Origin of the sequence: Streptomyces sp. H51 (genome assembly GCF_035656535.1) — a bacterium.
GTDB lineage: Bacteria > Actinomycetota > Actinomycetes > Streptomycetales > Streptomycetaceae > Streptomyces.
Genome location: NZ_JAYMHD010000051.1, coordinates 115343 through 172365, shown reverse-complemented (window position 1 = coordinate 172365; position 57023 = coordinate 115343). Strand labels below are relative to the sequence as shown.

Annotated in this window: 51 protein-coding genes (2 of these 51 running past the window's edge); 32 read left to right on the top strand and 19 right to left on the bottom strand. The window is 73.2% G+C overall.

The window, feature by feature from the left end:
- Together VKA29_RS17560 and VKA29_RS17555 are read right to left on the bottom strand one after the other, a co-directional pair.
- Window positions 1–231: the 5' end (the start) of a ScbR family autoregulator-binding transcription factor gene (locus VKA29_RS17560; protein WP_324786774.1), read on the bottom strand. The gene continues 417 nt to the left of window position 1, outside the view; the window shows 231 of its 648 coding nt (coding positions 1–231); it begins with the start codon at window positions 229–231; its stop codon lies off the left edge, out of view.
- Window positions 232–321: 90 nt separating this feature from the next.
- Window positions 322–1203 carry a ScbA/BarX family gamma-butyrolactone biosynthesis protein gene (locus tag VKA29_RS17555; protein WP_324786772.1) on the bottom strand — a complete coding sequence of 294 codons (882 nt, stop codon included), beginning with the start codon at window positions 1201–1203 and terminating at the stop codon, window positions 322–324.
- Window positions 1204–1519: 316 nt separating this feature from the next.
- On the opposite strand from VKA29_RS17555, the gene VKA29_RS17550 reads away from it, so the two are divergent.
- Window positions 1520–2452 carry a lytic polysaccharide monooxygenase gene (locus VKA29_RS17550; RefSeq protein WP_324786771.1) on the top strand — a complete coding sequence of 311 codons (933 nt, stop codon included), beginning with the start codon at window positions 1520–1522 and terminating at the stop codon, window positions 2450–2452.
- A 68-nt stretch (window positions 2453–2520) separates the two neighbouring features.
- Here VKA29_RS17550 and VKA29_RS17545 read toward each other — a convergent pair whose 3' ends face one another.
- Entirely contained in the window at window positions 2521–3171 is a 651-nt protein-coding gene (locus VKA29_RS17545) for a Tat pathway signal sequence domain protein (RefSeq protein ID WP_324786769.1), read from the bottom strand.
- A gap of 673 nt (window positions 3172–3844) precedes the next feature.
- Between VKA29_RS17545 and VKA29_RS17540 the strand changes: the two genes are divergently transcribed.
- From VKA29_RS17540 to VKA29_RS17510, 7 genes are all read left to right on the top strand, one after another.
- Window positions 3845–4513, top strand: coding sequence for a DUF6230 family protein (locus VKA29_RS17540; protein WP_324786768.1), 669 nt, complete (start codon window positions 3845–3847; stop codon window positions 4511–4513).
- 254 nt (window positions 4514–4767) lie between these two features.
- Window positions 4768–5199, top strand: coding sequence for a DUF6114 domain-containing protein (locus VKA29_RS17535; protein ID WP_324786986.1), 432 nt, complete (start codon window positions 4768–4770; stop codon window positions 5197–5199).
- Between the two features lie 351 nt (window positions 5200–5550).
- On the top strand, window positions 5551–6552 hold the full coding sequence (locus VKA29_RS17530) for a substrate-binding domain-containing protein (RefSeq protein ID WP_324786767.1): 1002 nt from the start codon (window positions 5551–5553) through the stop codon (window positions 6550–6552).
- Between the two features lie 290 nt (window positions 6553–6842).
- Entirely contained in the window at window positions 6843–9332 is a 2490-nt protein-coding gene (locus VKA29_RS17525; RefSeq protein ID WP_324786766.1) for a nitrate- and nitrite sensing domain-containing protein, read from the top strand.
- Window positions 9333–9346: 14 nt separating this feature from the next.
- Window positions 9347–9775: a roadblock/LC7 domain-containing protein gene (locus tag VKA29_RS17520; protein ID WP_324786765.1), complete on the top strand. Its 429-nt coding sequence runs from the start codon at window positions 9347–9349 to the stop codon at window positions 9773–9775.
- A gap of 1 nt (window position 9776) precedes the next feature.
- Window positions 9777–10136, top strand: coding sequence for a DUF742 domain-containing protein (locus VKA29_RS17515; protein WP_324786763.1), 360 nt, complete (start codon window positions 9777–9779; stop codon window positions 10134–10136).
- The gene (locus VKA29_RS17510; protein WP_324786762.1) at window positions 10123–10734 is read left to right on the top strand and encodes a GTP-binding protein; all 612 of its coding nucleotides are present in this window, start codon (window positions 10123–10125) and stop codon (window positions 10732–10734) included. The genes VKA29_RS17515 and VKA29_RS17510 overlap by 14 nt, the downstream gene beginning before the upstream one ends.
- A gap of 190 nt (window positions 10735–10924) precedes the next feature.
- Here the strand turns inward: VKA29_RS17510 and VKA29_RS17505 are convergent, their stop codons facing one another.
- Window positions 10925–11881 (bottom strand): ABC transporter substrate-binding protein, encoded by a 957-nt coding sequence (locus tag VKA29_RS17505; protein ID WP_324786761.1) that lies wholly within the window; start codon window positions 11879–11881, stop codon window positions 10925–10927.
- Between the two features lie 349 nt (window positions 11882–12230).
- Between VKA29_RS17505 and VKA29_RS17500 the strand changes: the two genes are divergently transcribed.
- From VKA29_RS17500 to VKA29_RS17485, 4 genes are read left to right on the top strand one after another with little or no spacing between them, the layout of a single operon-like run.
- Complete coding sequence (locus VKA29_RS17500) at window positions 12231–14819, top strand: sensor histidine kinase (protein ID WP_324786760.1); 2589 nt, start codon at window positions 12231–12233, stop codon at window positions 14817–14819.
- Entirely contained in the window at window positions 14816–15292 is a 477-nt protein-coding gene (locus tag VKA29_RS17495) for a roadblock/LC7 domain-containing protein (protein ID WP_324786758.1), read from the top strand. Before VKA29_RS17500 ends, VKA29_RS17495 begins: the two co-directional genes overlap by 4 nt.
- Before the next feature lie 34 nt (window positions 15293–15326).
- Window positions 15327–15773: a DUF742 domain-containing protein gene (locus tag VKA29_RS17490; RefSeq protein WP_324786756.1), complete on the top strand. Its 447-nt coding sequence runs from the start codon at window positions 15327–15329 to the stop codon at window positions 15771–15773.
- Window positions 15760–16362 (top strand): GTP-binding protein, encoded by a 603-nt coding sequence (locus VKA29_RS17485; protein ID WP_324786754.1) that lies wholly within the window; start codon window positions 15760–15762, stop codon window positions 16360–16362. Before VKA29_RS17490 ends, VKA29_RS17485 begins: the two co-directional genes overlap by 14 nt.
- A 99-nt stretch (window positions 16363–16461) precedes the next feature.
- Here the strand turns inward: VKA29_RS17485 and VKA29_RS17480 are convergent, their stop codons facing one another.
- From VKA29_RS17480 to VKA29_RS17470, 3 genes are read right to left on the bottom strand one after another with little or no spacing between them, the layout of a single operon-like run.
- Window positions 16462–17130: an ABC transporter permease gene (locus tag VKA29_RS17480; RefSeq protein WP_324786752.1), complete on the bottom strand. Its 669-nt coding sequence runs from the start codon at window positions 17128–17130 to the stop codon at window positions 16462–16464.
- Window positions 17127–17897: an ABC transporter permease gene (locus VKA29_RS17475; protein ID WP_324786750.1), complete on the bottom strand. Its 771-nt coding sequence runs from the start codon at window positions 17895–17897 to the stop codon at window positions 17127–17129. Before VKA29_RS17475 ends, VKA29_RS17480 begins: the two co-directional genes overlap by 4 nt.
- A complete protein-coding gene (locus VKA29_RS17470; RefSeq protein WP_324786748.1) occupies window positions 17894–19015 on the bottom strand; it encodes an ABC transporter ATP-binding protein in 1122 nt (373 codons plus the stop codon). The genes VKA29_RS17475 and VKA29_RS17470 overlap by 4 nt, the downstream gene beginning before the upstream one ends.
- Window positions 19016–19271: 256 nt before the next feature.
- Here VKA29_RS17470 and VKA29_RS17465 point away from each other — a divergent pair, with 256 nt between their 5' ends.
- Window positions 19272–20261 (top strand): NAD-dependent epimerase/dehydratase family protein, encoded by a 990-nt coding sequence (locus tag VKA29_RS17465; RefSeq protein WP_324786746.1) that lies wholly within the window; start codon window positions 19272–19274, stop codon window positions 20259–20261.
- A 92-nt stretch (window positions 20262–20353) separates the two neighbouring features.
- Here the strand turns inward: VKA29_RS17465 and VKA29_RS17460 are convergent, their stop codons facing one another.
- Window positions 20354–21466, bottom strand: a complete 1113-nt coding sequence (locus VKA29_RS17460) for a HAMP domain-containing sensor histidine kinase (RefSeq protein WP_324786744.1) — start codon at window positions 21464–21466, stop codon at window positions 20354–20356.
- Window positions 21467–21468: 2 nt separating this feature from the next.
- Window positions 21469–22299, bottom strand: a complete 831-nt coding sequence (locus VKA29_RS17455) for a response regulator transcription factor (protein WP_324786742.1) — start codon at window positions 22297–22299, stop codon at window positions 21469–21471.
- A gap of 103 nt (window positions 22300–22402) precedes the next feature.
- On the opposite strand from VKA29_RS17455, the gene VKA29_RS17450 reads away from it, so the two are divergent.
- The 3 genes from VKA29_RS17450 (at window position 22403) to VKA29_RS17440 (ending at window position 24821) form a co-directional block, all read left to right on the top strand.
- Entirely contained in the window at window positions 22403–23131 is a 729-nt protein-coding gene (locus VKA29_RS17450) for a glycosyltransferase family 2 protein (protein WP_420718513.1), read from the top strand.
- A complete protein-coding gene (locus VKA29_RS17445) occupies window positions 23128–23742 on the top strand; it encodes a TIGR04282 family arsenosugar biosynthesis glycosyltransferase (RefSeq protein WP_324786740.1) in 615 nt (204 codons plus the stop codon). Before VKA29_RS17450 ends, VKA29_RS17445 begins: the two co-directional genes overlap by 4 nt.
- 281 nt (window positions 23743–24023) lie before the next feature.
- A complete protein-coding gene (locus tag VKA29_RS17440) occupies window positions 24024–24821 on the top strand; it encodes a methyltransferase domain-containing protein (protein ID WP_420718520.1) in 798 nt (265 codons plus the stop codon).
- 391 nt (window positions 24822–25212) lie between these two features.
- On the opposite strand, the gene VKA29_RS17435 is transcribed toward VKA29_RS17440, so the two are convergent.
- Window positions 25213–26430 (bottom strand): molybdopterin-dependent oxidoreductase, encoded by a 1218-nt coding sequence (locus VKA29_RS17435; RefSeq protein WP_324786736.1) that lies wholly within the window; start codon window positions 26428–26430, stop codon window positions 25213–25215.
- 207 nt (window positions 26431–26637) lie between these two features.
- Between VKA29_RS17435 and VKA29_RS17430 the strand changes: the two genes are divergently transcribed.
- Window positions 26638–28017, top strand: a complete 1380-nt coding sequence (locus VKA29_RS17430; RefSeq protein ID WP_420718519.1) for a hypothetical protein — start codon at window positions 26638–26640, stop codon at window positions 28015–28017.
- Window positions 28018–28042: 25 nt separating this feature from the next.
- Here VKA29_RS17430 and VKA29_RS17425 read toward each other — a convergent pair whose 3' ends face one another.
- Window positions 28043–31006 carry a SpoIIE family protein phosphatase gene (locus VKA29_RS17425; RefSeq protein WP_324786735.1) on the bottom strand — a complete coding sequence of 988 codons (2964 nt, stop codon included), beginning with the start codon at window positions 31004–31006 and terminating at the stop codon, window positions 28043–28045.
- A 329-nt stretch (window positions 31007–31335) separates the two neighbouring features.
- Window positions 31336–32244 carry a LysR family transcriptional regulator gene (locus tag VKA29_RS17420; RefSeq protein WP_324786733.1) on the bottom strand — a complete coding sequence of 303 codons (909 nt, stop codon included), beginning with the start codon at window positions 32242–32244 and terminating at the stop codon, window positions 31336–31338.
- Window positions 32245–32329: 85 nt separating this feature from the next.
- Here VKA29_RS17420 and VKA29_RS37005 point away from each other — a divergent pair, with 85 nt between their 5' ends.
- From VKA29_RS37005 to VKA29_RS17380, 9 genes are all read left to right on the top strand, one after another.
- Complete coding sequence (locus VKA29_RS37005; protein WP_351891410.1) at window positions 32330–32419, top strand: putative leader peptide; 90 nt, start codon at window positions 32330–32332, stop codon at window positions 32417–32419.
- Window positions 32420–32641: 222 nt separating this feature from the next.
- A complete protein-coding gene (ssuE, locus tag VKA29_RS17415) occupies window positions 32642–33196 on the top strand; it encodes an NADPH-dependent FMN reductase (protein ID WP_324786731.1) in 555 nt (184 codons plus the stop codon).
- A 114-nt stretch (window positions 33197–33310) separates the two neighbouring features.
- Window positions 33311–34960: an ABC transporter substrate-binding protein gene (locus VKA29_RS17410; RefSeq protein WP_324786729.1), complete on the top strand. Its 1650-nt coding sequence runs from the start codon at window positions 33311–33313 to the stop codon at window positions 34958–34960.
- A gap of 13 nt (window positions 34961–34973) precedes the next feature.
- Window positions 34974–35978 (top strand): ABC transporter permease, encoded by a 1005-nt coding sequence (locus tag VKA29_RS17405; protein ID WP_324786726.1) that lies wholly within the window; start codon window positions 34974–34976, stop codon window positions 35976–35978.
- Entirely contained in the window at window positions 35975–36931 is a 957-nt protein-coding gene (locus VKA29_RS17400; RefSeq protein WP_324786724.1) for an ABC transporter permease, read from the top strand. Before VKA29_RS17405 ends, VKA29_RS17400 begins: the two co-directional genes overlap by 4 nt.
- Window positions 36928–38667, top strand: coding sequence for an ABC transporter ATP-binding protein (locus VKA29_RS17395; RefSeq protein ID WP_324786721.1), 1740 nt, complete (start codon window positions 36928–36930; stop codon window positions 38665–38667). Before VKA29_RS17400 ends, VKA29_RS17395 begins: the two co-directional genes overlap by 4 nt.
- Before the next feature lie 196 nt (window positions 38668–38863).
- Window positions 38864–40297: an NtaA/DmoA family FMN-dependent monooxygenase gene (locus VKA29_RS17390; RefSeq protein WP_324786719.1), complete on the top strand. Its 1434-nt coding sequence runs from the start codon at window positions 38864–38866 to the stop codon at window positions 40295–40297.
- 22 nt (window positions 40298–40319) lie between these two features.
- Window positions 40320–41615 (top strand): SfnB family sulfur acquisition oxidoreductase, encoded by a 1296-nt coding sequence (locus VKA29_RS17385; protein WP_324786717.1) that lies wholly within the window; start codon window positions 40320–40322, stop codon window positions 41613–41615.
- 56 nt (window positions 41616–41671) lie between these two features.
- On the top strand, window positions 41672–42829 hold the full coding sequence (locus VKA29_RS17380; RefSeq protein WP_324786715.1) for an LLM class flavin-dependent oxidoreductase: 1158 nt from the start codon (window positions 41672–41674) through the stop codon (window positions 42827–42829).
- 63 nt (window positions 42830–42892) lie between these two features.
- Here the strand turns inward: VKA29_RS17380 and VKA29_RS17375 are convergent, their stop codons facing one another.
- From VKA29_RS17375 to VKA29_RS17365, 3 genes are all read right to left on the bottom strand, one after another.
- A complete protein-coding gene (locus VKA29_RS17375) occupies window positions 42893–43084 on the bottom strand; it encodes a DUF397 domain-containing protein (protein ID WP_324786713.1) in 192 nt (63 codons plus the stop codon).
- Window positions 43081–43950: a helix-turn-helix transcriptional regulator gene (locus VKA29_RS17370; RefSeq protein ID WP_324786983.1), complete on the bottom strand. Its 870-nt coding sequence runs from the start codon at window positions 43948–43950 to the stop codon at window positions 43081–43083. Before VKA29_RS17370 ends, VKA29_RS17375 begins: the two co-directional genes overlap by 4 nt.
- A gap of 213 nt (window positions 43951–44163) precedes the next feature.
- Window positions 44164–45783: a PstS family phosphate ABC transporter substrate-binding protein gene (locus VKA29_RS17365; RefSeq protein WP_324786711.1), complete on the bottom strand. Its 1620-nt coding sequence runs from the start codon at window positions 45781–45783 to the stop codon at window positions 44164–44166.
- A gap of 393 nt (window positions 45784–46176) precedes the next feature.
- On the opposite strand from VKA29_RS17365, the gene VKA29_RS17360 reads away from it, so the two are divergent.
- Window positions 46177–47319, top strand: coding sequence for a Fic family protein (locus VKA29_RS17360; RefSeq protein WP_324786709.1), 1143 nt, complete (start codon window positions 46177–46179; stop codon window positions 47317–47319).
- Window positions 47320–47573: 254 nt separating this feature from the next.
- Here VKA29_RS17360 and msrB read toward each other — a convergent pair whose 3' ends face one another.
- The 4 genes from msrB to VKA29_RS17340 form a co-directional block, all read right to left on the bottom strand.
- Entirely contained in the window at window positions 47574–47981 is a 408-nt protein-coding gene (gene msrB, locus VKA29_RS17355; RefSeq protein WP_324786707.1) for a peptide-methionine (R)-S-oxide reductase MsrB, read from the bottom strand.
- A gap of 13 nt (window positions 47982–47994) precedes the next feature.
- Window positions 47995–49383, bottom strand: a complete 1389-nt coding sequence (murC, locus tag VKA29_RS17350) for a UDP-N-acetylmuramate--L-alanine ligase (protein ID WP_324786704.1) — start codon at window positions 49381–49383, stop codon at window positions 47995–47997.
- 844 nt (window positions 49384–50227) lie between these two features.
- Window positions 50228–50701: an indole-3-glycerol phosphate synthase gene (locus tag VKA29_RS17345; protein WP_324786702.1), complete on the bottom strand. Its 474-nt coding sequence runs from the start codon at window positions 50699–50701 to the stop codon at window positions 50228–50230.
- 132 nt (window positions 50702–50833) lie between these two features.
- Entirely contained in the window at window positions 50834–51682 is an 849-nt protein-coding gene (locus tag VKA29_RS17340) for a pyrimidine reductase family protein (protein WP_324786700.1), read from the bottom strand.
- 37 nt (window positions 51683–51719) lie between these two features.
- On the opposite strand from VKA29_RS17340, the gene zapE reads away from it, so the two are divergent.
- The 5 genes from zapE to VKA29_RS17315 all read left to right on the top strand — a co-directional run.
- On the top strand, window positions 51720–52826 hold the full coding sequence (gene zapE / locus VKA29_RS17335; protein ID WP_324786698.1) for a cell division protein ZapE: 1107 nt from the start codon (window positions 51720–51722) through the stop codon (window positions 52824–52826).
- Window positions 52827–53217: 391 nt separating this feature from the next.
- Window positions 53218–53997, top strand: a complete 780-nt coding sequence (locus VKA29_RS17330) for a slipin family protein (protein WP_324786696.1) — start codon at window positions 53218–53220, stop codon at window positions 53995–53997.
- A 93-nt stretch (window positions 53998–54090) separates the two neighbouring features.
- Window positions 54091–55458, top strand: coding sequence for an alkaline phosphatase PhoX (locus tag VKA29_RS17325; protein WP_324786694.1), 1368 nt, complete (start codon window positions 54091–54093; stop codon window positions 55456–55458).
- 159 nt (window positions 55459–55617) lie between these two features.
- Window positions 55618–56478 carry a PPK2 family polyphosphate kinase gene (locus VKA29_RS17320; protein WP_324786692.1) on the top strand — a complete coding sequence of 287 codons (861 nt, stop codon included), beginning with the start codon at window positions 55618–55620 and terminating at the stop codon, window positions 56476–56478.
- Between the two features lie 28 nt (window positions 56479–56506).
- On the top strand, window positions 56507–57023 hold the 5' portion of the coding sequence (locus tag VKA29_RS17315; protein WP_324786690.1) for an FAD-dependent oxidoreductase. It continues 1001 nt past the right edge of the window; only the first 517 of its 1518 coding nucleotides appear in the window; its start codon is at window positions 56507–56509; its stop codon lies off the right edge, out of view.

Sequence of the window (57023 nt, the reverse complement as noted above, 5' to 3'; positions counted from 1 at the left end):
GCCGTCCGTCTCGGCGACCACCGCACGCCAGGCCCTGGACTGCAGCTCCATGATGGCGTCGGCCAGGTCTTCCTTCGCCGCGAAGTGGAAGTACAGCGCGCCCTTGGTGACTTGGGCGTGCTCGACGATGTCGCTCAGACTGGTCGATTCGTAACCGTGACGGTCGAACAGGTCGGCGGCGGCCGTGATGATCGTCGCGCGGGTCTGCTCGGCGCGTAACTGCCTCGCCATCGACTGAACACTCCTGGGACGGAACTGAACACTCCTGGACGGGAAAGAACGGGTCATGCCGTTTGTTTCTCACTCGCCGTACACGATATCTCACGGTTCGGCGACTTCGACGGCGCACTCGAAGACCGTCGACTCCCCCCGCAGCGCACGGACCTGAAGGACCGTCCGGCCGTCGTCACACACCTCCACCCGTACGGGACGGTCCAGTTCAGCGTACCGACGGAAGGAGGCGTGCAACGACACGGGCGACCGGCGGCCCGCCGTGCACACCCGCGCGGCCTGACCGGCGGCCTCCAGGAACAGTGTGCCGGGAACGTGATCGAGGGGGTGGTCGAAAAAAACAGGGTGGGCGGTATCTACGCGGAGCCGCAGCCGCCCGGCGGGGCCGGGCGGGGAGAGGACGACGTCCGCCGGCAGGGCGTGGCCCACCGCGGCCGGGGGCAGGGCGGGCGGCAGGGGCGCCACGGGCACGGCACCGGCGGTACGGCCGCCGCGCAGCCTGCGGTAGACGGACTCGCGGGTCCAGCTGACGTCCAGGCGCACGGTGGCGACGCGCTCGTCCCCAAGTCGCACGTCCGCGGCGCGGGTGAGCGCGTCGGGGCGGCCGCCGCGGTGCCGGCGCGGGGTGACGGTGACACCGACGACGGGTGCGGCGGGCGGGGCGGGCGCGGCCTCGACGGCCAGGTGTCCGGGGCGGGGGACGGCGGCCCTCAGCCCGTGCAGCACGAAGCGGTCGTCGTGCGGGACGCCGTACTCGGCGTGCGCGGGCAGCGCCCCGCACGGGCGGACGGTCTCGGCGACGAGCAGCGGTTCGTACGCGGTCCGGTCGGGGGAGACGTACACCGGGTGGACGCGGGGCCACTGGGCGGACAGGGCGAACCGGTCGGCGCCGACGCGCCGCCGGCCGGTGATCAGGGTCTCCGCGACGGCGGCGCGGTGAACCAGCCGACCCGGCACGGTCGTCGTCAACACCCTTTCCGGACAAAGGAGTTCAGCGGACAAAGGGAGGCTCGCCGGGTTCGGGTCGCCGGCGTGCTGCCGCACTCGGGGCATGTCCCTCCCTCGGCTCTCCGCAAGGCATGACAGGCCGGACGGCCGGGGTCCGGCGTCCGTGGAACGCCAGAATACGAGCCGACCGGTTGGTTTTCAATGAGACTCAGGTGATCCACCGCCGCGTACGACCGCTCCCGCGCCGCCCGGGGCGCGCGTCAGGGGTTGAACGCGCCCGGCCGGTTGCCCGTACCTGACGGGAGCAGCCCGTTCCCGCGCCGCCGAGGAGACGTTCCGGATGCCCCGGATGACCGCCCACCGCACCGCCCTGGCAGCCGCCCTCCTGATCCCGTTCGCCCTGCCGCTGTGGGCGGCCGGACCCGCGCGGGCGCACGGCGCGCCGACCGATCCGGTCAGCCGGGCGTACGCCTGCTCCCCCGACGGCGGCGCCGATTCCCGCTCGGCGGCCTGCCGGGCCGCCGTGGCCGCGAACGGCGCCCCCTTCACCCTCTGGGACAACCTGCGCGTGGCGGACGTCGGCGGCCGGGACCGGCAGGTCGTCCCGGACGGCCGGCTGTGCAGCGGCGGCCTGGCCGCCTACCAGGGGCTCGACCTGGCCCGCTCCGACTGGCCGGTGACGAGCCTGACGCCCGGCGGGAGGCTGACGATGACGTACGCGTCCACGATTCCGCACACCGGCACCTTCAAGCTGTACCTCACCAGGCCGGGATACGACCCGAGCAAGCCGCTGACCTGGTCGGACCTGCCCGAGAGGCCGTTCGCCGAAGTGACGGACCCGGCTCTGACGAACGGGGCGTACCGCATCGGCGCGACGCTGCCGTCCGACCGGACGGGGCGCCACGTGCTGTACACGATCTGGCAGAACAGCAGCACGACGGACACGTACTACTCGTGCTCGGACGTGGTGTTCCGGGCGGCGGGGACGGCCGGCGGCGGCGCGTCGCCCTCCGCGACGGGGCGGCGGGGGCGGCGGGCAGCCGCGAGCGGCACGCCGACGCCGTCCGCGGACGGCCGCCGCGCGCAGGCGGACCCGGCACGGACGACGGCGGAGGCGGCGGTGACGCCGTCGGTGTCCGACGGCGTTCCCGTCGCCTCCACCGCCGCCGGCTCGGGCCCGTCCGCGCCGATGGTGGCGGGCGGCGCCGCCGCGGTGCTGGTGCTCACCGGCGGCGCCGCCCTGGCGCTGCGTCTGCGTCTGCGTCGACGCTGACGTGCCGTGCGCCGTCCACTGGTGGGGCTGAGTCGAGCTGGTCGAGCTGGTCGGGCCGGCCGGTCGGGCTAGTTGACGAAGACCGTCGCGCCGTTGTCCGTCACCGGGGCGTACTTGGCGGTGAAGTAGCCGCTGCTGAAGCAGAGCGACGAGCCGGACGTCTTGGTGAACTGCTGGTTGGCGAAGGAGATGCTGTTGTCGGCGTTGCTCGCCGTGCCGGTGAGGCTCGGCGCCTGGTAGACGCAGGTGACGGTGCCCAGCAGGGTCCGCAGCTTGACGGTGGTCTGGATGGTGGAGCCGCTCGCCGGGCTGACCGTGACGACGCCGGCGGAGGTCACGGTGGCGTTGTAGGGCAGGTTGTCGACCGTGATGCTGTTGACGCCGAGCACACCGGAGACGTTGCTGCTGCAGCTGCTGCTGTCGAAGGTGTGCGCGGTGACCTTCTCGGTGGCCGTGCCCGGCGCGGCCGGGTTGTCGGTCACGGTCGCGGTGAACTGCGACGTCGTGCAGGTCACGCCGCTCGTGCCGGTGGCGCTGGAGTAGAGCGTGGCGGAGGTGCCGCTCGCCAGCGGCGCCGTCAGCACGTCGCCGACCGCGGCGGCGGAGCCGCCGGCGGAGCCCGTGGTCAGGACGGAGCCGGCCGCCGAGGCGGGCACGGCCGCCGGGAGGGAGAGGGCTGCGACGGCTCCGACGAGGGTGAGGAGGGTGCGAGTGCGCATGGGTCATTACCTCTTTCCGGTGGGGGCTGCGAGTTGGGGAGTGCAGGCTTCCGGTGTGATGCGCGAGAGGGTGCGGGACGCGGATCGGCGCCCGCCGCTGTCGGCCCGTGACGCCTTCTCCGTACGTGACGGGCCGGGAACGGCGACCGGCCGGTGACCGGCCGGGGACCTGGAAAGGGCCTCCGGCCGGGCCGGGCGGGAGAACCGGCCGGCACGGGACCAGGGGTAAGGACACCCGTGCTGAACCGTGATGGGGATCGGACGAAACTGCCCGTGCTGGACGGGTGGGGTCCGGGAGACGCGGACGATGCCGCGTGGCGGGATCCGGCGCCACGGATCCAGGGGAAGCCAGTGGCAGTTGTAGACCTGATGCACAGTCAACGTCAATACGTGGTACCGGAGTTGACCTTCTCTTAGGGTGTCCTGGAGGGGGCGTCCGACAGGCGCGGCGGGCAGCGAACGCCCAGGTGACACACAACCGACACCCTTTTTTTACAACTCCCTTGACCCTTGAATGTAACCCCGGGTAACTTCCTCGGAGGCTACTGCGGAGTACGTGAAAGCCCTTCCATCCGCCGGGAGGTGGAGGAGCGGTGCTCCGCAGCCGCTGTCCGCGCCAGGACAACGCGCCGCTGATGCCCTACTCGCACTGACTATGCACACGGGAGCAGAAATGGCCTCGTCCTCGGACGTCACCTCGTCCGCAGAGCACACCCCAGGGAACCCCGAGAGTTCCCTGCCCGATTCCCCGAGACGCGGGCGGGTCCGCCTGCGCCGCGCCGCGGTGATGGCGGTGCCTGCCGTCGCGGCCGTCGCCGGCATGGCGATCCTCACCGCCGAGGGAGCCCTCGGCGTGCAGTTCTCCATCTCCGGGATGCCCTTCACGGTCACCGCGACCGAGCTCGACGGCACCGGCTTCGAGCAGTTCGGCGCCCTCGACGAAATGGCCGAGGACAGCCCCAACGCGGGCGACACCGGCGGCCAGGTGCTGGTCATCACGTCCGCGATCAAGAACGCCACGCTGACGAAGCTGTGCCAGAGCGTCGACCTCGGCGGCACCAACCTCCTCATCACCGCGGGCAGCGGGGCATCGAAGGTGCAGGCGAGCGACCTCACCACCGACTCGACCGAGCTGTCCGGCGACGCCGCCTTCAACAACATCGAGATCGGCAACGACGCCAGCACGCTCACCAAGGCCGGGGTGAAGGGCCCGAAGGGCGTCTTCAGCCAGCAGTCCGACACCGTGCACATCGCGAACCTGCGGCAGACCAACTACGCGACCACCGCAGGGGTGTTCAAGCTTCCGGGCCTGAAACTGCGCTTCAGCGACACGGGTTGCTGATGTCGGCGGGCTCGGACGAAGGCATCGGCCCGGGGACGACGGCCGCCGACCTGGAGGCGGCCTTCGGCCCGGAGCGGCGTGCCCCCGCGAAGCCGGACACCGGACCGGAGCCGGCCGCGCGAGCGGAGTCGGCCGCCGGACCGGAGCCGGCCGCGCGCCTGGAACCGGCCGTCGGAACCGAGCCGGCCTCGGATCCCGGACCGGCGGCCGGCGGAGCGGAGCAGGGGGTCCGGCGCGAGCCGGACGCCGGACCGGTGTCCGACGCCGGGACGGCGCGGGGCGTGCGGGCCGGCTTCGGGCGCTGGCGGGCCGGCCGGCCGTTCTGGGGCGGACTGCTGCTCGCCCTGGGCGGGGCGGAGATCCTGCTGACCGAGAAGGCCTCGCTGAAGGTCGTCATGCACATCGGCATGCAGGGGCTGGCCGGCTACCTGCTGCCGGCCCTGATGCTGCTGTGCGGTCTGCTGACCCTCTTCAGCCCCGCGCAGCGGCTGTTCTACTCGATCGTCGGTGTCCTCTCCTCGCTGGGCACCTGGGTCACCTCGAACCTGGGCGGCTTCTTCATCGGCCTGCTGCTCGGGCTCGTCGGCAGTTGCCTGGCCTTCGGCTGGCTGCCCGACCAGGAGCCGCGCGGCGTCCGCCGGCAACGCCGGAGGGAGGCGCGGGCCGCGAAGGCCGTCCGGGTGTGAGCCCCCGGCGGCATCCCGTCGGCGCACCGGCCGGTCCCCGTCACGGGGGCCGGCCGGTGCCCCGTACAGGGGGCGTGGCAGAGCCCGGCCGGATGCCGTCACGTCGACCGTCACCTCGACCGTGGCGGATGCCATGGCGCGGCCGCCGTGTGCCGCCGCACGGAGAGTTGATCACAATGCGGCAGCATCAACTCGCTCCACGTGCCCGTTCACTTGACTGCCGACGGGCACAAACGATTGGCTCCTGGCCAGCGAGAATCACCCGGTCGGCGTACGGCGTTCGCATGCCGTCCGGGGTCTGCCGTCTCGCCGTTCCTCTTGCTCGGCCGTACAGCGAGGTGCCGCACCCTCATGAACACTGCTCCCCCGCCCGCCTCCCGCAGAACCGTCCGCGTCGTGGCCCGGGCCGCGGCCGTGCTCCTCGTGGCCGGCTGCTCCGCGTCGGGCGGGCGGGCGGACTCCGGCACGGACGCGGCCGGCCGGGCAGGCACCCGCCTCGAGGTCACCCTGATCACACACGCGACCGACGGCGACACGTTCTGGGACCTGGTGCGCAAGGGCGCCGAGGCGGCGGCCGCCAAGGACGGCATCGAGCTGACGTACGCCAACGACCCGGACACGGCGGGACAGGCCGAACTGGTGCGGGACGCCGTCCGCGACAGGGCCGACGGCATCGCCGTGACCCTCGCCAAGCCGCAGGCGATGGAGGACTCGGTCGCCCGGGCCAGGAGCGCCGGCATCCCCGTGGTCGGCCTCAACTCCGGCATCGGCGCCTGGCAGTCGGAGGGGCTGCTGGAGTACTTCGGGCAGGACGAGAGCCTCGCGGGCCGCGCCGTCGGCGACAGACTGGACGGCCTGAAGGCCCGGCACGCCCTGTGCGTCATCCACGAGCGGGGGAACGTGGCCCTCGAGGCGCGCTGCGCCGGTGTGAAGAAGACCTTCGGCGGGCAGACCGAGATGCTCTACGTCGAGGGCGACGACCACGAGGCGGTCGCCGCCGCGATCACGGCCCGGCTGCGGCAGGACCCGACCATCGACGAAGTGGTGACCAACGGGGCGCAGTTCGCGCTGACCGCGGTCAAGTCGGCCGGGCAGGCGGGCAGCAGGGCCCGCGTCGCCACCTTCGACCTCAACAAGGACCTGGTGCAGGCAGTCCAGGACGGTGACGTGCAGTTCGCCGTGGACCAGCAGCCCTACCTGCAGGGCTACCTCGCCGTGGACGCGCTGTGGCTGTACCGGACCAACGGCGACGTCAGCGGCGGCGGGGTCGCCCCCGTGCTCACCGGGCCGGCGTTCGTGACGAAGGCGAACGTGGCGTCCGTCGCGAGGTTAGCCGCGGGCGGGACCCGCTGACGGACGCTTCGTCCCCGGATGCCCGGATACCGCGGAAGATTTCGGTGACGTGTGCCACGTCCGGTCAATTGTGCGGATAACATCCTGCACACCCTTGTGCCGTACCGGACACGCGGTCACCCCCGCGCCCGTCCCGTCCCTGATCCGCCCCCGATCCGTCACCGCCCCGCGTCCGAATTCCGCCCCCGTCCCCCGCTTCCTCCCGTCCACTCCCCCGTCCACTCCCCCGTCCATCCGCTATCCGTCCGCGTTCCCTCCTGTTCACCTCCTGCTGATCGCCTAGGACGACGATGTCTCCACGGACAGGTGCCCGGCGCCGTCTCGGCTCCATACGCCTCTCGCTGATCCTGCTGGCGCTGGTGCCCGGCGTCACGCTCGCCGCCGTGTGGGGCGTGACGACGACGCAGATGTTCACCGAGGGGCTGCGGCTGCGCGGGCAGACCGAGCTGAGCCGCTCGACCGGCATCATGGGCACCGACGCGACGCTCGCGCTGCAGCGGGAACGCAGCCTGTCCGCCGCGTGGCTGGCCACACCGCACGGCTCGCGGGCCGCCCTGGACGCGCAGCGCGCGGAGACGGACCGGGCGGTCGCCAAGCTGGTCGGCCAGTCCGATGCCATCGACCGGGCCCCCGCACGCGTCACCGACCGGCTGTACTCGGTCGTCAACACGGTCAGCAGCCTTGAGTACTACCGGAGCCAGGTGGACAACCCGAGCGACATCACCGCCCAGCAGGCCCTGGACCAGTACGGCTCGATCATCGACGAGCAGATCCACGCCTACCAGGAGCTCTCCCAGGTCGACGACGGCGACCTCACCTCGCAGGCCGGGGCGCTGATCGCCCTCGAACACGCGGCGGAACTCGTCTCGCGGGAGAACGCCCAGCTCACCCTGGCCTGGCCGTCCGGGTACCTCGACGAGAAGGCCTGGCACGACTTCACCGAGCTGGTCAGCACGCGCCGCTGGCTGGTGAACGACCAGATCGTCCCCCAGTTGCGCGGCAGCGCGAAGACGCAGGTCGAGCGGGTCCTGCAGAGCCCCGAGTGGCGGACGCTCCACGGTATCGAGGACCAGGTGCTCGCGGCCGGACCCGTGGCCGACGGCGGCAGGGTCGCGCTGCCGGACGCGCGGCGGCAGTGGGCCACCGCCATGACGAAGGTCAGCGACGCGTACGCGCGGATGATCCGGTCCCAGACGTCCGGCCTGCTCGACCGCAGCACCGACCAGGCGCGCAGCCTGCTGCTGACCGCCGCCTCGCTGAGCGCGGGCGGGCTGATCGCCCTGCTGCTGTGCGTCGGCATGTCCTGGCGGATCACCCGTTCGCTGTCCCGGCGGCTGCGGGGCCTGCGGGAGGCCACCCTGAGCCTCGCCCACCAGCGGCTGCCGGACGTGGTCGCCCGCCTCGACCGGGGCGAGAAGGTCGACGTCGATCTCGCGACCCCGCCATTGGACTACGGCCACGACGAACTCGGCCAGGTGGCACAGGCGTTCAACACCGCGCAGCGCACGGCGGTGCACACCGCCGTGGAACTCGCCGACATCCGGCGCGGCTTCCAGAAGGTGATCCTGGGCATCGCCCGGCAGAGCCAGAACCTGGTCAACCTGCAGCTCACCAAGCTGGACGCGCTGGAGCGCGAGCACACCGACCCGGAAGTCCTCAAGGGCCTGTACGAACTGGACTCCACCGCAAGCCAGTTGCGCCGGTACGAGGAGAACCTGGTCGTCATCAGCGGCGAACAGCCGCGCCGCAGCTGGCGGGAGCCGGTCGCGCTGATCGACATCCTGCGCAGCGCCGTCGGCGAGGTCGCCGAGTACCGGCGGGTGGACGTGCACACCGACGAGGACGTGTACCTGGCTCCGCCCGCGGTGGCCGACGTGATCCACCTGCTGGCCGAACTCATCGAGAACGCGACCCTCTACTCGCCCGCGCCGAGCCCGGTCGAGGTGCGGGCCGCGATGGTGGCCAAGGGGCTGGCCGTGGAGGTCGAGGACCGCGGGCTCGGCATGTCGCAGGAGGAGTACGTCGCGTTCAACGCCCAGTTGGGCGTGGAGCCGCAGTTCGACGTGGTCGCGCTGGCCGACGACCTCAGACTCGGCATGTTCGTGATCGCGCGGCTGGCCACCCGGCACGGCATCGCCGTCACGCTGCGCCCGTCGCCGTACGGCGGGACGACGGCGATCGTGCTGCTGCCGCACGACATCGTCGTACGGGAGACCGCGCGCGACGCGGAGCCGGCGGACACCGCGGACACCGTGAGTTCCGCCGGGCCGGAGGAGGCGGCACGGCCGACGGGAGCTGCCCCGGCGGGCCGGGACGCGGCCGCGCCCGCGGGGGCCCGGTCGCGGCCGGCGCTCGCGGCCCGGCCGCGGGGCTCCGCCGACGACGGCGAGCACTCCCGCGCGAAGGACAACGGGCGGGTGGGCCGGGCCGGTCGCACCGAACCCGCGGACGCCGGACACCCGCAGCCGGACGGCCGCGCCGACCGTCCGGAAGGTGACCGGCGGCGCGGCCGTCCGGCCCCGCTGCCCCGCCGCGTTCCGCAGACCAGCCTCGCCGCCGAGCTCCGCGAGGACGTCGTGCCTTCCCCGGAGGACGACCACGAGGACGAGTTCACCGCGGAACGTGCCGCCTCCTCGCTCGCCGGTTTCCAGCGCGGCACGCTGCGGGCCCGCGACGACGGCGCCGAGCCGGCGAGCGGCCCGGAGCCGAGCACCGCCTCCCCCGCCGCCGACGGCTCCCCCGCCGCCCCCGAGCCCTCGACCCCGCCCGCCGACAGCTGATGAAGGACATCGCCATGACACGCACGCCCGCCACCCACACCCAGCTCGACCAGCTGCTGACCGGACTCGTGGACCGGGTCGCCGAGGTGAACCACGCCGTCGTGCTCTCCGAGGACGGCCTGGTCGTCAGCAAGTCGACCGGTTTCCTGCGGGACGACGCCGAACGCCTGGCGGCGACGGCGTCCGGTCTGATGAGCCTCAGCAAGGGCGTCAGCATGGACTTCCGCGGCGGACCGGTGCGCCAGGCGCTGATCGAGATGGCCAACGGCTACCTGATCCTGACCTCCGCCGGGCCGGGCGCCCACCTGGTCGTGCTCACCAGCGCGGGCGCGGACGTCGGCGTGGTGGCGTACCAGATGAACATGCTGGTGAAGAAGATCGGCGAGCACCTCAGTGCCGCGCCGCGGGCCGGTATCGGCCCCGCCGCCGGCTCCGGCGCGTGAGGTGGGCGGAGGCGATAAGGCGGGCCGGCTCGTACGACCGTTCGCCCTGACTGGCGGACGGACCCGACCCAGCCGCGCCGACTTGACGCTCATCACGACGGTGACCGCGGTGGACCCGCCGCCGACCTGGGCCACCCGGCCGCAGCCCGAGCACCAGCGCATCCTGCGCCTGTGCGCCGAGCCGGTCGCCGTAGCGGAGCTCGCCGCCCTGCTGGACCTCCCGGTGAGCGTGATCGTCATCATGCTCGACGATCTGCTGGAGGCGGGCCGGATCACCGTCCGCCCGCCGCGTTCCGTCACCCTTACACCACCCGACCTGGACCTGTTGCAGAAAGTGAGGGAGGGCCTTGGCCGACTCTGACACCGTCACCCGGGCGGCACCCGACACGGTCAAGATCCTGATCGCCGGGGGCTTCGGCGTCGGCAAGACCACCATGGTCGGGTCGGTCAGCGAGATCGCCCCGCTGCGCACCGAGGAACCGCTGACCACGGCCGGGCTGGGCGTCGACGACCTCGACGGCATCGAGCGGAAGAAGGCCACCACGGTGGCCCTCGACTTCGGCCGGATCACCATCGGCGACGACCTCGTGCTGTACCTGTTCGGCACTCCCGGCCAGCAGCGGTTCTGGTTCATGTGGAACGACCTCGCCGTGGGCGCCCTCGGCGGTGTCGTCCTGATCGACGTGCGCCGCCCGCGGACGAGCTTCGCCGCGCTGGACTTCTTCGAACGCCGGGGCATCCCCTTCGTCGTCGGCGTCAACGGCTTCTACGGCGAACATCCCTACCAGCCCGAGGAGATCCGCGAGGCCCTGGCGCTGCCGGACCACGTCCAGGTGGTGCTGTGCGACGCCCGCGACCGAGCGTCGAGCCGGGACGTCCTGATCGCCCTGCTCGACCAGCTGATCGCCGCGGCGGCCGGCCCGGACGGCGACGGACGGCTCGCCCACCCGGCGGGCTGACCATACACAGCCCGGCCGGCCCCGGCCGGCCCCGGCCGGGGCGGGCAGCGGGCGTGCCACGGCCTTCCCCGGGCCGGTGCGCCCACTCGCCCGGGACCGGGCCGGGCTGGGCCGGGCCGTCCGGGCCGACGCGGGTGCCGCCCTGGCGAGGGGGCACCCGCGTCGGCCCGGCGGGGAGGTTCCCGGGGCGTCAGTCCAGGCCGACCGTCTTCAGCCAGGCCTTGGCGACGTCCAGCGGGTCCTTGTTGTCGAGCTGGACCTGGGAGTCGAGGTCCAGCAGGGTCTTGGTGTCGAGCTTGGCCGAGACGGCGTTGAGCGCGTCGACGCCCTTCTGGGGGAGCCCGCTCCGGTAGACGAGCGGCTGCACGTTCTCGAACCCGAAGAGGTTCTCCGGGTCCTGGAGGACGACGAACTTCTCCTTCTGGATGGTCGGGTCCGTGGTGAACACGTCCGCCACCTGCACGGTGTTCTTCTTCAGCGCCGCCTGGGTCAGCGGGCCGCCCGCGTCCAGCGCCTTGAAGGACTTGAACTCCAGGCCGTACACCGACTTCAGGCCGACCAGGCCCTGCCGGCGGGTCTGGAACTCGGGCGAGCCGCCGAGGGTCAGGTCCTTCGCGACGTCCTTGAGGTCCGCGATGCTGGACTCGGAGGTCAGCTTGTACTTGTCCGCGGTGGCCTTGTTGAGGGTGACCGAGTCCTTGTCCTGAGCGGACGCCGGCTCCAGCAGCGTCAGCTTGGAGTCGAGCTTGGCCTCGATGGCGGCGGTGGTGGCCTCGACGGTCTTCGGGGCGGCCTTGGGGTCGAGGTAGGCGAGCAGGGCGCCGTTGTACTCCGGCAGCACCGTGACGGAGCCGTTCTTGAGCAGGCCGTACGTCGTCTCGCGGCTGCCGATGTTGGCCTTGTAGGTGACCTTGAGGCCCTTGGCCTTCAGGGCCTCGCCGTAGATGTCGGCGATCAGGATGCTCTCGGCGAAGTTGTTGGAGCCGACGACGACGGTCTTGCCGTCCGAGGCGCCTTCCTTCAGCGGGTCTGACTTGTCTTCGGAGGACGAGGAGCATCCAGCCAGCAGGACCGTGGTGGCGGCGAGTGCGACGGCGGCCGCGGGACGCATCCTGAAGGACCTGCTGCGGTGGGCGTTGAAAGTCACGATTCCCGTTCCGGACTTGGGGGTTGGGTGGGAAGGACGAGCTGCGGTACTGATCCAATCCAGCCCGTTCTCCCCCAGTCAAGTGCCTCACGGTCACCAATGGGCGTCAATGAGTGAGCAGTTGTGGAGGCCGGGTGAACGGGCTCGTGCCGCGGCGGGGGCGCGTTGTAACTGTTTTTTGACGTAGTGCGACGCCCGTGATCGTCCGAAGAGAGTAGTCTCACCGCCGTCGGCGTCGGTCACGCTGGTTCACGTGGGCCGCTTCCGTGCCCTCACGCACCATTCGTATCGTCAGAATCGGTCACGCGCCGCCGTCGCGCGAGTGAGTTCTTTGCTGAAGGAGGCCCGGTTGTCCACGAACGAGGTGGACGCGACCGCCCGGCCCGCCCCGTCACCGCGCACCGGTGGCTTACGGAGGTTCGCCGACCGGTGGCCGTTCCGGCGCAAGCTCAACCTCCTGGTCGGCATTCCGCTCGCCCTGGTCGCCGCGCTGCTCGCCCACCTCTTCGCCGAGCAGATGGACACGTCGCAGGACGCCGCGGACGCCGCCCGGCTGGTGCGGGACAGCGCGCAGGTGGCCGAACTGGTCGACCGGGTGGAGGCCGAACACCGGCAGGCGATCCTGCTCTCCGTGCGTTTCGAGGCCACCGGCGCGGGCCGTACGCCGTCCACGGCCGACTACCGCGCGGCGCAGAAGGCCGTCGACGCCCAGGTCGAGAAGGTGTCCGGCACCTTCGGCGACCGGCTGCCGGAGACCGAGGCGCAGGCCCTGCGGGAGATCCTGGGTCTGGGCAGTCTGCGCGCCACCGTCGAGCAGGGCTACCTGCCCGCCAACAACATCGACCCGGCGTACACCAACGCCGCCAAGGGGCTGATCGACGGCCTCGGGCTGGACCGCAACGAGGCGCTGGCGGCCACCTTCACCGGCAACCTGCTCGACTCGCTGCTGCGCGCCGCCGGCGCCCACAGCGCCTTCGAGACGAGCGTGCTCTCCGCCCGTACCGGGGACACCAACGCGCTCATCGAGTACAACAGCGCGGTCGCCTCCTACGCCCTGTACACCGCCCAGGCCGACCGCTTCGCCCGGTTCGCCACCGAGGCGCAGGCCGACGAACTGGGCCGGATCGAGCACAACACCGCCCACGCGTCGATCATCCAGCACTACGCGGAACTGCAGCTGGACCCGGGCGGCCTGCAGGCGACGACGCCCGCGCAGGTACGCCGGGCCTTCAGCGCGGCGCTCGCCGCCTACCCCGTCTACCACGAGCAGTCCCGGACCCGGCTGAAGATCACGGCCTCCCTGATCGACCAGATCGCCGACCGCGCGGAGGACACCTCCGACGACGCCTCGTGGCGCGCGGGCCTGCTGCTGACCCTCGGTCTCCTCGGCTTCACCGTCTGGATCGCCTTCTCCGTCCTGGTGCGCCGCTCGGTGGTCCGGCCGGTGCAGGCGCTGACCGGCGCCGCCCGGGAGGTCGCCGACGTGGCCGGACGCGAACTGGCCCGGGTGGCCGACGACGACGCCGAGGACTCGGGCCCGCCGAAGCTGCGCGCGATGCCGGTCACCGCTCGCGACGAGATCGGCGAACTGGCCGAGGTGTTCAACCGGGTGCAGACCACCGCCGTCGCGCTGCTGGAGCGGCAGGTGCTCAGCCGCCGCAACGTCGCCGAGATGTTCGGCAACGTCGGCCGCCGCGTGAGCAACCTGACCACCCGTCAACTCGCCTTGATCGACGCGGTGGAGCGCGGCGAGACCGACCCCGCCCTGCTCGAACGCCTCTACTCCATCGACCACATCGCGGTGCGTCTGCGCCGCAACGCCGACAGTCTGATGCTGCTCGCCGGCATCCGCGAGACCGTCCTGGACTCCGGGCCCACCGAGCTCACCAACGTGGTGCGGGCCGCGCTCGGCCAGATCGAGGGCTTCCAGCGGGTGCGGCTGCGGGCCCGGACCGAGGCCGTGGTGGAACCCGACCTCATCGGCGACCTGACGCTGATGGTGGCCGAACTCCTGGAGAACGCCGTGTCGTTCTCGCCCGCCGGCAACCCGGTGGAGGTGTTCGTGCGGGATTCCTCCGGCGAGGACCCGGCCGGCGCGTCGATCGTGATCTCCGACCACGGCCTCGGCATGAGCGCCGAACGGCTCGCCGAGGAGAACGCCCGGCTGGTCCGCCGCGAACGCCTGGACGTGATGCCGACGAAGGTGCTCGGCCTGTTCGTGGTCGGCACGCTGGCCCGCCGCTGGGGCGTGGGGGTGCTGTTGTCCCGCACGCCGGGCGGCGGCGTCACGGCCGAGGTCACGGTCCCCTCGTCGCTGCTGCTGACGATGAGCCCGCCGGAGACGGACGCCTCCGGCAGCGGCACCGGACCGGCACTGCCGTCGGCCGGGACACGGCCCGCCCCGGAGTCCTCCGGCCCGCGGCCCACCGCGTCGGCGGAGACGTCCGGACCCCGGCCCACCGCCACCGAGGGCGTCCGGCCCGCCGCCGCGGCGGGCACCGCGGACGCCGGGCAACCCGAACCGCTCCCGCGCCGCCTGCCCCAGCGCGAGCCGGCCCACACGGCCGGAACGGCAGGAACGGCAGGAACGGCCGACGCGGCCGGAACCGCCCGGCCCCCGTCGGGTGGCGTTCCCTTCATCCCCAGGGCCCGGAACGGGACGACGTCCCCGGAGACGACGCCGTCCCCCGCTCCGTCCGGTGACGGCACCGCCCGTCCCCTGCGCCGCCGGGTGCGCGGTGCCACCCTGCGGACCACCGCCGACCCCGACCGGCAGGCGGCACGGCAGGCCCCACGGCCCGCCGACGCGGAAGCGGTCCGCGCCGCGCTCGACGAGTTCGAGGCGGCCGTGGAGCGCGCGAACCGCGACTGCGGCACCCATCCGACCACCTCTGGCCGGCACCACCACAACGACCTCCCGGAAGGAGCTGAGCAGTGAGCACGTCGTCAGGTGACACCTCGACGGGAGGCACCATGCCGACCGACCTGCAGGCCGCCGCAGCCGACTTCACGTGGCTGCTCAACCGGTTCGCCACCGAGACCGCGGGCGTCGTCGACGCCATCGCGGTGTCCTCCGACGGCCTGCTCATCGCTGTGTCGGCGCTGCGCGAGCACGCCGACTCCGAGCGGCTGGCGGCGATCGTCTCCGGCATCACCAGCCTGGCCGCGGGCGCCTCCGGCAACTACGGCCTGGGCGGCCTCAACAAGGTCATCATCGACCTGGAGGGCGGCCATGTGCTGGTCTCCGCGATCGGCTGCGGCGCCGTACTCGGCGTGGTCACCGACAAGGAGGCCAAGCTGGGCAACATCGCCTACGAGATGACCCTGTTCGCCAACCGGGCGGGCAGCGCGCTCAGCCCGCAGCTGGTGCTCGAGCTGAAGAACAGCGTCGGCTCCGCGTCGATGCGCTGACCGGGCAGGGCCCGGCCGAGGAGGAGGACAACCCATGGCGGACGGCTCCCCGCTCCCGGGCCCGGAGCCGGTCGGCCCGCAGCCGGTCGGCCCGGAGCCGGTCGGCCCCGCCCCCGCCGTGCGGCCGTTCCTCGTCACCGCCGGCCGGGTGGCGCCCACCGCGCCGGGCCGGCCGGTACCCGTGGAGACCCAGGTGGTGGCGACCGCCGAGGGCCTCGCGGTGCTCGACGGGCTGTCCTTCGAGCAGCACGACATCGTCGCCGCCTGCCGGCTGCCGCAGTCCGTCGCGGAGATCGCCGCCCGGCTGCGGCTCCACCTCAACGTCGTGCGCATCCTGGCCGAGGACCTGCGCGCCGCCGGACACCTGACGGTGCACGTCCCCGTCTCCGGCGCCGCCCACGACGCCACCGTCCTGCGCAGGGTGATCGACGCCCTGCGTGCCATCCCCGACTCCCGAGGGGTAGTCCGTGACACCGACTGAACCGGCCACGCGCCCTTCAGCCGCCCGTGCGGCCGCCGTACGACCGCCGCTGCCGGTCAAGATGGTGATCGCGGGCGGCTTCGGCGTGGGCAAGACCACCGCCGTCGGAGCCATCTCCGAGATCGAGCCGCTGACCACCGAGGCCGCCATCACCGAGGTCGCGGCGGGCGTGGACGACCTGTCCGGCACTCCGCGCAAGACCACGACCACGGTCGCGATGGACTTCGGCTGCATCACCATCGACCCCACGCTGAAGCTGTACCTGTTCGGCACGCCCGGCCAGGAGCGGTTCGGCTTCATGTGGGACGACATCGTCGAGGGCGCCATCGGCGGCCTGGTCATCGTCGACCCGCGCCGCCTCGACGACTGCTACGCGGCCGTCGACTACTTCGAGCACCGGCGGATCCCCTTCGCGGTGGCGGTGAACGCCTTCGACGGGAAGGTCCCGTACACGCTGGAGCAGGTCCGCTGGGCGCTGGACGTCGCCGACCGCGTCCCGGTCGTGGTGTTCGACGCCCGTGAGCGCGGCTCGGTGCGCGACGCGCTGCTCGTCGTCCTGGAGCTGGCGCTGGCCCGCACGGGCCGCTGAGGACGGACCCGGGGCACGAGCGAGCGGGCCCGGGGCGGATGGAGGTTCCGCCCCGGGCGGATGGAGGTTCCGCCCCGGGCACGCGGTCCGTGCCGGCCGTCAGCCGCTGCGCCGCACCCCGGGCGACACGACGAGCCGGCCCACCGCCCAGAACGCGCCGAGCGTCACCAGGGCCAGCAGGGCGACCAGGGTGGCACCGCCCACGACCTTCTCGTAGTCGCGCTGGTAGAGGCCGTCGACGATGTAGCGGCCGAGGCCGCCGAGGCTGACGTAGGCGGCGATGGTGGCCGTGGAGACGATCTGGACGGCCGCCGAGAGCAGGCCGCTGAGGATCAGCGGGAGCGCGACCGGCAGCTCGACCTGGAACAGCACCCGCGTTTCCGTCATGCCCATGCCCCGCGCCGCGTCCACCGGTGAGGGGTCGACCGAGCGGACCGCCTCGTAGGTGGTGACCAGGATCGGCGGGACGGCGAGGACGATGAGCGGGATCATCACGGGCAGCAGGCCGAGGCCGAGCAGCACGAACATCAGCACCAGCAGGCCGAAGCTGGGCAGCGCGCGGGCGGCCGTGGCGACGAACGCGAGGGCGTTGCCGCCGCGGCCGGTGTGCCCGGTGACCAGGCCGACCGGCAGCCCGATGGCGGCGGCGACGCCGAGCGCCATCAGCGAGTACTGGACGTGCTCGCGCAGCCGGGTCGGGATGCCGTCGTAACCGTGCCAGTGGGCGCCGTCGCTGAAGAAGGCGTTGACGAAGTGGAGGATGTTCACCGGACCGCCTTCTGCCGTGCGGCCGCCGCCCGTTCGGGGCGGGCGCCGGGCTCGTCGACGGGGCGGGCGCCGCGCTCGTCGACGGGCCGGGCGCCGGGCTCGTCGACGGGGCGGGTCCTGCCGGTGCCGCCGCGCGGCATCCACGGCGTCACCAGCACGCGTACCAGGACCAGCAGGGCGTCCGCGGCGATGGCGAGGACGGCCGTGCCGATCACCGACAGCCACACCAGGCGCGGCTGGTGGTAGATCATGCCGTCGTTGAGGAGGTTGCCGAGTCCGCCCTGGTTGCCGATCAGCATGCCGATGCTGACCAGGGAGATGCTGGACACCGTCGCCACCCGCAGTCCGGCGATGATCGCGGGCGCCGCGATCGGCAGCTGCACCTGGAGGTACCGGCGCACGGGGCCGAAACCCATGGCGGTCGCGGCGTCCAGGGTCTCCTGGGGCACCGAGCGGACCCCTTCCACTATCGCCGGAACGAACACCACCAGGCTGTAGACGCCCAGTGGGATCATCACCGTGGTCTCGCTCTGGCCGGTGTAGTCGATGAGGACGACGAAGAAGGCGAGCGACGGGACCGCGTACAGCACGGTCGCCGCCCCGAGCACCGGCGGGTACAGCCAGCGCAGCCGCACGCAGCACTGGGCGATCGGCAGTGCCACCAGCAGCCCGGCCAGCACCGGGATCAGCGCCTCGCGCAGGTGCAGGCCGACCAGGCCCCAGTAGGTGTTCTGCAGGTCGCTCGGGATGTCGAAGAAGCCGTTCATCCGGCGACCTTCGCGCTCTCCTGGTGCGCCCCGCGGATGGCCTCGGCGATCGCCTGCTGCGAGACGACGCCGGCCGCCCGGCCCTCGGCGTCCACCGCGACCGCCCATCCGGTGGGCGAGAGCACGGCGCAGTCGAGCGCGGCGCGCAGCGAGTCGGCGCCGGCCACGAAGGGCCGCCCGTGGGCGATGAGCCGGCCGGGGTCGATCTGCCCGGCGACCAGGTCCCGCGGCTCGCTCCAGCCGAGCGGCCGGCCGTCCAGGTCCGTCACGAGGAGGAAGGGCGCCTCTCCGGTGTCGCGGGCGGCGATCCGCTCGGCGGTGGAGTCCACGGCGACGATCGGGTCGGTGAGCAGGTCGAGGCCGGCGGAGGAGAAGAAGGACAGCCGCCGGATGCCCCGGTCCGCGCCGAGGAAGTCCTCCACGAAGTCGTCCGCGGGGCTGGACAGCAGTTCGGCGGGCGGCGCGAACTGGGCGAGCCGGCCGCCGGTGCGCATCACGGCGACCATCGTGCCGATCTTGACGGCCTCGTCGATGTCGTGCGTGACGAAGACGATCGTCTTGCCCAGCTCGCCCTGGATGCGCAGCAGTTCGTCCTGCAGCCCCTTGCGCACCACCGGGTCGACGGCCGAGAACGGCTCGTCCATCAGCAGCACCGGCGGGTCCGCGGCGAGGGCGCGCGCGACGCCGACGCGCTGCTGCTGGCCGCCGGAGAGCTGGTAGGGGTACCGCCGGGCGAGTGATTCGTCGAGCCCCACCCGCTGCATCAGCTCCCGGGCCCGCGCCCGCGCGTCCTGCTTGCTCCGCCCGAGCAGGCGGGGGACGGTGGCGATGTTGTCGAGGATCGTACGGTGCTGGAAGAGGCCGGCGTTCTGGATGACGTAACCCATGGACCGGCGCAGGGTGTTGACCGGCTGCTGCTGGATGTCCTTGCCGTCGATGCGGATGGTGCCCGCGCTCGGCTCGACCATCCGGTTGATCATGCGCAGGGTCGTGGTCTTGCCGCAGCCCGACGGACCGACGAGCACGGTGACGGAGCGGTCGGGTATCTCCAGCGAGAGGTCGTCGACCGCGACCGTGCCGTCCGGGTACCGCTTGGTGACTGAATCTATCCGTATCAAAGCGCCGAATACCCCTTCGGGTCTGGCAGCAGGTGCTGCCCGCTCGTGCTGTCCGTTCCCGGCCACGGTCACGCGGGCCGCTGGGTGGAGAGTCTAGACCTCTCAGGTCGCGTCCTCTCGTCGAGATCGTGGCGCGGTCCGGTCGCCCCGGCTGCCCGACGGCGGCGCGGATCTGACGGTGCGCAGGTCTTACGGACCGGTGACGTGCCGGGCCGGGTCGGGCCCTGGCGGCGGTTCGGCGCCCTAGCGTTGGGCCATGCGTGTACTGGTCACCGGCGGTGCCGGGTTCATCGGGTCCCAGGTCGTGCGGGCGCTGCGGGCGCGGGGCCACGAAACCGTCGTCCTCGACGTCCGGGCCGGTCCCCCGTCCGACGTACGGGACGCGGAAACGGTCCGCCGCGCCCTCACCGGTGTGGACGCCGTGTGCCACCAGGCGGCGATGGTGGGGCTCGGCGCCGGCTTCGCGGACGCGGCGGAGTACGTCTCCCGCAACGACCTGGGCACCGCCGTGCTGCTGACCGCGATGGCGGATGCGGGCGTACGGCGGCTCGTGCTCGCCGGGTCGATGGTGGTGTACGGCGAGGGCCGGTACACCTGCGGCCGGCACGGGACCGTGCGGCCGGGGCCGCGGACCGCGGCCGACCTGGACGCGGGCCGCTTCGAACCGCGCTGCCCGGTGTGCGGGGCGGACCTCGCCCCCGGGCTGGTCGGGGAGGACGCCCCCGCCGATCCGCGGAACGTGTACGCCACGACCAAGCTCGCCCAGGAGCACCTGACGGCGGCATGGGCGCGGGCCACCGGCGGCTCGGCGGTGTCGCTGCGCTACCACAACGTGTACGGGCCGGGCATGCCCCGCGACACCCCGTACGCCGGCGTGGCGTCCTTCTTCCGCTCGGCGCTGGCGCGCGGTGCGGCGCCGCAGGTCTACGAGGACGGCCGCCAGCGGCGGGACTTCGTCCACGTACGGGACGTGGCCGCCGCCAACGTGGCGGCGCTGGAGGCCGGTTCGCCCGAGGGAGCGCTGACGGCGTACAACACCGGCAGCGGCGAGGTGCGCACGGTCGGCGAGATGGCGCGGGCGCTCGCGGCGGCCTGCGGCGGTCCCGAACCGGTCGTCACCGGAGCGTACCGGCTCGGCGACGTGCGGCACGTCACGGCCGACTCGGCGCGGCTGCGCGGGGAGTTGGGGTGGACGGCGCGGGTGGGGTTCGCGGAGGGGATGCGGGAGTTCGCGGCGGCCGGGTGAGCGCCGTCAGGGCCAGGATCGCGCTCAGGACGGGTGCGCACTCAGGACGGGTGCGCGCTCAGGACGGCTGCGCGCTCAGGACGGCTGCGCGCTCAGGACGGGGCCGCGGGCAGTGTCACCTCGAAGCGGCAGCCGCCGGGGATGTTGCGCACGCCGGCCCGGCCCTGGTGGGCCTCGACGATGCCGCGGACGATGGCGAGGCCGAGTCCCGCCCCGGCGGGCGGCGTCCGGGCGTGGGTGCCGCGCCAGCCGGTGTCGAACACGCGGGGCAGGTCCTCCTCGGGGATGCCGCCGCAGCCGTCGGTCACGGACACCACCACGCCGTCGGCCGAGCGCTGCGCCGCGACGGCGACCGTGCCGTCGGCCGGGGTGCGGCGGATCGCGTTGACCAGCAGGTTGCCGAGGACGCGGCTCATCTCCTTGCCGTCCACCTCGACCGGCACCGGCTCGATGCGGTCGCCGACGAGCCGTACGCCGTGCTCGCGGGCGAGGGCGTCCGCTCCGGAGAGGGCGTCGCCGACGAGGTCGTACAGGGACATCCGGGAGACGGACAGGGTGAGCGCGCCGGCGTGGATGCGGGAGAGTTCGAAGAGGTCGCCCACCATGTCGTTGAGGCGTTCGACCTCGGTGCGCATCTGCCTCAGGTAGCGGGCGGGGTCGGCGGCGACGCCGTCCTCCAGGGCCTCGGACATCGCGCGCAGTCCGGCGAGCGGGGTGCGCAGGTCGTGGGAGATCCAGGCGACGAGCTCACGACGGGAGGACTCCAGGGCGCGCTCGCGTTCCCGGGACTCGGCGAGCTTTGCGCTGGTGGCCTCCAACTCCCGGCTCACCGCCGCGAGTTCGGCGGCGGCGGGGCCGTCGGGCGAGGTGAAGTCGCCGCCGTCGCCGAAGGAGCGGGCGGCGAGCGCGAGGGCCCGGCCGCGGGCGGCGACCCAGCGGCCGAGCAACAGGGCGGTGGCGAGGGAGACCACGGCGGCCATCGCGACGACGGTCGTGACGACGCGCAGGTCGTGCCCGGACAGGAACATCGCCTGCGCGACCGCGAGCGTGCCCGCGAGCATCGCGGTGACGGCGACACCGGCGACCACGGCGAGGTGCGTGACGAGCGAGCGCCGCCGGATCATCAGCAGCACCCAGGCCCCGATGAGCCCGGCCGCGGCGGCGCCGAGGAAGGCGAACAGGGCGATGAGCAGAGTGTCCCGCACGGTCACGCCTCCGCTCGGGGGGCGCGGGTCGCGCGGTGGGCCGGGGACGCGGCGGAGGCGCCGGGTGCGCTGGGGGCGCCGGAGGCGCCGGAGACCCCGGAGGCGTCGGACGCGCTGGAGGCGTCCGGGCCCGGGGGGCCGTCGAAGCGGTAGCCGACGCCCCATACCGTCTGGATCAGGCGGGGGCGTGCCGGGTCGTCCTCGACCTTGCCGCGGAGCCGGCGGACGTGGACGGTGACGGTCGACAGGTCGCCGAAGTCCCAGCCCCACACCTCGCGCATCAGGTCCTGGCGGCCGTAGACCCGGCCGGGGTGCCGCAGGAAGAACGCGAGCAGGTCGAACTCCCTCACGGTCAGCGCGAGTTCGGCACCGTCCTTGACGGCGCGGCGGGCCGCCGGGTCGACGCTCAGGCCGGCCGCGCGCAGGACGCCGGAGGGCCGCACGGGCCGCGTGCGGCGCAGCACGGACTCGACGCGCAGCACGAGTTCGCGGGGGCTGAAGGGCTTGGTGACGTAGTCGTCGGCGCCCACCTCCAGGCCGAGGATGCGGTCGTCCTCGTCGCCGCGCGCGGTGAGCATGATGACCGGCACCGGACCGCGGCCCCGCATCCGCCGGCACACTTCCAGGCCGTCCATACCGGGCAGCATCAGGTCGAGGACGACGAGGTCGGGCCAGTGCGCGGCGGCCCGCGCGAGGGCGTCGGGGCCGTCCCCGGCCCGGTCGACGACGTATCCGGCCCGGTCGAGGTATCCGGCGACGACTTCGGCGACGGTGGGGTCGTCGTCCACGACGAGGACCCGGGCCCCGCCGGGTGCGTTCGGCTGCTGCTCCATGGCGCCAGCCTCGCACCGCGCGCGGGGCGATGCCGCCGCCGGGCCGCGACGTCCTTTTTCCGTAAGGAGCATGCGCCCGATTCGCCCGTTTCGCGTTCGTAGGGTGAGAGGGGTGACGACCTCTTCCGCCTCACTACCGGTCACGGCGTCCGTGGACGTCGTCCTGCCCTGTCTCGACGAGGCCGCGGCGCTGCCCTGGGTGCTGCGCCGCATCCCGCCCGGCTGGCGCGCGCTCGTCGTGGACAACGGTTCCACCGACGGTTCCGCCCGCGTCGCCCGCGACCTCGGCGCGCACGTCGTGCACGAGGAGCGGCGCGGCTTCGGCGCCGCGTGCCACGCGGGCCTGATGGCCGCGACGGCCGACATCGTGTGCTTCTGCGACTGCGACGCCTCCCTCGACCCGGCCGGCCTGGTGCCGTTCGTCCGGCGGATCCTGGCCGGCGAGGCCGACCTGGTGCTGGGCAGGCGGCGCCCGCAGACGCGCGGCGCCTGGCCTCCGCACGCCCGGGCCGGCAACCTCGCCCTCGCCCGCCTGCTGCGCCGCCGCACCGGTCTGCGCCTGCACGACGTAGGCCCCCTGCGCGCCGCCCGCCGCGAGCCGCTGCTCGCCCTCGGCCTGTCCGACCGGCGCAGCGGCTACCCGCTGCAGATGGTGGTCCGCGCCGCCGACGCGGGCTGGCGGATCGCCGAGTACGACGTCCCGTACCGCCCGCGCACCGGCTCCTCCAAGGTGACCGGGACCTGGCGCGGCACCTGGCAGGCGGTACACGACATGAGCCGGGTGCTCGCCGACCCGGCCACCGGGCCGGCCGGCGAGGGAGGACCCGCGTGACGACGCTCATGGTCATCGCCAAGGAACCCCGGCCGGGGCGGGTGAAGACCCGGCTGACGCCGCCGTACACCCCGCAGCAGGCCGCGAGACTCGCGGAGGCGGCGCTCGCGGACACCCTGGACGCGGTCGCCCGGACGCCCGCCCGGCGCCGGGTGCTGGTGCTGGACGGAGAGCCCGGAACCTGGCTGCCGGCCGGCTTCGAGGTGGTGCCGCAGTGCGCGGGCGGTCTCGACGAACGGCTCGCCGCGGCCTTCGCGGGCTGCGACGGCCGCGCCCTCCTGATAGGCATGGACACGCCCCAGGTGACCCCGGAACTCCTCGCCGTCTCGGTCGACTTCACCGGCTGCGACGCCTGCTTCGGCCCCGCCGAGGACGGCGGCTTCTGGGCGCTGGGCCTGGCGGACCCTGATCCGGCGCTGCTGCGCGGGGTGCCCATGTCGACACCGCACACCGGCGCCGCGCAGCGCGCCCGGCTCGCGGGCCTGCGGGTGCGGGAGCTGCCACGGCTGCGTGACGTGGACACCGTGCGGGACGCGGACGCCGTGGCCGAGTCGGCGCCCGGCAGCCGGTTCGCCGCGGTACGAGCGCGTCTCGGGGCGGTGTCCGGGTGAGCGGTGCCAGGGGGAGGGATGCCGGTGACGCCGGTGACACGGCGGCACCCACCACAGGCGGCGGCACCGGCCGGCCGACGGCACTCGTCGGACGGCGGGCAGCAACGCTCCCGACCGCCACGGCGGGGGCGACCGTACCGGCCGACGTGGCGGGTACCGTACCGGCCGACGTGGCGGGTACCGTACCGGCCGCCGCGGTGGGTACGGTCCCGGCCGACGTGGTGGGTACGGTCCCGGCCGCCGCGGGCGGGGCGGTGCCCGCTGCCGCGTCGGGAACCGCCATGGCCACCGTGCCGGGAACGGCCGGGGAAGCGGGCCCCCAGCCGGGCGGGTGGGCGGCCGAGCACGGGCCCTGGTCCGCCGACCCGTACTCCGACGCCCTGCGCAGCGGCCGGGGCCCCCTCTTCCTGCGCCGGGCCGACGGCCGGCTGCTCCCCCTGGAGGTGGAGCGCTGGTGCGCGGACGCGGACGCGGCCGACCTGGAGGTGCTGCGGCGTTGCGAGGGCGCGGTACTGGACGTCGGCTGCGGGCCGGGACGCCTGGTCGCGGCGCTGGGCGCGCGGGGCCGACCGGTGCTGGGCATCGACGTGAGCGAGGCCGCCGTCGCCCGCACGGTGGCCCTCGGCGGTCAGGCGCTGCACCGCTCCGTCTTCGAGCCGCTGCCCGGCGAGCGCCGCTGGGGCACCGCCCTGCTGATCGACGGCAACGTCGGCATCGGCGGCGACCCGCGCGCCCTCCTCGACCGCATGGGCCAACTCCTCTGCCCCGGCGGCCTGTTGATTGCCGAGACGGTGCCCGGGCCGGACGTCGACGAGCGGGTGAGGGTGCACGTCACCGACGCCCGCGGGCGCGCCGGCCGCCCCTTCCCGTGGGCGCGGCTCGGCACGCCCGCCCTGCTGCGGCTCGCGGGCCGGGCGGGCTGGCGTGCCGACGGTCAGTGGACGGCGGGCGGCCGTTGCTTCGTCGCCCTGCGCAGCCGCAGCGCGAACAGCAGCGCCGAGCCGCCGGACAACGCGGCCGTCACCAGCAGCCAGCGGGTGCGGAAGCCGTCCGGGGACCGGCCGGTGGCGGAGGCGTAGCGCTCCGCCACCTGCCCGCTGATCAGCGGGAACCACACCAGCAGAAGCATCAGGGAGAGGGCCGCCGGCACCCGGACGTACCCGGCCCACGTCCGCCTGCGGCCCACCGCCCGCACCAGGACCCGGTCCGCCGCCGCGTACAGCGGCAGCAGCACCAGGTCGTGCAGCAGCGCCGCCCCCACCACCCACAACACGACGCCGAACCGGTCGCCCGTGGACCTGACCAACCGCAGGCCCGCGTAGCCGGCGAGGGCGAACGAGCCGCCGAGCAGCAGGAGCCGCAGCGGACTCCCGATGGCGTTCCCGAGGCGCCGCATCGCGGGTCGCCGCGTCACGGATCGCCGCATCGCGGGTCGCCGCATCACAGGTCGCCGCATCACAGGTCGCCGCATCACAGGTCGCCGAAAGTCATCCGGGCCACCCACTTGGTGTTGAGCACACCGGGCGCCGCGGGCACGATGATCCGCGCCGGGTGGCCGTGGTCGGGGGTCAGCTCCTCGCCGTTGACGAACAGGGCGAGCAGGGAGCGGGGGTCGGCGACCTGGTTCGCGCGCAGGGCGGCCCGGCGGAAGGCGCCGTGCCGCTGCAACGACTCCACGAGAACGCCGGCGTCGTCGTCGTGTCCGACGAGGGCGGCGAGGTCGCGCAGCCGCACCCCGCGCCACCACTGGTCGGAGGTGGACCAGCCCTCCACGCAGGCGATGGGCAGCGCCGCGCCGTGCAGCGGGAGCCGCAGCAGGTCGGCCCGGGCGAGGCGGACCGTCCCGGCGCGTCCGGTCAGCACCAGCCGCCAGGCGTCCTCGCCGGTCTCGGCCGCCCGGATGCCCGCACGCGCGGCGGTCTTGTTGATCTGGAAACCGCCCGGTCCCCCGGTCGGTTCACCGCCGCCGTGCGGCGCGAGCAGAGCGGTCCACCGCAGCCCGTCGGAGGTCTGCCCGGCGGTCGTGCCGAACAGCAGCAGCGAGCCGCCCCCGACCAGCCCGAGCGCACCGCGCCGGGACACCGTCGGCTCGGCGGGTCGTGGTGACGTCAACACGCCGCCTTCCGCGCGCAGTTGCCGCAGCCCCCGCACCGCGGCCGGGGTCTTCGTCACGGCGTGCGCGAGGAACGCGGCGAAGAACACCCAGGCGCCGTAGAAGTGCAGGGGGTAGAAGGAGCCGGGGAAGACGTAGTCCAGCTGGACGTTGAGCACGCCGGTGGTGAACTCGAACAGGCCGCCGCCGACCAGGAGCAGCAGCGAGATCCGCTCCAGCGCGTGCGCGAGGGACCGGGCGGGCGGCAGCTCGAACAGCCGGGGCACGACCGACCACAGCTTGGCCAGCAGCACGGGGATCAGCGCGACGCCGAGGGTGACGTGGACGCCCTGGGTGAGCCGGTACAGCCAGTGCGGGTGGGTCGGCCAGGAGAAGAGGTAGAAGCCGAGGACGCCCTTGTCCGGGGTCCTGTCGTTGACCGGGGACAGGTCCGGGTTGTACGCGGCGTACGACAGCAGGCCCGTCACGAACAGCACGGTGACACCGCCGAGCAGCACGAGGCCGAGCACCGAGGTGAACCAGGGACCGCGCACCGGGCTGCGCCAGAAGCCGGGCGCGAAGGGAGTCCGTCTCATGCCCCGACCGTAGGTCCGCGGCACCCCCGCGCAGGGCGGCCGAACCATGACGAAACTCTGACGTCCGCCCATGTCAGCGAGCCGGTCCCGGCCCCCGGCCCTAGCGTTCACGGCGTGAACCGCGCCCTGCCCGACGATGCCTCCCCGTCCGACGCCCGCCCACCCGACGCCCTGCCCGACGCCCTGCCCGGTGCCCTCCCCGACACCCTGCCCGACGACGCCCGCCGCGCCCGCGGCCCGGCCCTCCGCCGTGACCTGTACGCCGCCGGGGCCGCCGCGCTGCTGGTCGTGGCCGCCGTCCTGGTCGGCGACGCCATGGAGGACCGGACCGGCTCGCTCCGCGTCGGCCGGCCACCGCTCCTCGCGACCTGGGAGCCGCACGTCGGCCCGGGTACGCCGGCCGCGGTCGCCGTGGCGGTCGCGGTGATCGCGTACGGCGTACCGCTCGCCGCCCGACTGCCGTGGCGGCGGCTGCTGTTCGCGGTGTGGGGGACGGCGGCGGCCTGGACGTGGTCCCTCGCCCTCGTCGACGGCTGGTACCGGGGAGTCGCCGAACAGCTCACGACCCGCAGCGAGTACCTCCGGGCCGTCGGCCGCTTCCCCGACATCCCCGCCGCCCTGCGGGACTTCACCCACCACATCCTGATCGACGCGCCCGGCAACTGGCCCGCGCACGTCGCCGGGCACCCGCCCGCGGCCACGCTCACCTTCGTGCTGCTCGACCGGATGGGCCTGGGCGGTGGCGGCTGGGCGGGCGTCTTCGTCATCACCGTCGGCGCGACCGCGCCGGCCGCGGTCCTGGTCGCCGTTCGGGCACTGGCCGCGGAGCGGCCGGGCCGCCGTGCCGCACCCTTCCTCGCCCTGGCACCGGGCGCGGTGTGGGTGGGCACCTCGGCCGACGGGTACTTCGCGGCGGTCGCCGCCTGGGCGGTGGCACTGCTGGCGCTGGCCGTCACGGGGCACAGGCCGGGCGCGACCGGGTTCGCCTCGGGCCTGCTGTTCGGGCTGACCGCCTACCTCTCCTACGGCCTCACCCTGTTCGCCGTGATCGCCGCGGCCGTGCTGCTCCTCGACTCCCGCCGCACCCGCCCGCCGCTCTCCCTGCTCACCCTCCTGCCGGCCGGACTCGCCGTCGTCCCGGCCGCGTTCACCGCGCTGGGTTTCGACTGGTGGGAGGCGTACCGCCTGTTGGTGACCCGCTACCACCAAGGCGCGGGCGGGGTACGGCCGTACGGCTACTGGGTGTGGGCGAACCTGGCCTGCACGGTGTTCGTCGTGGGCCCGGCGACGGCGGCGGGACTGCGGCACACGGCGTCCGACCCGGGGCGCAGGACGGCGGGACCGCGGCGCACGGGCGCGGCGACTGCCGGCGCCCTACGCCTGAAAGTGCTGATCGCCGCCGCGCTGCTCGCCCTCCTGGTCGCCGACCTGTCCGGGATGAGCAAGGCGGAGACGGAACGCATCTGGCTGCCGTTCGCCTGGTGGCTGTTGCCTGCCTGCGCCTTCCTGCCCGGACGGCGCGGCTGGCTCGCGGCCCAGGCAGCGCTCGCCCTGCTGGTCAACCACCTGCTCCTGACCGGCTGGTGACGACGGGCGACTGCCTGATGACGCGTCAGTGCCCGGGCAGTCGCAGTTCCGTCCAGATCACCTTGCCGTCGGCGGTGTACCGCGTCCCCCACCGCTCGGTCAGCCGGGCCACCAGGAACAGACCGCGGCCGCCCTCGTCCTCGGTGCGGGCGCGGCGCAGGCGGGGTGCGGTGCTGCTGCCGTCGGCGACCTCGCAGATCAGCGCGCGGTCGCGCAGGAGGCGGAGCTGGACGGGGCCCGCGGCGTGCCGGATGGCGTTGGTGACCAGTTCGCTGACGACCAGTTCGGTGGTGAAGGCGATGTCGTCCAGGCCCCAGACGGCGAGTTGCCGGATGACGGCGGCACGGGTGCGGGCGACGACCGCCGGGTCGCAGGGCAGGTCCCACTGGGCGACCTGCTCCGGCCCCAGGGCGCGGGTGCGGGCGACGAGCAGGGCCACGTCGTCGCTCGGCCGCACCGGCAGCAGCGCGTCCAGCACCGCCTCGCAGGTGTCCTCGGGCGCCCGGCCCGGCACCGCCAGCACGTCGTGCAGCCGCCGCAGGACGACGTCGATGTCGTGCACCCGGTCCACGACCAGCCCGTCGGTGTAGAGCACCAGTTGGCTGCCCTCGGCCAGTTCCAGCTCGACCATCTCGAAGGGCATGCCGCCGAGCCCGAGCGGCGGCCCGGCGGGCAGGTCGAGGATCTCGGAGGTCCCGTCGGGTCCCACGATCGCGGGCGGCAGGTGTCCGGCGCGGGTGAGGCAGCAGTGCCGGGACACCGGGTCGTAGACGGCGTACAGGCAGGTCGCCCCGACGATCCCGGAGTCCCCCTCGGCGCCGCCCACCGCCCAGCCCTCGCACCGGTCGAGCCGGGCGACCAGGTCGTCGAGGTGGGTGAGGAGTTCCTCGGGCGGCAGGTCCAGGGAGCAGAAGTTGTGCACGGCGGTGCGCAGCCGGCCCATGGTGGCGGCGGCGTGCAGTCCGTGGCCGACGACGTCGCCGACGACCAGCGCGACGCGCGCCCCGGACAGGGGGATGACGTCGAACCAGTCGCCGCCGACGCCGGCCCGCGCGGGCAGGTAGCGGTAGGCGGCCTCGACCGCGCTCTGCTCGGGCCGCCCCTTCGGCAGCAGGCTGCGCTGCAGGGCGAGGGCGGTGTGGTGCTCGCGGGTGTAGCGGCGGGCGTTGTCGACGCAGATCGCGGCGCGGCCGGCGAGTTCCTGGGCGAGTGACAGGTCGTCGTCCTCGAAGGAGGCGGGCCGCGCGCAGCGGTAGAAGCTCACCACGCCGAGGATCGCGCCGCGCGCCGACAGCGGCACGGTGATCAGGGAGTGGGCGCCGGCCGCGGGCGCGGACGCGGGCGGCATCGGTTCCCGGCCGGTGCGGTCGGTGCGGCCGGTGCCGCCGGTGCGGTCGGTGCGGTCGGTGCGGTCGGTGCGGTCGGTGCCGCCCTTGAGGTCGCCCGGCGCGGGCTCCAGTACCGCCTGCGCGCCCTCCAGGCTGCGCGCCTGCGGGGCGGCGGCCTCGTACCCGACCTGCTCGCCGACGCCGTACGGGTGCGGCGCCTCACCCCTGGTGGCCACGGCGACCCGGCGCAGCCGCGTCCCCGCGCGGAGCGGTCCCGGTTCCTCGCCGCGCAGCACCGCGTCCGGCAGGTCGACGGTGACGAGGTCGGCGAACCGCTCCACGGCCACCTCGGTCAGTTCCTCCGCGGTGCGCGTGACGTCGAGGGTGGTGCCGATCCGGCCCCCGGCCTCGTGCAGCAGTTCCAGCCGTCGGCGCGCCAGGACGGCCAGCCGCCCGACGCCGGGTTCCCCGACCAGCACCAGCCGCCCGTCGTCGCCCGCGACGTCCACCCCGCCCGCGACGTCCACGGCGTTCGCGGCGTTCGCGGCGTTCGCGGCGTTCGCGGCGTTCGCGACGTCCACGGCGCTCCCGGCGTTCGCGGCGTTCGCGGCGTTGCCGGGCGGCTCCGACGGCTGCTGCGGCGCCCCGGCCGGGAGCGGCGGGACGACGGCCCGTACGACGACGGGGGCCCGGGCCGGCTCCACCGTCGGCCCGACGACCGGAGGCGGCGGCGTGACGTCGAGGGTGATCGGGCGGGGGCTGCCGAGCACGCGGGCCTCGACGGCGACGCCCGCCTCCCCCGAGGGGCCCTGGACCGGCCGGCGCAGCAGGGCGGCGACGCGCCCGTCGGGCAGGGTGACTTCGTCGAGGGTGCGGTGCGGCGACGCGATCAGCTCCTCGGCGCGTTCCCGCAGCACGGCGAGGTCGACCCGGCTCAGCCGGCCCTCGCCGCCCGGCACCTCCGGCTGCCCCGGCCACTCGCCCGCCTGTGCGCCGGCCCGCCGGTACGCGGCCAGCAGCGCACGCTCCCGTCGCGTGGCCTGCTCCAGCAGTCGGGACTCGATGTGCTGGACGGCGGCGTGGACCAGCCGCTGCATGACCGGGTCGCCCTGGTCGCGCAGGCAGGTGAGGTCGAGGGCGCCCTCGATGCGTCCGCTCAGCGGGTCGCGGACCGGGGCACCGGCGCACGCGAAGGGCTGCAGGCAGTCGGCGAAGTGCTCGCGGCCGGCGACGTAGACGGGGCTGCGCTCGGCGAGCGCGGTGCCGACGCCGTTGGTGCCGGCCACCGCCTCGGAGGTGTCGTGCCCGGGCGCCCACCCGACCTGATCGAGGCGGTCACGCAGCCGCAGGTCACCGCCGATCCGCCGGGCCATCCGGCCGTGCGCGTCGCACAGCGCGATCGACATGCCGACGTCCGTCAGCGAGGCCGCCAGGTCCCGCAGTACCGGGTCCGCCGCGCGCAGGAACCGGTCGTCCAGCAGCAGGTCCGGCGCTTGCGGGAGCACCAGGTGATGCGGTTCGAGCCCGGCGGAGCGGCAGCGTTTCCAGGACTCGAGCACCGGGCCGCGGACGTCCGCCTCGACGGGCGCCCCGCTCAGAAAACGTTCGTGGGCATCGACGAGTCCGCCTACGTCGTCCCAGGCGACGGACAACCGGATCACTTCCCTCACCTGAAGCCGACCCGGTCACGCGCCGCCTCTCGGCCCGCACCGGCGAAGCTCTCCAAGCCTTTTCACCGTAGACCGTGGTGCCACCCGCCACAAACGCGCGACCACCGCGCCCCGGCGGCCCCTACCGTCACCTCCGCCCCGGCGGCCCCTACCGTCACCTCCGCCCCAGCGGCCCCTACCGTCATCAATCCGCCCCGGCAGCCCGCACCGCCACCCACGCCCCGACCGAACCGCACCGCCACCCATGCCCCGACCGCCCGCACCGTCACCGCGCCCCGACCGCCGCCCGTCGAGGCAGGCGGCAGGCCGGGGGGTGGGCGTCAGCGCCGGTACAGCCGCGCCCGCTCCAGCAGGATGTCGTGCAGATCGCGGACGGCCCGCGCGGACGAACCGGAGCGGCGGCGCTCCGCGACCATCACCACCTCCGTGTCCTTCTCCGCGTCGGCGAGCGGGCGCCACGTGATCACGCCGTTGCGTTCCAACGGGTCGCCGATGACGCTGAAGTCGGGCAGTACGGTGGCGCCCAGGCCCTCGGCGACCATGAGCTTGCCCATTTCGGCGCCGTCGGTGGAGTAGGAGAAGACCGGGGTGCGACCGCGCAGCAGCCGGTGGATGTAACGGTGCATCACATAGCCGGCCCGCATGACGATCAGGGGCTCGCGCAGCAGTGCGTCGGTGCTGACGGCGGAATGCCCGGCCAGTGGGCTGTCGGGGTGCAGGCAGACGACGGGTCGACCGCGCAGCAGTTGGGTCGAGTCCAGGTCGGGCGGCAGGTCGTCGCCGGTGAGGTAGTTGACGAGGCCCAGGTCGAGGCCGCCCTCGGCGAGCATCCGGTGGATGTCGGCCTGCTGGGCGGTGACGATCTCGACCTGGGTCCGCGGGTGCGCGGCGCGGAAGTCCTGGACGGCGGGGACCAGCAGCGGGACGGTCGCGGCGTGCACCGTGCCGAGCCTGACCATCCGGCTGACCTGGTGCTGGTGGTCGGCGGCCTGGCGCAGGCGGTCCACGGCCTCCAGGACCGCGGCGATGTGCGGCAGCAGCTCGCGGCCGGCATCGCTGGTGCGGGCTCCCGAACGGTGGCGGTCCAGCAGGTCGACGCCGAGTTCGCGTTCGAGATTGCGCACGGTCTCGCTGAGCGCGGGCTGCGACAGGTGCAGCGCCTCGGCGGCGCGGCGCAGGGAGCCGAGCCGGGCGACGGTCTGGAGGTACTCGAGCTGTTCGATCCGCATGGAAGGGGGACCCTATCAAGGCATCATGGATTCTTAACAGGATTCGTCTCGACCGATTGACCCACCGTCTGCTTGAATCCTTCACATGAACCAGCGCAAGGACCTCACACGTCGACGCCATGTCGACCTCGTGCGTGTGTCCAGCGGCCTCTGTTCGCCTCGCGCCGCCCGCTGAGCGAGTCCCCTTCTCGCGCTTTCCCGCCGTGCCCCCCGGGTTTCGCCTGCCCGCAGCCGGGCGGCGTACTTCCTGACCTTCCGCCGGTCCGGCGTGTCGTCTCTCCGTCCCCTCACGCAGCCGTGACCTGCCCGTTCCCGCCGCCTCTGTCGTGCGGGACGGCAGCCCACGGCCGGCGTCCCCGTGCGCGCCGCCGTCCTGTCCTCTGTGAAGGAGCCCTCAATGTCCACCGTGCTCTCCGTCTCGGGAAGCCCGTCCCCGACCTCCCGCACCGGCCGTCTGCTGCGCCACCTCGACGCGCGCCTGGCCGGGCAGGGACACCATGTGATCCCGCTGGACGTACGCACGCTGCCTCCCGAGGCGCTGCTGGGGGCGGATTTCGGACACCCCGCGATCCAGGGCGCGGCCCGGCTGTTCGAGCAGGCCGACGGAGTGGTGATAGGAACACCCGTCTACAAGGCCGCCTACTCCGGTCTGCTCAAGACCCTGTTGGACCTGCTGCCCCAGTACGCCCTCGCGGGCAAGGCGGTGCTCCCGCTGGCCACCGGCGGCAGCCCGGCCCATGTCCTGGCCGTGGACTACGCGCTGCGGCCGGTGCTCACCTCCATGGGCGCCGACCACGTGCTCCCCGGCTGGTTCGTGGTCGACAAGCAGATCACGGTCGCCCCGGACGGCGCGGTCACCGTCCAGGAGGACACCGCCCGCGAGGTCTACCGGGTCGCCGACGCCTTCTCGTCCACGCTCACCGCCCGGCACCACGTCCTCGCCGCGGCCTGATTCCCCGGACCGGACCCCGGACCACCCGGTCCATCGAGTTCGGCCCTCCCCCGCCCCGTAGGGCGTCCCGGCCCCGATCCCCACGCCCAACCCCTTTGCAGAGAAAGCCAGCTGATGACCCACTTCACCAGACCCCGTCCCGCCGTCGTCTCCGTCGGCGCCGTGCTCACGAGTCTCACGCTGGCAGCATGCGGCAGCGGCTCGGCCGGCGGCACCGGGGGCACCGGCGGCAAGCCCGTCCAGGGCGGCACGATCACCTACACCCACGTCCAGGAGCCGCCCTGCATCTTCGGCGGCTGGATCCAGCAGGCCTACATCTCCCGCCAGGTCCTCGACGGTCTCGTGACCGAGGCCGAGGACGGCAGCGTCAGGCCGTGGCTGGCCACCTCGTGGACGACCTCGGCCGACGGCCTGACCTACACCTTCACCCTCAAGGACGGCGTGAAGTTCACCGACGGCACCCCGGTCGACGCCAAGGCCGTCGCCTACAACTTCGAGCAGTTCGAGAAGAGCGACCTCAACGGCACCGCCAAGGTGTCGATGGACCCGTACTACAAGAACGCCGAGGCGATCGACGCGACCCACGTCGCCATTCATCTCACCAGGCCCTACCCCGAGTTCCTCCGCCTGATCACGCAGGGCTACTTCGGCATCCAGTCCGAGCACGCGCTCAGGACCAGGACGAAGGAGCAGAACTGCGAGCGGCCGGTCGGCTCCGGCGCCTTCACGGTCGAGAAGTGGAACAAGGGCCAGAACGTCGTCTTCAGGAGGAACCCCCACTACACCTCGTGGCCCGCCACCGCGAAGCACCACGGCCCGGCGTACGTCGACCGGATCGACTGGAAGTTCGTCGCCGACGGCACCTCGCGCTACGCCTCGCTCACCACCGGCCAGTCCGACGTGGTCTACGAGGTCCCGACCGTCAACTGGAAGGACGCCCAGGCCAAGTTCAAGCACACGATCCGCTACATCACCCCGGGTCACCCGGTCTCGTTCTACCTCAACACCGTGAAGGGGCCGTTCAGGGACAAGCGCGTCCGGCAGGCCTTCGCCTACGCCGCCGACCGCGAGGCCGCGGTCGAGGCGGGCTTCCACGGCGTGATCCCCTACGAGCCCAACCCCGCCGTCTCGCAGTCGACCCCCGGCTACCTCGGCACCGACCCGTACCCCTACAACCCCGGCCGGGCCGCCCAGTTGCTGAAGCAGGCCGGCTGGAAGAAGGGCGCCGACGGGATCTACGCCAAGGGCGGCCAGAAGCTGAGGATCCGGCTCGTCTACGGCCCGGGCTACATCTTCACCAGCGAGGGCGCGACCGTCCTGCAGGCGCTCCAGGAGCAGTGGAAGCAGAACGGTTTCGGCGTCACCCTCGTCCCCGCCACGCAGGCCGAGTCGTGGGGCGGCAAGTACAGCGGCCCGGACGGCTACGACGCCCAGGCGTCGTACTGGACCAGTCCCAGCCCGGCGATCCTCTGGATCGTCTGGCGTGAGTCCACCAAGGACAGCCCGAACGGCAACAACCAGTCGTTCTACAACAACTCCACGCTCACGAAGCTGATCGACGAGGCCAACACGAACACCGACACCGCCGCCGGGTTCGGCCAGTACGAGCAGGCCCAGAAGATCATCAACGACGACGCCGCCGGCGTCGGGCTCTACACCCAGAACACGCTGATCGCCGTCTCGGACAAGCTGCACGGCTTCTGGGTCGAGAAGAGCCAGGGCGAGCCGGTCTTCTCCGACGCGTACTTCACCGGCAAGCAGTGAGTCGAGGACCGTCATGACTGCCATCACCCCCGACCCGGCGTCGCTCGCGCCGCCGAGGCGGCCCGCGTGGGCGACCGCGCGGGCCGCCCGCCGGGCCGCCGTCAAGATCGTCTCGGCGGTCGGCGTGCTCCTCGCGGCGGCCTCCCTGGCCTGGTTCGCCCAGATCCTGATCCCGGGCGACCGCGCGACGGCGATCCTCAACATGCGCAACGGCAAGCAGCAGAACTACACCGCCTCCGAACTGGCCCCGGTCCGGCACGAGTTCGGCTTCGACCATCCGCTGGTCTCGCAGTGGCTGCACTATCTCGGCGGCTTCTTCGAGGGCGACCTCGGCACCTCCTACACGCAGTACCAGCCGGTCACGCGGGTGATCGGCGCCCAGATCGTGCCCAGCCTCGTGCTGACCGTCTCGGCGCTCGCCGTGGCCTGGGTGATCGCGCTCGCGGTCTCGCTGCTCACCGTGAAGCGCGGACGGGCCGTCGAGGGCCTCGGCTCGGTCTTCGAGGCGTTCACCGCGAGCCTGCCGCACTACTGGGTGGGCGTCATCCTGCTGGTGGTCTTCGCGGTGAAGATCCCGGTCTTCCCCGTCATCAGCGGCTCGGGGGCCCTGGGCCTGGTCCTGCCCGTGCTCACCCTGGCGATCCCGCTCAGCGGTTTCCTGGGGCAGGTCATCCGTGACGAGCTCGACAAGGTCCTCGACCAGCCGTTCGTCACCACCGCCCGTACCCGGGGCATGAGCGACACCGCCGTACGCCTCCGGCACGCCCTGCGGCACGCGGTGCTGCCGGCGGTCACCCTGTCGGGCTGGGCGCTCGGCGCGCTCGTCTCGGGCGCGGTCATCGTGGAGAACATCTACGGGCGGCCCGGTATCGGCATGGTCCTCAACACCGCGGTCAGCACCCGCGACGTCCCGACCGTCTCCGGAGTCGTGGTGGTCGTGGCCGCGATCTACGTCGTCGCCAACCTCCTCGTCGACCTCGCCTACACCGCCATCGACCCAAGGTTGCGTGCCTCATGACCACCGTCTCGCTCAGTCCCGGCCCGGTCGGCCCCGATCCGGTCGGCCCCGATCCGGCCGGCCCCGATCCGCTCGACCCCGGCCCGGTCGGCCCCGGCCCGGTCGGCGCGGAGGCGGCCGAGCCCAGGCGGGCCGTCCGCCGGAGCCTCGGCCTCGGCCTCGGCGCCACCCTCTCCGCCGTCTTCATCGCGTTCGTCGTACTGGCCGCCGTCGCGCCCGGTGTGCTCGCCTCCACGACGCCGACCCACGTCGACCTGACCGACGCCCTCGCCGCGCCGTCGTGGCACCACCTCTTCGGCACCGACGAGGCCGGCCGCGACGTCTTCAGCCGAGTCGTGCACGGCACCCGGCTCTCCCTCGGGATCGGCCTCGGCGCCACCGCGATCGCCATGGGCCTGGCCATCGTGCTCGGCTTCGTCTCGGCACTCGCCGGCGGCGTGGTGGACACGGTCGTCACCCGCGCCCTCGAAGTCCTCTTCGCTTTCCCGTCGCTGCTGGCGGCACTGCTGGTGATCTCCGTCTTCGGGCCGTCGGTCAGGACGTCGATCATCGCGGTCGGGATCAGCTCCATGCCGGGCTACGCCCGCATGGTGCGCGGCCAGGTGCTCAACGTGCGCCAGGCCGGCTACATCGAGTCGGCCCACGCACTGGGCCACAGCCGGTGGACGGTCCTGCGCCACCACCTCTTCCCCAACGCCATGCGCCCGCTGGTCGCCGTCGTCACCCTCGGCGTCGGACAGTCCATCGTGTGGGCCTCGTCCCTGGCCTTCCTCGGCCTGGGCGTCCCGCCGCCGAGTCCCGAGTGGGGCGCGCTCCTGGACTCCGGACGCAACTACATCACCACCCAGTGGTGGCTCGAGGTCCTCCCGGGTCTCGTGATCGTCCTCTTCGCCATCTCGGTCACCACCCTCGGCCGGGCGATCCGACAGCGACTGGAAGGAGCGGCCCGATGACCGTCTCGCCGCCCACCACCGAACCCGCAGCCGGCGACACCATCACCGACGAGGCCGTGACCCGACAGTCCGCCCGTCCCGACGGAGCGGCCCCCGGCGCGCCGCTGCTCAGCGTCGAGGGGCTCCGTGTCCGGTTCGGCGGGCGCGAGGTCGTCCACGGCATCTCCTTCTCCGCCCACCCCGGCCGCTGCCTGGCGATCGTGGGCGAGTCCGGCTCCGGCAAGTCCGTCACCGCCCGCACGCTCGTCGGCCTCACCGGCGGCGGCTCGCGGGTGAGCGCGGACCGGATGACGCTCGGCGGCCTCGACCTCACCCGGCAGAGCGAACGCGCCTGGCGCCGGATCCGGGGCAAGGAGATCGGCTTCGTCCTCCAGGACGCGCTCGTCTCCCTCGACCAGCTCCGCGAGGTCGGTGCCGAGGTGGCGGAGCCGCTCAGACTGCACGGCGTCGGCACCAGGGCGTCCCGTCGGGCCAGGGCGATCGAGCTGCTCGCCTCGGTCGGCGTGCCCGAGCCCGAGGTGAAGGCGCGCCAGCGGCCCTACGAGCTGTCCGGCGGCCTGCGGCAGCGCACGCTCATCGCCGGGGCGATCGCCCTGGACCCGCCGCTGCTCATCGCCGACGAGCCGACGACCGCCCTCGACGTCACCGTCCAGGCCCAGATCCTCGACCTGCTCATCGAGGCCAAGGAACGCGGCCGGGCGATCATCTTGATCAGCCACGACCTCTCCGTGGTGGCCCGCCTCGCCGACGACATCGCGGTGATGAAGGACGGCGAGATCGTCGAGCAGGGTCCCGCGCACGAGATCCTGCGCGACGCGCGGCACCCCTACACCCAGGCGCTGCTCGACGCGGTGCCGGCGGAGCACACCCGCGGCCGGCGGCTGGTGAAGCCGGCCGACGACGGCGACTCCGCCGGCTCGCCCGCCGTCCGCACCCGCAAGGCGGTCGAGCGGGACCGCCCGGTCATCGACGCCCGCCACCTCACCAAGGTCTACACCGGCCCGGACAAGATCGACCGCACCGTCGTCGACGATGTCTCCTTCGAGCTCTTCCAGGGTGAGACGCTCGGCATCGTCGGCGAGTCCGGCTCCGGCAAGACCACCACCGCCCGGATCGCGCTGTCCCTGATCAGCCCGACCACCGGCGAGGTGTTGCTGCACGGCCGAGCGTGGTCCAGCCTCACCCAGGCACAGCGCCGCCCGCTGCGCCACCGGATCGGCGTGGTCTACCAGGACCCGCTGAGTTCCTTCGACCCCCGGTGGCCGGTCGGGCGCATCCTCACGGACGCGTTGGCCACCGGGCCCACCCCGCCCTCCTCACGGGCGGAGGCGCGCGGCAGGGCGGTCAGGCTCCTGGAGCAGGTCGGGCTCCGCGAGGAGCACTTCGACTCGGCCCCGCTGCGCCTGTCGGGCGGCCAGCGCCAGCGCGTCGCCATCGCGCGGGCGCTGGCCCCCGAGCCCGGCGTCATCGTCTGCGACGAGCCGGTGTCGGCCCTCGACGTCTCGATCCAGGCACAGGTGCTCGACCTGCTCACCGACCTCCAGGACGAACTCGGCGTCTCCTACCTCTTCATCTCCCACGACCTGGGCGTGATCCACCACATGAGCGACCGGATCCTCGTCATGAAGGACGGCAAGGCCGTCGAGTCGGGCACCGCGGACGACGTCTTCGAACGCCCTCGGCACGACTACACCCGACGGCTCCTCACCGCCCTGCCCCGGCTCTCGCAGACCTGAGCGGCGACGCCCCCGGCGGAGGACCGCGGACCGCGGACCCCGCGCGAACAGTGCTCCGGCCGCGCCCCGTTCCTGCCCGCCGGCCACCAGGCACACCGCCTCGACACCACTGACAGCCCCACCGCCCACACCCACCGCACCGAACCGCACCGCGCCGCACCACACCGAACCGCACCACACCGCACAGGAGTGCCTCATGACCACCGACACCACCCCCGCCCGGCGCAAGCGCCTGTTCTTCAACGCCTTCGTGATGAACACGACGAGCCACATCCACCACGGTCAGTGGCGCCGGCCGGACGCCCAGCAGCACAACTTCAACGACGTCGAGACGTGGATCGACCTCGCCAGGATCCTCGAAGGGGCGAAGTTCGACTCGATGTTCTTCGCCGACGTCGTGGGCCTCTACGGCGACGCGGAGGCCGACTACTCGGTCTACGTCAACGAGGGCCTGCAGATCCCCAGCAACGACCCGGCCGTGCTCGTCGGCGCCCTGGCCGCCCACACCGAGCACATCGGCCTGGCCGTCACGAGCAACGTCTTCCAGCAGCACCCGACCAACTTCGCCCGCCAGCTGACCACCCTGGACCACATCTCCAAGGGCCGCATCGCGTGGAACATCGTCACCGGCACCCAGGACAACGGCTACCGCAACTTCGGCTACCAGGCGCTGGAGGACCACTCCGAGCGCTACCGCTGGGCCGACGAGTTCGTCGACGTGACCTACAAGCTGTGGGAGGGCTCCTGGGACGACGGCGCGCTCGTCCAGGACAAGGCGGGCAGCCGGCACGCCGACCCGAGCAAGATCCACAAGATCTTCCACTCCTCGCCGCGCTACCGCGTCGAGGGCCCGTTCCTCCCGGCCCCCTCACCGCAGCGGACGCCGCTGCTCTTCCAGGCCGGCTCCTCGGGCCCGGGCCGTGACTTCGCCGCCCGCAACGCCGAGGCCGTCTTCCTGATCGCCCCGACGCCGGAGATCGCCCGCCGGCAGATCGAGGAGACCCGCGCGCTCGCGGTGTCGTACGGCCGTGACCCGCACGACATCACCTTCCACCAGGGGCTCTCCTTCGTCGTCGGCGACACCGAGCAGGAGGCCCACGAGAAGTTCGCGTGGTACCAGCAGTACGTCAGTTCCGACGGCTACGCCGCGCACTCCGCGATCGTCGACAAGGCCGGCCGGGTCTACCCCGCCGACACCCCGCTGAGCCGGATCGACACCAACACGGCCAAGGGCTTCCTGGAGCACCTGCGCAAGCACATCACCGACCGCGAGCCGACCGTCGGCGACCTGGCCATCCAGCGGCTCGAGGACACCGTGATCGTGGGCACGCCCGAGCAGATCGCCGACGCCCTCGAAGTGTGGCAGGCGGCAGGTGTCGACGGCATCAACGTCATCAACTGGGTGATCCCCGGCTCCTTCCAGGAGTTCGCCGACAAGGTCCTGCCGGTGCTGCGCGAGCGCGGCCTCGCCCAGAGCGAGTACGGCGAGGGCACGCTGCGCCGCAAGCTGTTCGGCCAGGACCGGCTCTCCGAGCGTCACCCGGCGGCCCGTTACCGCGGAGCCTTCACGAACGGCCCGCGCAGCTGGGCCGAGGCGGAGCGGACCGCCGCGCTCACCTCCACTCACTGATCCGGGAAGGGGCACACATCTCATGACGTCGCAGGAGGACCGGCTCCCGGCCACCACCGGGGGCGGGGGCAGGACGCCGGACGCGCCGGCCTACGCGCCCCGGCCGGACGGGGAAGCCGCGCGGGTGGCGGTGCTCGACACCCCGGGCGCGCTCGCCACCGCCGCCCGGCTCGCCGAGGAGTTCGCCACCGGGGCCGCCTCGCGCGACCGCGAGCGGATCCTGCCGTTCGAACAGCTCCACCGGCTGGCACGCAGCGGCCTGCTGGCCATCACCGTGCCGCGCGCGTTCGGCGGTCCCGGTCTTCCCGCATCGGTCGTGGCGGAGGTGGTGCGGCGGATCAGCCGGGCCGACCCGAACATCGGCCAGATCCCGCTCAGCCACTTCATCTACGTCAACCAGCTGCGGCTACAGGGCAGCCGGGCGCAGCAGGAGCGGCTCTTCGGCGAGGTCCTGGCGGGCCGGTGGTTCGGCAACGCCCAGTCCGAACTGGGCACGAAGCACGTACGGGACTTCCGCGCCACCCTGACCCGCGACCCGCACGGGGACGGGTGGCGGCTCGACGGCACCAAGTTCTACTGCACCGGCGCGCTCTTCGCCGACTGGATCCCCGTGCTGGCCCACCTCGGGCCGGACGGGCCGATGCACGTCGCATGGGTACGCCGCGACGCCCACGGGGTCTCGGTCGTCGACGACTGGGACGCCGTCGGCCAGCGCACCACCGCCTCGGGTACGGCCACCTTCACGGACGTCGCGGTGGGCGAGGAGTGGATCACCGACTACGCCGAGGTCTTCGACGGCCCCACGACGTACGGCTCCTTCGCCCAGCTGATCCACGCCGCCATCGACACCGGCATCGCGCGGGCGGCGCTCGACGACGCGGCCGCCTTCGTCACCACGAAGTCGCGTCCCTACCCCGACGCGGTGGCGATCCACGGCATCGACCGCGCCGCGCAGGACCCGGTGGTCGTGCACGCCTTCGGCGAGATGGAGCTGGCGGTGCGCGGCACGGAAGCGCTGCTGGCCGAGGCGGGGCGTGCCGTCGACACCGCCGACGGCGGCCTCTCGGAGGAGTCGGCCGCCGCGGCCGGTCTCGCCGTCGCCGCCGCCCGCGCCTCCTCCACGCGGGTGTCGGTGGAGGTGGGCTCACGGCTCCTGGAGGTCGCCGGGACCCGGGCGGCGCTGAGCGCCGAGGGGCTCGACCGGCACTGGCGCAACGCCCGCACCCACAGCCTGCACGACCCGGCGGCGTGGAAGCTGCAGCACCTCGGCCGCTGGGCGGTCGAGGGACACCTGCCGCCCCGGCACGGCCAGCTCTGACGACGCGCCCGCCCCGTACGTCGATCCGACCCGACCCGACAACGAAAGACGCACTCGTGAACGACCTGAAGTTCCACTGGTTCCTCCCCACCAACGGCGGCGACGGCCGCCACATCATCGGAGGGGGCCATGGACTCACCGCGGAGGCCGCCGGCCGGCCCGCGTCCGTGCCCTACCTGGGGCAGATCGCCCGCTCGGCCGAGCAGCTCGGCTTCGAGGCCGCGCTGACGCCCACGGGCGCGTGGTGCCAGGACGCCTGGGTGACCACCGCGATGGTCAACTCCCTCTCGGAACGGCTGAAGTTCCTCGTCGCGCTGCGCCCCGACTCGGTCGGTCCCTACCTCGCGGCCCAGATGGCGAGCACCTTCGTCAACCTCTCGGGCGGCCGCCTGCTGCTCAACATCGTGACCGGCGGCGAGGACCACGAGCAGCGGATGTACGGCGACTTCCTCACCAAGGCCGAGCGCTACGCGCGCTGCGACGAGTTCCTGACCATCGTCAAGGCGCTGTGGGCCGGCGAGACGGTCGACTTCCAGGGCCGCTACCTGTCGGTCGAGGCCTCACGCCTCAACAACCTCCCCGACACCCAGCCCGAGATCTACTTCGGCGGCTCCTCGCCCGAGGGCATCGAGGTGGCCGCCAGGCACGCCGACGTCTACCTCACCTGGGGCGAGCCGCCGGCCGCCGTGGCCGAGAAGCTCGACCGGGTCCGCGCCGCGGCTGCGAGGCACGGTCGGACGCTCCGGTACGGCATCCGGCTGCACACCATCGCCAGGGACACCTCCGGGGCCGCGTGGGCCGAGGCGGACCGGCTGCTCGACCGGATCGACCAGGCCGACATCGACCGCATCCAGGCGGGACTGCGCCGTTCGGCGGCCGAGGGACAGCGCCGCATGCTCGAACTCAACGGCGGCTCGAAGGACGACCTGGAGATCTACCCCAACCTCTGGGCCGGCGTCGGGCTGGTGCGGGGCGGCGCCGGGACCGCTCTGGTGGGCTCGTTCGCCGAGATCGCCGACCTGATCGAGGAGTACCGCTCGGTCGGCATCAGCGAGTTCGTACTCTCGGGCTATCCCCACCTCGAGGAGGCCTACTGGTTCGGCGAGGGCGTGCTGCCCGAACTCACCCGCCGCGGCCTGTGGCGCCACCCGGCCCCGGTCACCTCACGCGCGTCGGTACCGTTCGGCGCCGCCCCGGCGCCGGTCGTGAGCTGAGCCCCGCGGTGGCGGCCGGCGGACTGCCCGCCGGCCGCCACCGGGCTCCTCCAGGTCGCCCGCTCAGTCCCCCGACGCGAACCGTACGAACTGCCCCCAACGCTCACGGCTCACCGCGAACGCCGGGCGGGTCACGTCCTTGGAGTCCCGTATGTGCACGGCCTGTTCGGCGATCGCGACCTCAACGCAGTCGTCGCCCTGGGTGCCGCTGTAGCTGGATTTGAACCAGGCGAGTTCCGTCGCACCGCTGCTCATAGCTCTCCTCGGAGTCGCTCCAGCAGGTCCCGGGATTCTCTCGGGTTGAGGGCCTGCGAGCGCAGTGTGTCATAGCGTCTGCAGAGCAGGCTCATCTCTTTCGGGTCGGAGATCAGCCGCCCGTTCTGCTGTCCCTCCGAGTACCCGAGCCGTCTCCCCTCCTGGGTCTCCAGAATTCGCACGGGCCCGTCAAGACACCCGTGGAACTCCAGCTCCAATGGCACCACTTGGAGCGTCACGTTGCGCGGCGCGGTCAGTTCGAGCACATGGTCCAGCATGCTCGCCTGCACCTGCGGCCCGCCCAGCCCGCGCCGGAAGACCGACTCCTCCACGATGAAGCCGAACGGCACGGTCGGCCGCTCCCGCAGCATCGCCTGGCGTCCCATTCGGGCGGCGAGCTGAGCCTCCGTCTGCTCATCCGTCAGCAGCGGAACACTGTTGTCGAACACCGCCCGCGCGTACGCCTCCGACTGCAACAGCCCCGGCAGCAACCGGCATTCATACGTGCACAGACTCACCGCCTCCCGCTCCAGCCGGGCCCACCGCCGGAACCACGCCGCGAGGCCCGCCTCGCCCCGGGTGAGGTGCCGGGCGGCCTTGCGCAGCGCACCGGTGTTGCCGAGCGCTTCCTCCGCGCGCTCGATGAACGCCTGATCCGGCATCCGACGGCCCAACTCCACCGAGGCCACCGTGTGTTTGGAGTACTGAACCAGCGCCGCGAGCTCGGCGCGGCTCAGTCCCGCATGTTCGCGCAAGGCCTGGACCACCGCGCCGAACGTGCGCAGGCTGTCCGACGGATGGGGCTCCCGCTCCCACACCCCGGCCGGAACCGCCGCATCGTCCGTCTCGTCGTCCGCCTCTGCCATCTGCCCGGTCCGGGCCTCGTCGCCATCGACGCTGTCCATCCACCGCCCCTCTCCGCCTACCGCACCACGGCGGGCACCTTGCCCCGCCCCCTGCTCAACACCCGGCGTGAGGGTTCGGTTTCGCGTACTGTCCACCCCGTGGGCCCGTACGCGGACCCCGCGTACGCGGCCCCGGCTCGCACTGATCGACGGCCGCGGCGACGCGCGGGTTCGTCAGGTGGGTTCGCACACCAGCGGGTTCTCCACCTCGGCGCACAGGCGGCTGCCGTAGGCGCGCAGGACGTCGCGGCCGCCCTGTTCGGTGAGGTAGGTGAGGAACGCCGCGGCGAGGGAGCCGGCCGTCGGCTCGCCGTAGGTGTAGGCGAACTCGGTCTGCCAGTACGGGTACTTGCCGTGCTCGACGCTGTCGAGCGAGGCCGCCTCGTTGTCGATGCGTACCTTGATCAGGGAGCGGTCGGTCTTCTGGGCGTTCTCGGCGCTGCGCAGTTCGCTGTAGCCGAGGCCGCCGGGTTCGCGTGCCACGGCGTCCAGCAGGGTCCCGGTGTCGCCGGCCTCGCAGCGGCCGTAACCGTCGCCGGGGAGTTCCGCGCAGTCGCGGACCGTGCCCTGCAACGGCTCCTTGCCGCCCAGGACGCGGTCGACGAGGGCGTTGCGGGTGCCGGAGCCGAGGGAGCGGTTGACGAGGTGGACGGGGACGTCGTTGCCGTTCAGCTGGGACCAGTTGGTGATCTTCCCGGCGAACAGGCCGCGGATCTGCGGGGTGGTGAGGTTCTCCACGCCGGCGTCCTTGTTGACGACCAGGGTGTACGCCGAGTAGGCGACCGCCCGGTTCAGCAGCCGGGGGTGGCCGCTGACGGTGCCGTCGGTGAAGGTGATGTGGTCGCCGAGACCCTCGCCGACCTCGACGCGCGCCTCCCGTCCGGCGGCCTCCAGTTCGGTGACGCCCTGGCCGCTGCCGGCGAAGGTGCCGTCCGCGACGGGGATGCTGACGCCCTTGCCCCGGCAGGCCTCCTCGTAGCGGGCGGCGGCCTCCCGCACCGCGGGGCCGAAGGCGCTGGAGCCGTGCAGGTGCAGGGTGCCGCCGACGCAGTCCAGCGGGGCGCGGTCGTCGGGGACGATCAGGGTGATGCTCTGGGCGAGCACCGCGAGGGCGAGCAGGGTGATGCCGACCCAGGCCGGGCGGGAGGCGAAGACATGGCTCTCGGTGCGGACGGTCTTGAAGCGGAAGAAGCGGGCCAGCGGGTCGAACCAGCGCCGCCGGTGGCCCACCGCGCCGCGGAAGACCGGCTCCGGGAAGGGGTCGCTGCTCGTGTCGCCGGGCCAGCGTTCCAGGACCACCAGCACCTTGTACTCGGCGCGCTGCGGGAGCTTCACCTTCGGCAGGCGGATGACGCCGGTGCGCTGGGCGACGTGGTTGTCGTAGCCGAAGCCGGGCACGGCCTCGCCGTCGCGCAGGAAGGAGTCGTGCAGGTCGTCCTGGCTGAGTTCGGTGACGACGAGGCTGGCCACCTGGCGGTCCTGGAACGTCACCCGGATGCCGCAGGGGTCGCTGTCCGGGGTGAGGTAGTCGCTCTCCCCGATGGGCGCGGAGCCGGCGTTCTCGATGCGCAGCAGGACGAAGGAGGGATCCTTCAGCAGGTGGCCGTCCTGTCGCATGTCCCGCAGCACGCCCGCGTAGGGGGACTGGGAGGCGTCGGTGGCCAGGGTGTCCATCTGCACCCGGTAGCCGAGCCGTTTGCGGCCGACGACGGTGAACTCCCACAGGAAGGCGCCCAAGGGCAGCGCGATGCTGACGACCGCGACCCATCTGTCGAAGTCGAAGCCCCCGTTCATCACCGGATCCCCCGTTCCCGTGCCGCTGTGAAGTTGACAGGGAGCCCAGGGTTACGAGGGTGGGTGACCGGTCGCCAGCCCTGCCGCGAACGTACGGCGGATGTTCATGCGGGCGCCATCTCGGTAACGCCCCGTTTCCCGGCATGAGGGCCGCGGGGAACCGTCCGGCCGGCACCCGCTCACGCGCCGCTTCTCACCCCGCCCGCAGCCTGTGGCGCCCGTCGGTCCAGCAGGCGCTCTGCGCGCTCCGGGGCGCCGCGGATGTGCCGGCCGCCGGCGACCATGGCGGGGAGGAGACGGTGCCCTCGACTTGCCGACCACACAAGCGTCGATAGGAGGAGATGATCCCGGCGCACGCTTGACTTGATGTCACCATTATCGTGTCATGGAGACATGCTGTACGCCACTCCCTCCCTGGACGCCGACGACCAGCGGGCCCTCGACGAGATCGAGAGCATGCGTCGCTCCCTGCGCCATATGCTCCGGGCCACCCCCCGCTGGACCCGGCAGCTGCGCCGCAACCTCACCGCCCGCGCTATCGCCGGATCGAACACCATCGAGGGGTACGCCGCGACAGTCGACGACGTGGAAGCCCTCATGTCCGGCGAGGAACCGCTGGAGACCGGGGAGAAGACTCGTGCCGAGCTGGAGGGCTACCAGCGCGGCATGACCTACATCCAGGCCCTCGCTGACGCCGGTGACGACTTCCGGTACGACGCCGGCCTGCTCAACGGCCTGCACTTCATGCTGCAAGGCCACCACCTCGACAAGCGCCCCGGCCGCTGGCGCGACGGCCCCGTCTACGTCACCAGCCCCGACGATCCCCTGGTCCCCGCCTACACCGCACCGGACCAGGCGGACGTCCCCGCTCTGATGTCGGAGTTCATCGACTGGCTCAACGAGGGCGACCTCGACGCTCCGGTCCACGTCCGTGCTTCCATGGCCCACCTCAACCTCGTCAAGATCCACCCCTGGAAGGACGGCAACGGACGCATGTCCCGCGCCCTGTCCACCCTCGTGTTCTCCCGCGAGGCCCTGATGCCACCCGAGTTCTCCTCCATCGAGGAGTGGCTCGGCCGGGGGCAGAACACGTACGCCTACTACCAGGTCCTGGAGGACGTGGGCGGCCCGCACTGGAGCCCCGAGCGGGACACCCGGCCCTGGATCCGGTTCTGCCTGACCGCGCACCACCGGCAGGCCCAGCAGGCCCAGCGCCGCTTCGATGTCATGTCGCGGGCCTGGACCCGCCTGGTCGAAGGCGTCGAGGCAACCGGCCTGGACGAGCGGGTCGTCTACGCCCTGCTGCCCGCGTTCTCCGACGCGAAGGTCCGCCGCACCGTCTACCAGCAGGACGCCGACCTGAGCGATCAGCAAGCCATCCGCGACATCCGGGAACTCGTCGCCCGCGGCTGGCTCGTCCCCCACGGGAAGGCCCGAGCCCGCTACTACGCCCCCGGGCCGCTCATGGACCCGGTCCGGGAAGAGGTCCGCCAGTCCATGGAGCCGTACGTGGACCCCTATCGGCGGGAGCGCTGACCCGCCCACGCTTCCCATCGGCCGCCAGGTCTGGACAGTGCACGCGCCGGCATGTGCGCTCTCATCCAGCACAGATCCCGCACCTGTCCAGCACGGCAAAAAATCAAGGGGTCTGACACCGAAGAGTCAGACCCCTTCTGAGCTGCACGTATTCCAGATCAGCGAAGTAATGTCAGGTCACCGGCCAGACATTGAAGCGGATCTCGACGACTTCGCGAGTCGACGGATTCACAGGAGCGCCGACCTCCCGCCCCTCACACCTCATCCGGTGCCAAACGCAGCGAGATCGAGTTGATGCAGTACCGCTGATCGGTCGGAGTGGGATACCCCTCGCCCTCGAAGACGTGTCCGAGGTGGGAGCCGCAGCGGGCGCACCGCACCTCGGTGCGCACCATGCCGTGCGATCGGTCCTCGATGAGCTCCACCGCGTCGCTGTCCTTGGGGTCGTAGAACGACGGCCAGCCGCAGTGGGACTCGAACTTGGTGTCCGACGTGAACAGTTCGGCCCCGCAGGCGCGGCAGGAGTAGACGCCCTTCACCTTGGTGTCGGTGTACTCCCCGACGAAGGCGGGCTCGGTGCCGGCCTGGCGCAGCACCGCGTACTCGGCCGGCGTCAGCTCCGCTCGCCACTGCTCGTCCGGCTTCTCGACGTCGTACGACATGAGCGTCAGCCCCTCACTGTGAAAGTCGGTCCAGGATGCCCGGGCCGAGGTCGGTGACGTCGCCCGCGCCCATGGTCAGAACCAGATCGCCGGGCTTCACCATTCCCGCGATCACCGACGGCACCTCGTCCTTGTCGTGGACCGCGGTCACGTCCGCGCCCGCGGCCCGCGCCGCCTCGATGATCAGCTCGCTGGTCACCCCGGGCAGCGGGTCCTCGCGGGCGGGGTAGATGTCGAGGACGACGGAGGCGTCGGCGAGGGTCAGGGCGCGGCCCATCTCGGTGCCGAGCTCCTGCGTGCGGGAGAACAGGTGCGGCTGGAAGACCACGAGGATGCGGGCGCCGTCGGCGGCGGCGCGCATGGCCTCCAGGTCGGCCGTCATCTCCGTCGGGTGGTGGGCGTAGGAGTCGACGACCTGCACGCCGGCCGCCTCGCCCTTGAGCTGCAGGCGGCGCTTGACGCCGGTGTAGGCGGCCAGGGCGGGGGCCAGTCCGTCGGCCGGGATGCCGAGGGCGGCGCCCGCGGCGAGCGCGGCGACGGCGTTGTGGGCGTAGTGGCGGCCGGGGACGGAGACGGCGAAGGTGAGCTGCCGTCCGTCCAGCAGGACGGTGACCTCGCTCTTCAGGCCCTGGGCGACGACGGACAGGACGCGCACGTCGGCGTCCTCCGCCTCCCCGTACGTCACCGTGCGCACCGAGCCGGCCAGCCGCCGCGTCAGTTCCCGCGCGCCCTCGTGGTCGGCGGAGATCACCAGCGTGCCGCCGGGGACGATCCGGCCGGCGAACGTCTCGAAGGACTCGTAGATCTCGTCCATGGAGGCGTAGTTGGCGTGGTGGTCGAGCTCCACGTTGAGGACGATCGCGACCTCGGGGGCGTACTTGTGGAAGCTGCGGTCGGATTCGTCCGCCTCGGCGACGAAGATGTCGCCGTCGCCGTGCAGGGCGTTGGAGCCGGGCGCGTCCAGGTCGCCGCCGATCGCGTACGACGGGTTCAGGCCCAGCTCGGTCAGGGACACCGCCAGCATCGAGGTGGTGGTGGTCTTGCCGTGGGTGCCGGCGACGGCGATCGCGCGCCGGCCCTCCATCAGGGCGGCCAGCGCGTCCGAGCGGTGCACCACCGGGATGCCCAGTTCGGCGGCGCGGACCAGCTCGGGGTTGCCCTCGCGGATCGCCGAGGAGACCACGACGCAGCTCGCGTCGTCGGCGAGGTGCTCGGCGGCGTGCCCGATGTGCACGGTGACGCCCAGCGCGCGCAGCGCCTCGGCGGTCGCGGACTCCTTCGCGTCGCTGCCCGCCACCTTCGCCCCGCGCTGCGCGAGGATCTTGGCGATGCCCGACATTCCGGCGCCGCCGATGCCGATGAAGTGCGGTCGGTCCATGGCGGTAGGAAGGCCGGGTGCCATGCGTTGTCTCCCCAAGATCCGGATGCGAGGCGTGAACGGGCCCAGCCTATGCGCTGCCGGGGCCGGCCCCGGACGTGGCCGCCCACTCCCGCGCCAGCCATGCCGACGCGAGCGCGTCCAGCGGACCGCTCACGCCCGGACCGGCAGCCGCGCCCTGGCGTGCGGGCGCGCCCCGCCTGAGCAGGCGCGCCGGGGCCGCGGGCGGCCGTGGGATTCCGCACGCCTCCGCCGGGGCGCGGATGCCGGGGCCCGTCCGGCGGATCCTGCGGCGCGGGGTGCGGGGCCCTTCGAGGGCGGCTCGGGTCCCTGTCCGCCCGGCCCTCCCGCCTTGATGCGGGCGACGTTGCCGCGCTCGGGCACACACCGAGGGGGAAGGCGGAACCCTCAGCCGGGCGGTCGCCCCGGGAGGCCCCGGTCCGGCGCCCGGTCCGACGCCCTTCGCGGCGTTCGGTCCAGCGCCCTTCGCGGCGTTCGGTCCAGCGCCCTTCGCGGCGTTCGTTGCCCACTCGGACGGCAGGCGCCCGGCCGGCGCAGTCGTCGGCATCGAGGCGGTGCGCGGCCGGGGCCGGGAGACGGGGGGTCGGATCCGGAGGCGGGCGACGACGAGGACAGGGTGCCGCCGCCGATCGCGGGCCGGACGCCTGTCCGACGTGCGAACCGCCCCGCGGCGGGCGTCCGGGGCCCGGGACGCCGCGCGGCGGGGCGTCCCGGGCCCCGGCTCGCCCGCCCGACGGGCTCCGTGAGACGGACCCGCCTCGCCCGCCCGACGGGCTCCGTGAGACGGACCCGCCCGATCAGCCCGGCGCGACCGTCCGCCCGGTCCAGCCGATCCGCCGGCCAGGCGCTACGCCTTGCTGTGCGAGAACAGCTTCAGCACCGGCACGCCCACCTTGTGGCGGGCCCGGGACGCCCAGTCGCGGTGGAAGAACTCCTCCACGTAGTGGGGATCGGTCAGGACGATCACCTCGTCGGCGCCGATCTCCTCGACCAGGGACTTCAGCGCGTCCAGCGGGTGGTCCTCGACGAGTCTGCCCTCCGCCTCGCACCCGGCCGCGTGCAGCGCCTGCAGCGACACCTCCAGCGCGCGCTCGCCGAACCCCTTCGCCTCCTCGCCCTCGGGGGTCTCGCCCTCCCGGGCGGCCTCGTCGAGTTCGCCGAGGGCGACGTCGTCGATGGCCCGCAGCAGGCGGTCCGCCTGGTCGCCGCGGGGCTGGAGCAGCACGTGGAAGGAGACGGGCTCGTCCCCGTGCAGCGAGGTCACGAACTCCACGTCCGCGGACGTCAGTGCTTTCTCGATCATCAGTACGCTTGTGAACACCGGGCGCCCCTTCTGCGGAAACCATCCTGCCCCGCGATCCCGCGGGGCTGCGATCTTCAGTGTGCCCGCCCGGAGCCGGCCGGAACGGCACCCCCCTGTCCATCGCGGCCCGCGGGCGGCACACAACGATTGTCACGTCCGCGCATAACGGCCGAAGAGGAACCCCTCCTCCTCCAGCAGGGACACCAGCGAGAACCGTCGCGGCACCGCGACCGACGGTCCGCCCGCGATGCGCTGGGCGTCGCCGGCGGTGAGCATCGGGGACATCGTCAGGCACAGTTCGTCGAGCACGCCGGAGGCCACCATCTGGCCCAGCAGCCGCGGCCCGCCCTCGGTCAGCAGCCGGGTGTGGCCGAGTTCGCCGAGGGCGGCGACGGCCCGGACGGGATCCACGCCGACGCCGTCGCCGGCGATCACCACCTGGGCGCCCGCCCGCTCGGCGGCGGTCCGGCGGCCGGGGTCGGCCGCGGCGCCGGTGAGGATCAGGGTGGGCACCAGGGGCGAGGTGAACAGCGGGAGCGAGAAGTCGAGCTCCAGGCTGGCGCTGACCACCGCTATGGCCGGCACCGGCCGCTGCCCGGCCGCCTCGCGCCGCCGGGCGAACTCCGCCCGCGCGCGTGCCGGGCGGTAGCCCTCCCGGCGTACCGTTTCCGCGCCGACCACCACCACGTCCGCCAGCGCTCGCAGCGTGCCGAAGACGCGCATGTCGGCCGCGCAGGAGATGGGCTGCGAGCGGCCGTCGTGCTGGGCGGCCCCGTCGAGCGTGGACACCATGTTGGCGCGCAGCCAGGGCACCCGCTGTCCACCGGCCGTCGGCTCGGGATGGGCGTAGGCGTCGGCGAGTTCGTCGAGGCTCCACTCGCGGTCGAGGCTCCACTCGCGGTCGCCCGGGTCGCCCGGAACACCGGCACCGTCGGCCGCGCCCTTCTCACCGGGGGCTCGCGCCACTGTCTGGTCGGTCACAGGGAACAGGCGTCGCATGCCGTGCAGTGTGGCACGGCCCTTAGCATGGGTGACCGTGTCCTCCTTCCCTGCCGCCCCTGGTCTGAGCCCCATGGCCGAAACGGCTCCGCCGTCCCTGTGCGCCCGCGAGCCGCACGTCCCCGCCGACCGGCTGGTCGCCGAGATGGTGCCGCCGCCGCGTTTCGACGGGGTCCGCTTCGGCACCTACCTCCCGGACCCGGACCAGCCCAGCCAGACCGAGGCCGTCCGCGTCCTCGAGGGCTTCGCGGGCGGGCTCGGCGGGGCGCACGCGCTCGGCGGCGGCAGGCGCGGGTTCTTCGGCCTCGGCCGGGCCAAGGCCCCCAAGGCCCCGGCCGGCCCCCGGGGCGTCTACCTCGACGGCGGCTACGGCGTGGGCAAGACCCACCTGCTCGCCTCCCTCTGGCACGCCACCCCGGCCGAGCCCGCCCTGAAGGCGTTCGGCACGTTCGTGGAGCTGACGAACCTGGTCGGGGCGCTGGGCTTCCAGCAGACGGTGCGGACGCTGTCCGGTCACCGGCTGCTGTGCATCGACGAGTTCGAGCTGGACGACCCGGGCGACACCGTCCTGGTCTCGACGCTGCTCGGCAAGCTCGTCGACGCGGGTGTCGCCCTCGCCGCCACCTCCAACACCCTGCCGGGCAAGCTCGGCGAGGGCCGGTTCGCGGCGGCCGACTTCCTGCGCGAGATCCAGGGCCTGTCCGCCCACTTCCGCACCCTGCGCATCGACGGCGAGGACTACCGCCACCGCGGTCTGCCCGAGGCGCCGGAGCCGTACTCCGAGGAGCAGGTGACGAAGGCGGCGTACGCCACCGAGGGCGCCTCGCTGGACGACTTCCCGCACCTGCTGGACCACCTCGCCAAGGTCCACCCCAGCCGGTACGGCGCCCTGACCGACGGGCTGAAGGCGGTCTGCCTCACCGACGTGCGGCCCGTGCCCGACCAGTCGACGGCGCTGCGGCTCGTCGTGCTGGCCGACCGGCTCTACGACCGCGAGGTCCCGGTCGTGGCCTCGGGGCTGCCCTTCGACCGGCTGTTCAGCGAGGAGATGCTGAAGGGCGGCTACCGCAAGAAGTACTTCCGGGCGATCTCCCGGCTCACCGCGCTGGCCCGGGACGGCAAGACCCTGGTCAAGCCTCGCTGACGGGACGGCAAGGAGCCGGGACCCACTGGCGGGACGGCAAGGAGCCGGGCGAGCCCCACTGGCGGGACGGCAAGGAGCCGGGCGAGACCCACTGGCAGGACACCAAGGCCCTGGCCGGAGCCCCACTGGCAGGGCACCAAGGCCCCTGCCGAGATCCGAATGGCGGGACACGAAGGCCCCTGCCGAGACCCACTGGCGGGACGCGAGCGCCCGGTGCGAGCCTCACCGGGGCCCCGCCCGCCCCGGGACCACCGGCCCGGCGCCGCCGCCCGTCCCGCGCCCCGTCCGGGACCGTGCCCGGGGCCGTCCGGGGCCGTCCGTGGCCCCGGAGCGGACACGGGCCTATCGTGGCAGGAGCAGACGTACGAGACCTCTGACGGAGGAGGTCGTCATGCTTCCGGAGCTGGTGACGGCGGTTGCCGTGGTGGGTTCCGCCGGTGTCGTCTACCTCGCCGCGGCGGCGCGGGTCGTCAAGCAGTACGAGCGCGGGGTGGTGTTCCGGCTCGGGCGGCTGGCCGGCGCCGCACGGCCGCCCGGTTTCACGATGATCGTCCCGTTCGTCGACCGGCTGAGCAAGGTCAACATGCAGATCGTCACGCTGCCGATCCCGGCCCAGGAGGGCATCACCCGGGACAACGTGACCGTGCGCGTCGACGCGGTCGTCTACTTCAAGGTCGTCGACGCGGCGGCGGCGCTGGTCAACGTCGAGGACTACAAGTTCGCCGTCTCCCAGATGGCGCAGACCTCGCTCCGGTCCATCATCGGCAAGAGCGAGCTGGACGACCTGCTGTCCAACCGGGAGAAGCTCAACCAGGGCCTGGAGCTGATGATCGACAGCCCGGCCGTCGGCTGGGGCGTGCAGATCGACCGGGTGGAGATCAAGGACGTGTCGCTGCCGGACACGATGAAGCGCTCCATGGCCCGCCAGGCCGAGGCCGACCGGGAGCGCCGGGCACGGATCATCAACGCGGACGCGGAACTGCAGGCTTCCAAGAAGCTGGCCGAGGCCGCCGAGCAGATGTCCGAGCAGCCCGCCGCGCTGCAGCTTCGGCTGCTGCAGACGGTGGTCGCGGTCGCCGCCGAGAAGAACTCGACGCTGGTCCTCCCCTTCCCGGTGGAACTGCTGCGGTTCCTGGAGAAAGCGCGGGAGCAGCGCCCGCTCGAACCGTGACACGTGCTCCGCGCGTGGTTCCCGGGCCGCGCGCGGGGTGATAGACACAGCGGGATCACTGTTCCTGTCCGCCAGCAGGAAGGTTGCTGCCGCATGTCCGCGACACGACGTCAGATCATCGCCCGCACCGGTGCGTTAGGTGCGGGCATCGCCTTTTCCGGGGCCCTCTCGGAACTGTTCGCCGGCACCGCCGCCGCCCAGGGCCTCGGCCACGGCGGCCACGGCCCCCTCGTCCCCGACCCGAACGGCCTGCTCGACCTGCCGAAAGGATTCAGCTACCGGGTGCTCTCCCGTGAGGGCGACCCGCTCCGGTCCGGCGAGGGCACCGTCCCCTCCCACCACGACGGCATGACCGCCCTGCCGGGCGGACGCGGTCGCGTCCACCTGGTCCGCAACCACGAGAACCGCCCGACCGCGGCCCACCCCGTGCCGGCCGTCGAGGGCCTCACCTACGACCCGGCGGGCAAGGGCGGCTGCACGGCCCTGACGCTGGACGCCCACGGCAGGGTGCTCGACGAGCGCGTCGCCGTCGCCGGCACCGCCGTCAACTGCGCCGGCGGTCCCACTCCCTGGGGCACCTGGCTGACCTGCGAGGAGACCGAGGACAGGGCCGGCACCAACGGCTACACCAAGGACCACGGCTTCGTCTTCGAGGTCGATCCGGCCGACCCGCACCGCACCGGAGCCGTGCCGCTGACCGCGCTGGGCCGCTTCCAGCACGAGGCGGTCGCGATCGACCCGCGCAACGGCATCGTGTACGAGACCGAGGACGCCTTCCTCCAACCCTTCGGCCTCTTCTACCGCTTCCTGCCGCACCGGCCCCGCGGCGGGGTCGGCTCGCTGCGCGCGGGCGGCCGGCTTCAGGCGATGCGCGTGCCCGGTGTGCCGGACCTCTCCCCCGTCCAGGAGACGGGCACCTCCTTCGACGGCGTCGAATGGGTCGACGTACCGGACCCGCTGGCCGCGCGGACGCCGGTGCGGCTGCAGGACTTCGGCCCGAAGGGCGTCACGCACGCGCAGAAGCTGGAGGGCTGCTACTGGGGCGGGCGGTGCGTGTACTTCGTGTCGTCGTTCGCGCGCAGCACCGACGGCTCGGCCGCCGACCACTACGGGCAGATCTGGCGCTACGACCCCGCGGCGCGCCGGCTGACCCTGGTGATCGTCTTCGGCCCGGACACCGACGTGCAGTTGCCCGGCGAGTCCCCCGACAACATCTGCCTGGCCCCCGGCGGCGGCCTGATGGTCTGCGAGGACGGCAACGGCGCCCAGTACGTCTTCGGGGTCACCCGGCAGGGCGAGGTGTACCCGATGGCCCGCGGCCGGCAGAACATCGGCACGCCCGAGGCCCCCGAGTGGGGCGAGTTCGCCGGGGTCACCTTCTCCCCGGACGGCCGGACCATGTACGTCAACTGCTACACGCCCGGCACGACCTTCGCGGTGACCGGGCCGTGGGGCGGGTAGCGGCCTCCGGGCCGCGCGGCTAGCGTTCCGGACATGGCGCCCGGTACCGGTACCGCTGCCGCCGCAGCAGCACAGGCCGGGCCGCGCGGCCGCCGCCGCGACCGTGCGGCCTGGCCCGGGTGCGTCACGGCCGCCGGACCGCCGAGGAGGACGAGGCCCGTGGCGAAGGACGGAAGGGGCTCAGACGGTCTGCGCGGCCTGCTGCGCGTCCCGGCCGGAACACCGGTCGACCTGTCCTCGTACGACACCCGGGCCACCCCCGGCGGCCCCGGGCACAAGGCGGCGGGCCGGGCGGCCGTCGCGCGGATGGGCAAGGAACTGGCCGGCCTGCAGGAACGCCTCTGGGCGTCGAGCACCGCGGGCGACCGGCGGCGGGTGCTGCTGGTGCTGCAGGGCATGGACACCAGCGGTAAGGGCGGCACCGTCAAGCACGTCGCCGGCCTGCTGAACCCGGCCGGCTGCCGGATCAAGGGGTTCAAGGCGCCCACCGCCGAGGAGCGCGAGCACCACTTCCTGTGGCGCGTCGAGAAGGAACTCCCGCGCCCGGGCGAACTCGCCGTCTTCGACCGCTCCCACTACGAAGACGTCCTGGTGCCCAGGGTCCGCGCGCTGATCCCCCGCACGGAGACCGACCGCCGCTACGACGAGATCAACCGCTTCGAGCGGCTCCTCGCCGACGACCGGGTGACCGTGATCAAGTGCTTCCTGCACATCTCCGCCGAGGAGCAGCTCCGCCGCCTCCTCAGGCGCCTGGACCGCCCCGACAAGCGCTGGAAGTTCAGCCCCGGCGACATCGACGACCGCGCCCTGTGGCCGTCCTACCAGCAGGCCTACCAGACCGTCCTGACCCGCTGCGCCACCCCGCACGCCCCCTGGTACGTGATCCCGGCCGACCGCAAGTGGTACCGGGACTGGGCGGTCGCCCGGCTGCTCCTGGAGCATCTGCGGGCGCTGGACCCGCGATACCCGAGGCCGGATTTCGATGTCGCCGCATGCCGCGCGCGACTGCTCGGTCACTGAACCCGCGGCGGTGGGGTACCCGACGGCCATGAACGACAACCGGCAGGTCAGCGGCTCGTACTGGCTTCAGACCGCTCCCGGCCGCGCCCACGCGCCCCTGCGGGAGGACATCGGCGTGGACGTGGCCGTGATCGGCGCCGGCATGGCCGGGCTGTCCACGGCCCGGGAACTGGCGCGGTCGGGCAGGAGCGTGGCCGTGCTGGAGGCGGACCGGGTGGCGGCGGGCGTCACCGGGCACACCACCGCCAAGCTCACCGCGCTGCACACGCTCGTCTACGACCGGCTGCGGCGCACCCGCGGCCCGGAGGGCGCCCGGCTGTACGCGCGGTCGCAGAGCGAGGCGGTCGAGCACGCCGCCGCGGTCGTGGACGAGCTGGGCATCGACTGCGAGTGGGAGACGCGCGACGCGTACACGTACGTCCGCGACGAGGGCCGGGTGGACGAGGTGCGGGCGGAGGCGCGGGCCGCCCGGGAGGCCGGGCTGCCCGCGTCGTTCACCACGCGGACCGGGCTGCCGTTCCCGGTCGCGGGGGCGGTGCGGGTGA

Excerpts from the sequence above, each read along its gene's own strand:
- VKA29_RS17550 (WP_324786771.1), top strand. The coding sequence starts at position 1,520 with ATGCCCCGGATGACCGCCCACCGCACCGCCCTGGCAGCCGCCCTCCTG.
- VKA29_RS17545 (WP_324786769.1), bottom strand. The coding sequence starts at position 3,171 with ATGCGCACTCGCACCCTCCTCACCCTCGTCGGAGCCGTCGCAGCCCTC.
- VKA29_RS17540 (WP_324786768.1), top strand. The coding sequence starts at position 3,845 with ATGGCCTCGTCCTCGGACGTCACCTCGTCCGCAGAGCACACCCCAGGG.
- VKA29_RS17530 (WP_324786767.1), top strand. The coding sequence starts at position 5,551 with ATGAACACTGCTCCCCCGCCCGCCTCCCGCAGAACCGTCCGCGTCGTG.
- VKA29_RS17525 (WP_324786766.1), top strand. The coding sequence starts at position 6,843 with ATGTCTCCACGGACAGGTGCCCGGCGCCGTCTCGGCTCCATACGCCTC.
- VKA29_RS17520 (WP_324786765.1), top strand. The coding sequence starts at position 9,347 with ATGACACGCACGCCCGCCACCCACACCCAGCTCGACCAGCTGCTGACC.
- VKA29_RS17490 (WP_324786756.1), top strand. The coding sequence starts at position 15,327 with ATGGCGGACGGCTCCCCGCTCCCGGGCCCGGAGCCGGTCGGCCCGCAG.
- VKA29_RS17475 (WP_324786750.1), bottom strand. The coding sequence starts at position 17,897 with ATGAACGGCTTCTTCGACATCCCGAGCGACCTGCAGAACACCTACTGG.
- VKA29_RS17465 (WP_324786746.1), top strand. The coding sequence starts at position 19,272 with ATGCGTGTACTGGTCACCGGCGGTGCCGGGTTCATCGGGTCCCAGGTC.
- VKA29_RS17455 (WP_324786742.1), bottom strand. The coding sequence starts at position 22,299 with ATGGAGCAGCAGCCGAACGCACCCGGCGGGGCCCGGGTCCTCGTCGTG.
- VKA29_RS17440 (WP_420718520.1), top strand. The coding sequence starts at position 24,024 with ATGGCCACCGTGCCGGGAACGGCCGGGGAAGCGGGCCCCCAGCCGGGC.
- VKA29_RS17435 (WP_324786736.1), bottom strand. The coding sequence starts at position 26,430 with ATGAGACGGACTCCCTTCGCGCCCGGCTTCTGGCGCAGCCCGGTGCGC.
- VKA29_RS17420 (WP_324786733.1), bottom strand. The coding sequence starts at position 32,244 with ATGCGGATCGAACAGCTCGAGTACCTCCAGACCGTCGCCCGGCTCGGC.
- VKA29_RS37005 (WP_351891410.1), top strand. The coding sequence starts at position 32,330 with ATGAACCAGCGCAAGGACCTCACACGTCGACGCCATGTCGACCTCGTG.
- ssuE (WP_324786731.1), top strand. The coding sequence starts at position 32,642 with ATGTCCACCGTGCTCTCCGTCTCGGGAAGCCCGTCCCCGACCTCCCGC.
- VKA29_RS17410 (WP_324786729.1), top strand. The coding sequence starts at position 33,311 with ATGACCCACTTCACCAGACCCCGTCCCGCCGTCGTCTCCGTCGGCGCC.
- VKA29_RS17405 (WP_324786726.1), top strand. The coding sequence starts at position 34,974 with ATGACTGCCATCACCCCCGACCCGGCGTCGCTCGCGCCGCCGAGGCGG.
- VKA29_RS17400 (WP_324786724.1), top strand. The coding sequence starts at position 35,975 with ATGACCACCGTCTCGCTCAGTCCCGGCCCGGTCGGCCCCGATCCGGTC.
- VKA29_RS17395 (WP_324786721.1), top strand. The coding sequence starts at position 36,928 with ATGACCGTCTCGCCGCCCACCACCGAACCCGCAGCCGGCGACACCATC.
- VKA29_RS17390 (WP_324786719.1), top strand. The coding sequence starts at position 38,864 with ATGACCACCGACACCACCCCCGCCCGGCGCAAGCGCCTGTTCTTCAAC.
- VKA29_RS17385 (WP_324786717.1), top strand. The coding sequence starts at position 40,320 with ATGACGTCGCAGGAGGACCGGCTCCCGGCCACCACCGGGGGCGGGGGC.
- VKA29_RS17375 (WP_324786713.1), bottom strand. The coding sequence starts at position 43,084 with ATGAGCAGCGGTGCGACGGAACTCGCCTGGTTCAAATCCAGCTACAGC.
- VKA29_RS17370 (WP_324786983.1), bottom strand. The coding sequence starts at position 43,950 with ATGGCAGAGGCGGACGACGAGACGGACGATGCGGCGGTTCCGGCCGGG.
- VKA29_RS17365 (WP_324786711.1), bottom strand. The coding sequence starts at position 45,783 with ATGAACGGGGGCTTCGACTTCGACAGATGGGTCGCGGTCGTCAGCATC.
- VKA29_RS17360 (WP_324786709.1), top strand. The coding sequence starts at position 46,177 with ATGCTGTACGCCACTCCCTCCCTGGACGCCGACGACCAGCGGGCCCTC.
- msrB (WP_324786707.1), bottom strand. The coding sequence starts at position 47,981 with ATGTCGTACGACGTCGAGAAGCCGGACGAGCAGTGGCGAGCGGAGCTG.
- murC (WP_324786704.1), bottom strand. The coding sequence starts at position 49,383 with ATGGCACCCGGCCTTCCTACCGCCATGGACCGACCGCACTTCATCGGC.
- VKA29_RS17340 (WP_324786700.1), bottom strand. The coding sequence starts at position 51,682 with ATGCGACGCCTGTTCCCTGTGACCGACCAGACAGTGGCGCGAGCCCCC.
- VKA29_RS17330 (WP_324786696.1), top strand. The coding sequence starts at position 53,218 with ATGCTTCCGGAGCTGGTGACGGCGGTTGCCGTGGTGGGTTCCGCCGGT.
- VKA29_RS17325 (WP_324786694.1), top strand. The coding sequence starts at position 54,091 with ATGTCCGCGACACGACGTCAGATCATCGCCCGCACCGGTGCGTTAGGT.